This is a genomic window from Gelidibacter pelagius, assembly GCF_017581925.1.
Lineage (GTDB): Bacteria > Bacteroidota > Bacteroidia > Flavobacteriales > Flavobacteriaceae > Gelidibacter > Gelidibacter pelagius.
Genome location: NZ_JAGEVG010000015.1, coordinates 1 through 57,671, shown reverse-complemented (window position 1 = coordinate 57,671; position 57,671 = coordinate 1). Strand labels below are relative to the sequence as shown.

45 protein-coding genes (1 of these 45 running past the window's edge) are annotated in these 57,671 nt (G+C 37.1%); 30 read left to right on the top strand and 15 right to left on the bottom strand.

Annotated elements, in window-relative coordinates:
* The 7 genes from serS to J4051_RS13190 form a co-directional block, all read left to right on the top strand.
* A protein-coding gene (gene serS / locus J4051_RS13220; protein WP_208234351.1) for a serine--tRNA ligase crosses the window boundary here: on the top strand, positions 1 to 1,181 show its 3' portion. 88 nt of this gene lie to the left of the window's left edge; 1,181 of the gene's 1,269 nt are visible here — the last part of the coding sequence; the start codon falls outside the window, past its left edge; the stop codon is at positions 1,179 to 1,181.
* A gap of 389 nt (positions 1,182 to 1,570) precedes the next feature.
* On the top strand, positions 1,571 to 3,355 hold the full coding sequence (locus J4051_RS13215; protein ID WP_208234350.1) for a tetratricopeptide repeat protein: 1,785 nt from the start codon (positions 1,571 to 1,573) through the stop codon (positions 3,353 to 3,355).
* Positions 3,356 to 3,566: 211 nt separating this feature from the next.
* Positions 3,567 to 3,890: a DUF4286 family protein gene (locus J4051_RS13210; RefSeq protein ID WP_208234349.1), complete on the top strand. Its 324-nt coding sequence runs from the start codon at positions 3,567 to 3,569 to the stop codon at positions 3,888 to 3,890.
* A 217-nt stretch (positions 3,891 to 4,107) separates the two neighbouring features.
* On the top strand, positions 4,108 to 4,893 hold the full coding sequence (rsmA, locus tag J4051_RS13205) for a 16S rRNA (adenine(1518)-N(6)/adenine(1519)-N(6))-dimethyltransferase RsmA (RefSeq protein WP_208234348.1): 786 nt from the start codon (positions 4,108 to 4,110) through the stop codon (positions 4,891 to 4,893).
* An 18-nt stretch (positions 4,894 to 4,911) separates the two neighbouring features.
* Positions 4,912 to 6,285, top strand: coding sequence for a magnesium transporter (gene mgtE / locus J4051_RS13200; RefSeq protein WP_208234347.1), 1,374 nt, complete (start codon positions 4,912 to 4,914; stop codon positions 6,283 to 6,285).
* Between the two features lie 233 nt (positions 6,286 to 6,518).
* Positions 6,519 to 7,466 (top strand): 2-hydroxyacid dehydrogenase, encoded by a 948-nt coding sequence (locus tag J4051_RS13195; RefSeq protein WP_208234346.1) that lies wholly within the window; start codon positions 6,519 to 6,521, stop codon positions 7,464 to 7,466.
* A gap of 157 nt (positions 7,467 to 7,623) precedes the next feature.
* The gene (locus J4051_RS13190; RefSeq protein WP_236027434.1) at positions 7,624 to 8,079 is read left to right on the top strand and encodes a DUF4870 domain-containing protein; all 456 of its coding nucleotides are present in this window, start codon (positions 7,624 to 7,626) and stop codon (positions 8,077 to 8,079) included.
* A 143-nt stretch (positions 8,080 to 8,222) separates the two neighbouring features.
* Here the strand turns inward: J4051_RS13190 and J4051_RS13185 are convergent, their stop codons facing one another.
* The 5 genes from J4051_RS13185 to J4051_RS13165 all read right to left on the bottom strand — a co-directional run bounded on the left by J4051_RS13185 (position 8,223) and on the right by J4051_RS13165 (position 15,677).
* Positions 8,223 to 10,895 carry a carboxypeptidase-like regulatory domain-containing protein gene (locus tag J4051_RS13185; protein ID WP_208234345.1) on the bottom strand — a complete coding sequence of 891 codons (2,673 nt, stop codon included), beginning with the start codon at positions 10,893 to 10,895 and terminating at the stop codon, positions 8,223 to 8,225.
* The gene (locus tag J4051_RS13180; RefSeq protein WP_208234344.1) at positions 10,895 to 11,698 is read right to left on the bottom strand and encodes a GLPGLI family protein; all 804 of its coding nucleotides are present in this window, start codon (positions 11,696 to 11,698) and stop codon (positions 10,895 to 10,897) included. The genes J4051_RS13185 and J4051_RS13180 overlap by 1 nt, the downstream gene beginning before the upstream one ends.
* A gap of 312 nt (positions 11,699 to 12,010) precedes the next feature.
* Positions 12,011 to 13,849: a GNAT family N-acyltransferase gene (locus tag J4051_RS13175; RefSeq protein ID WP_208234417.1), complete on the bottom strand. Its 1,839-nt coding sequence runs from the start codon at positions 13,847 to 13,849 to the stop codon at positions 12,011 to 12,013.
* Positions 13,850 to 13,936: 87 nt separating this feature from the next.
* On the bottom strand, positions 13,937 to 15,196 hold the full coding sequence (locus tag J4051_RS13170) for an aspartate kinase (RefSeq protein WP_208234343.1): 1,260 nt from the start codon (positions 15,194 to 15,196) through the stop codon (positions 13,937 to 13,939).
* Positions 15,183 to 15,677, bottom strand: coding sequence for a GNAT family N-acetyltransferase (locus J4051_RS13165; RefSeq protein WP_208234342.1), 495 nt, complete (start codon positions 15,675 to 15,677; stop codon positions 15,183 to 15,185). Before J4051_RS13165 ends, J4051_RS13170 begins: the two co-directional genes overlap by 14 nt.
* Before the next feature lie 122 nt (positions 15,678 to 15,799).
* On the opposite strand from J4051_RS13165, the gene fbp reads away from it, so the two are divergent.
* Positions 15,800 to 16,807: a class 1 fructose-bisphosphatase gene (gene fbp, locus J4051_RS13160; protein ID WP_208234341.1), complete on the top strand. Its 1,008-nt coding sequence runs from the start codon at positions 15,800 to 15,802 to the stop codon at positions 16,805 to 16,807.
* A gap of 390 nt (positions 16,808 to 17,197) precedes the next feature.
* On the opposite strand, the gene J4051_RS13155 is transcribed toward fbp, so the two are convergent.
* Complete coding sequence (locus J4051_RS13155; protein WP_208234340.1) at positions 17,198 to 18,331, bottom strand: ATP-binding protein; 1,134 nt, start codon at positions 18,329 to 18,331, stop codon at positions 17,198 to 17,200.
* Positions 18,332 to 18,407: 76 nt separating this feature from the next.
* On the bottom strand, positions 18,408 to 19,160 hold the full coding sequence (locus tag J4051_RS13150) for an SDR family NAD(P)-dependent oxidoreductase (protein ID WP_208234339.1): 753 nt from the start codon (positions 19,158 to 19,160) through the stop codon (positions 18,408 to 18,410).
* Between the two features lie 787 nt (positions 19,161 to 19,947).
* Here J4051_RS13150 and J4051_RS13145 point away from each other — a divergent pair.
* From J4051_RS13145 to J4051_RS13105, 9 genes are all read left to right on the top strand, one after another.
* Complete coding sequence (locus J4051_RS13145; RefSeq protein WP_394368923.1) at positions 19,948 to 20,946, top strand: AAA family ATPase; 999 nt, start codon at positions 19,948 to 19,950, stop codon at positions 20,944 to 20,946.
* A gap of 103 nt (positions 20,947 to 21,049) precedes the next feature.
* Entirely contained in the window at positions 21,050 to 21,916 is an 867-nt protein-coding gene (locus J4051_RS13140) for a DUF58 domain-containing protein (protein ID WP_208234338.1), read from the top strand.
* 6 nt (positions 21,917 to 21,922) lie between these two features.
* Positions 21,923 to 23,578, top strand: coding sequence for a BatD family protein (locus J4051_RS13135; RefSeq protein ID WP_236027433.1), 1,656 nt, complete (start codon positions 21,923 to 21,925; stop codon positions 23,576 to 23,578).
* Complete coding sequence (locus J4051_RS13130; RefSeq protein WP_208234414.1) at positions 23,578 to 24,582, top strand: vWA domain-containing protein; 1,005 nt, start codon at positions 23,578 to 23,580, stop codon at positions 24,580 to 24,582. Before J4051_RS13135 ends, J4051_RS13130 begins: the two co-directional genes overlap by 1 nt.
* 141 nt (positions 24,583 to 24,723) lie before the next feature.
* Complete coding sequence (locus J4051_RS13125) at positions 24,724 to 25,761, top strand: vWA domain-containing protein (protein ID WP_208234337.1); 1,038 nt, start codon at positions 24,724 to 24,726, stop codon at positions 25,759 to 25,761.
* 153 nt (positions 25,762 to 25,914) lie between these two features.
* A complete protein-coding gene (locus tag J4051_RS13120) occupies positions 25,915 to 26,739 on the top strand; it encodes a tetratricopeptide repeat protein (protein ID WP_208234336.1) in 825 nt (274 codons plus the stop codon).
* 57 nt (positions 26,740 to 26,796) lie between these two features.
* Positions 26,797 to 28,572: a BatD family protein gene (locus J4051_RS13115; protein ID WP_208234335.1), complete on the top strand. Its 1,776-nt coding sequence runs from the start codon at positions 26,797 to 26,799 to the stop codon at positions 28,570 to 28,572.
* A gap of 1 nt (position 28,573) precedes the next feature.
* The gene (locus tag J4051_RS13110) at positions 28,574 to 29,323 is read left to right on the top strand and encodes a tetratricopeptide repeat protein (RefSeq protein WP_208234334.1); all 750 of its coding nucleotides are present in this window, start codon (positions 28,574 to 28,576) and stop codon (positions 29,321 to 29,323) included.
* Between the two features lie 408 nt (positions 29,324 to 29,731).
* The gene (locus J4051_RS13105) at positions 29,732 to 30,358 is read left to right on the top strand and encodes a carbonic anhydrase (protein ID WP_208234333.1); all 627 of its coding nucleotides are present in this window, start codon (positions 29,732 to 29,734) and stop codon (positions 30,356 to 30,358) included.
* Positions 30,359 to 30,456: 98 nt separating this feature from the next.
* Here the strand turns inward: J4051_RS13105 and J4051_RS13100 are convergent, their stop codons facing one another.
* Complete coding sequence (locus J4051_RS13100) at positions 30,457 to 30,999, bottom strand: CvpA family protein (protein WP_208234332.1); 543 nt, start codon at positions 30,997 to 30,999, stop codon at positions 30,457 to 30,459.
* A 345-nt stretch (positions 31,000 to 31,344) separates the two neighbouring features.
* Here J4051_RS13100 and J4051_RS13095 point away from each other — a divergent pair, with 345 nt between their 5' ends.
* The 9 genes from J4051_RS13095 to J4051_RS13055 all read left to right on the top strand — a co-directional run bounded on the left by J4051_RS13095 (position 31,345) and on the right by J4051_RS13055 (position 44,082).
* Positions 31,345 to 31,701, top strand: coding sequence for a hypothetical protein (locus tag J4051_RS13095; protein ID WP_208234331.1), 357 nt, complete (start codon positions 31,345 to 31,347; stop codon positions 31,699 to 31,701).
* Between the two features lie 112 nt (positions 31,702 to 31,813).
* Entirely contained in the window at positions 31,814 to 32,833 is a 1,020-nt protein-coding gene (pheS, locus tag J4051_RS13090) for a phenylalanine--tRNA ligase subunit alpha (RefSeq protein WP_208234330.1), read from the top strand.
* Between the two features lie 122 nt (positions 32,834 to 32,955).
* Entirely contained in the window at positions 32,956 to 33,462 is a 507-nt protein-coding gene (locus tag J4051_RS13085; RefSeq protein ID WP_208234329.1) for a GbsR/MarR family transcriptional regulator, read from the top strand.
* Positions 33,459 to 34,583 carry an efflux RND transporter periplasmic adaptor subunit gene (locus J4051_RS13080; RefSeq protein WP_208234328.1) on the top strand — a complete coding sequence of 375 codons (1,125 nt, stop codon included), beginning with the start codon at positions 33,459 to 33,461 and terminating at the stop codon, positions 34,581 to 34,583. The genes J4051_RS13085 and J4051_RS13080 overlap by 4 nt, the downstream gene beginning before the upstream one ends.
* A gap of 19 nt (positions 34,584 to 34,602) precedes the next feature.
* Complete coding sequence (locus J4051_RS13075) at positions 34,603 to 37,800, top strand: efflux RND transporter permease subunit (protein ID WP_208234327.1); 3,198 nt, start codon at positions 34,603 to 34,605, stop codon at positions 37,798 to 37,800.
* Complete coding sequence (locus tag J4051_RS13070; protein ID WP_208234326.1) at positions 37,784 to 39,208, top strand: efflux transporter outer membrane subunit; 1,425 nt, start codon at positions 37,784 to 37,786, stop codon at positions 39,206 to 39,208. The genes J4051_RS13075 and J4051_RS13070 overlap by 17 nt, the downstream gene beginning before the upstream one ends.
* 337 nt (positions 39,209 to 39,545) lie before the next feature.
* The gene (locus J4051_RS13065; protein ID WP_208234325.1) at positions 39,546 to 42,185 is read left to right on the top strand and encodes a TonB-dependent receptor; all 2,640 of its coding nucleotides are present in this window, start codon (positions 39,546 to 39,548) and stop codon (positions 42,183 to 42,185) included.
* Between the two features lie 23 nt (positions 42,186 to 42,208).
* Positions 42,209 to 43,102, top strand: a complete 894-nt coding sequence (locus J4051_RS13060; protein WP_208234324.1) for a GLPGLI family protein — start codon at positions 42,209 to 42,211, stop codon at positions 43,100 to 43,102.
* Positions 43,103 to 43,236: 134 nt separating this feature from the next.
* The gene (locus J4051_RS13055) at positions 43,237 to 44,082 is read left to right on the top strand and encodes a GLPGLI family protein (protein WP_208234323.1); all 846 of its coding nucleotides are present in this window, start codon (positions 43,237 to 43,239) and stop codon (positions 44,080 to 44,082) included.
* 241 nt (positions 44,083 to 44,323) lie between these two features.
* Here J4051_RS13055 and J4051_RS13050 read toward each other — a convergent pair whose 3' ends face one another.
* Both J4051_RS13050 and J4051_RS13045 read right to left on the bottom strand, forming a co-directional pair.
* Complete coding sequence (locus J4051_RS13050) at positions 44,324 to 44,626, bottom strand: HigA family addiction module antitoxin (protein ID WP_208234322.1); 303 nt, start codon at positions 44,624 to 44,626, stop codon at positions 44,324 to 44,326.
* An 11-nt stretch (positions 44,627 to 44,637) separates the two neighbouring features.
* Positions 44,638 to 44,919: a type II toxin-antitoxin system RelE/ParE family toxin gene (locus J4051_RS13045; RefSeq protein ID WP_208234321.1), complete on the bottom strand. Its 282-nt coding sequence runs from the start codon at positions 44,917 to 44,919 to the stop codon at positions 44,638 to 44,640.
* Between the two features lie 161 nt (positions 44,920 to 45,080).
* Between J4051_RS13045 and J4051_RS13040 the strand changes: the two genes are divergently transcribed.
* Complete coding sequence (locus J4051_RS13040) at positions 45,081 to 45,476, top strand: hypothetical protein (protein WP_208234320.1); 396 nt, start codon at positions 45,081 to 45,083, stop codon at positions 45,474 to 45,476.
* A gap of 492 nt (positions 45,477 to 45,968) precedes the next feature.
* On the opposite strand, the gene J4051_RS13035 is transcribed toward J4051_RS13040, so the two are convergent.
* Positions 45,969 to 46,970 carry an NAD(P)H-dependent glycerol-3-phosphate dehydrogenase gene (locus tag J4051_RS13035; RefSeq protein ID WP_208234319.1) on the bottom strand — a complete coding sequence of 334 codons (1,002 nt, stop codon included), beginning with the start codon at positions 46,968 to 46,970 and terminating at the stop codon, positions 45,969 to 45,971.
* Positions 46,971 to 47,195: 225 nt separating this feature from the next.
* Here J4051_RS13035 and J4051_RS13030 point away from each other — a divergent pair, with 225 nt between their 5' ends.
* Positions 47,196 to 48,149 (top strand): nicotinic acid mononucleotide adenyltransferase, encoded by a 954-nt coding sequence (locus J4051_RS13030; protein ID WP_208234318.1) that lies wholly within the window; start codon positions 47,196 to 47,198, stop codon positions 48,147 to 48,149.
* A gap of 161 nt (positions 48,150 to 48,310) precedes the next feature.
* Positions 48,311 to 48,820 (top strand): peptidoglycan-binding protein LysM, encoded by a 510-nt coding sequence (gene lysM / locus J4051_RS13025; protein ID WP_208234317.1) that lies wholly within the window; start codon positions 48,311 to 48,313, stop codon positions 48,818 to 48,820.
* A 41-nt stretch (positions 48,821 to 48,861) separates the two neighbouring features.
* Here the strand turns inward: lysM and J4051_RS13020 are convergent, their stop codons facing one another.
* On the bottom strand, positions 48,862 to 50,184 hold the full coding sequence (locus J4051_RS13020; protein WP_208234316.1) for a TlpA family protein disulfide reductase: 1,323 nt from the start codon (positions 50,182 to 50,184) through the stop codon (positions 48,862 to 48,864).
* A gap of 75 nt (positions 50,185 to 50,259) precedes the next feature.
* Complete coding sequence (gene mfd, locus J4051_RS13015) at positions 50,260 to 53,619, bottom strand: transcription-repair coupling factor (RefSeq protein ID WP_208234315.1); 3,360 nt, start codon at positions 53,617 to 53,619, stop codon at positions 50,260 to 50,262.
* Between the two features lie 216 nt (positions 53,620 to 53,835).
* Here mfd and J4051_RS13010 point away from each other — a divergent pair, with 216 nt between their 5' ends.
* Positions 53,836 to 54,267 carry a tellurite resistance TerB family protein gene (locus J4051_RS13010; protein ID WP_208234314.1) on the top strand — a complete coding sequence of 144 codons (432 nt, stop codon included), beginning with the start codon at positions 53,836 to 53,838 and terminating at the stop codon, positions 54,265 to 54,267.
* Positions 54,268 to 54,491: 224 nt separating this feature from the next.
* On the opposite strand, the gene J4051_RS13005 is transcribed toward J4051_RS13010, so the two are convergent.
* Together J4051_RS13005 and pbpC are read right to left on the bottom strand one after the other, a co-directional pair.
* Positions 54,492 to 54,923: a hypothetical protein gene (locus J4051_RS13005; RefSeq protein WP_208234313.1), complete on the bottom strand. Its 432-nt coding sequence runs from the start codon at positions 54,921 to 54,923 to the stop codon at positions 54,492 to 54,494.
* A 60-nt stretch (positions 54,924 to 54,983) separates the two neighbouring features.
* Positions 54,984 to 57,335 (bottom strand): penicillin-binding protein 1C, encoded by a 2,352-nt coding sequence (gene pbpC / locus J4051_RS13000; protein WP_208234312.1) that lies wholly within the window; start codon positions 57,333 to 57,335, stop codon positions 54,984 to 54,986.
* Positions 57,336 to 57,671: the final 336 nt, after the last annotated feature.

Sequence of the window (57,671 nt, the reverse complement as noted above, 5' to 3'; positions counted from 1 at the left end):
ATGAAGTCATTGCCCTTGATGAAACCCGACGTCGCCTACAGACGGAATTGGATAACACGCTTGCAGAGTCCAACAGCTTATCTAAAGAAATCGGGAACTTGTACAAATCCGGACAAGCCGATAAAGCCAATGCCTTAAAAGAAAAAACCGGAGAACTTAAAGAAACTTCAAAAATACTTGGGGAGGACCTTAATACTACCGTTGAAGCATTGAATCAATTGCTCTATAAACTTCCAAACGTTCCTCATAAAAGTGTTCCAGCGGGGAGTACAGAAGATGATAATGAAGAGGTGTTTAGAAAAGGAGACATTCCAACCTTACACGACAACGCTTTACCGCATTGGGAATTGGCAAAAAAATATGATATCATTAATTTTGAACTGGGGAACAAAATTACCGGTGCAGGATTTCCCGTTTATAAAGGTAAAGGTGCCAAATTACAACGGGCATTGATCTCCTATTTTTTAGATAAAAATACTGCTGCAGGCTATACTGAATACCAATTGCCACTTCTGGTCAATGAAGCGTCAGGCTTTGGTACTGGGCAATTACCAGATAAAGAAGGTCAGATGTATCATGTTACGGAAGACAACCTTTATTTGATTCCTACTTCTGAAGTTCCTGGGACCAATATCTTTAGGGACGAGCTACTCAATGAATCCGACCTTCCTATTGGGATCACAGGATATACGCCGTGTTTTAGGCGTGAAGCCGGAAGTTACGGCGCTCATGTAAGAGGTTTAAACCGACTGCATCAATTTGATAAAGTAGAAATCTTACGTGTGGAACATCCGGACAACTCCTACAAGGCCTTAGATGGCATGGTTGAACATGTAAAGGAAATCTTAGATGAACTCAAGTTACCATACCGCATTTTACGCTTGTGTGGTGGCGATCTCGGATTTACTTCAGCGTTGACCTACGATTTTGAAGTATTTTCTACAGCACAGGACCGATGGCTGGAAATCTCGTCGGTTTCAAATTTTGAAACCTTTCAGGCCAACCGCTTGAAATTACGATTTAGAAATTCAGAAGGAAAAAATGAACTGGCACATACACTTAATGGAAGCTCTTTGGCATTACCTAGAGTTCTGGCTGGAATTTTGGAGAACTACCAAACTGAAGACGGGATCAATATCCCCGATATTTTGATACCATATACAGGATTCGATAAAATCTAATTTGAGAGAATAGTAGTACAAAATCCGATGAAATGCTAAATATTCACGTTGTTCAACGAATATTTGGCATTTTTTTTTGTTATTGTCTAAAAAATATTCAAGTTAGTAGTCCCAAATTGAAATTGACATAGTGATGAAAAATTTTGTACGCATTTTAATAATAATATCCTTAGTGGTATTGTTGATAAAAGTTTTGTTTTAAAAGACCGCGAATCGCTCAAAAATACTTTACAATACCAAAACAGGATATTTGAATCATTTTATAAGTAATGGTTAATAGCACATTTATTTTGATGGTAATGCCTAAACTCACGTTTAGGCATTTTTTTTTATAAAAACATTCACACTACCTGCACTCATAAGTGGTTATATTTACATAAATTAGTTTTATGAAACAGCTCATTTGTTTACTTTTTCTTCTTTTTGGTTTTTTTTCTTTTTCGCAAAGCGATGAAGAAAAATTGGCCGCTGATTATTATAAACGGGGCGAATTTGAGAAAGCACTCATTTCATATCAAAAATTATATGAGGAGCAACCCAATAATTACAACTACATTTTCCATTTGATCAAAACCTATCAAGAACTGGAACAATTTGATGCTTCAGAATCGCTCATCAAATCAAAAATGGCCCTTTACCAAAACCCGGCATTAACGATAGAATTAGGATACAACTATCAGTTACAGGGCGCCATGGACAAGGCCAACGACTATTACGAGGAAGCCATCTCAAAGCTTGAAGAACGCGCTGATTATGCTCCGCTTATTGGAAGACAATTTGAACAGCATTCCTTACTGGATTATGCCATTAAAACTTATGAAAAAGGGATGGCCCTTGATCCTAAGTTGAACTATAACCGGGAATTGGCAAACGTGTACGGCGAACAAGGCAATATTGAAATGCTCTTCACCAACTATTTAGCTTATGTAGAAGTTAGACCTGAGTTTCTAAACAGTGCCAAAAGAGAGTTTAGCGACTTTATTTCAGAAAACAAAGACAATGAGAATAATATACTTTTAAGAAGGCTACTCCTCAAAAAAATCCAAATCCAACCAGATACCTATTGGTACGAAATGCTTAGCTGGTTGTTTATTCAGGAGAAAGCCTACGACAAAGCCTTTACTCAAGAAAGAGCCTTGTTTATGCGTCAGCGCGAAAGTTTAAACCGCATTATTGAATTGGCCTTAACTGCACTCAGTGAAAAAGAAAGTGATGTAGCTACTGAGATATTTAATTACGTGTTGGAGAACACACAAAATATCTCCACAATTCTGACGGCCAACCAATACCTTTTAGATATTGAAACAACTAATGCCACTGCAAAAGATTTACCCAAAATTGAAGAAAAATACAAACAACTTTTCTCAACTTATGGCATTTCCGAACAAACCTTGGGTCTTCAAATAGGTTATGGCAATTTTCTCGCATTTCATTTAAACAGGTCAGGAGAAGCTAGTGATTTTTTAAAGGAAAGTTTAAAACTGAACATTTCAGCCTTTCAACAAGCGACGGTCAAAATGAAGTTGGCTGACATCTTAGTGTTTCAAGAAAAATTTAACGAAGGCTTAATTTATTATACACAAATCCAATCCAATGTGAAAAACAGCGTTCTCGCGCAGGAGGCCCGATTTAAAGTAGCGAAAACAAGTTATTACAAAGGCGATTTTGAATGGGCAGAGTCCCAATTGAAAATACTAAAAGCCTCCACCTCACAACTGATCGCCAACGATGCTTTAGATTTAAAACTGCTCATTTCTGATAATAAATACGAAGACTCACTTCATGTGGCATTAAAACTATACGCCAAAGCCGATTTGATGGCTTTTCAAAACAAAACAGATGAAGCCATATCACTTTTAAACAAAGTTTTGACCGAGCACAAGGGAGAAAGTATTGAAGACCAAGCACTATTTAAACAAGCAGAACTCTTTGTACAAAAAAAGCAATATGAAAAAGCCGTCTCTAATTATGAGTCCATTATAGCTCATTACAGTGATGGTATTTTAGCGGATGATGCCTATTATCATTTGGCAGAATTGTACAACAACATACTTTCCGAACCAGAAAAAGCAAAAGCTTTATATGAAAAAATTCTTTTTAACCATCAAGACAGTATTTATTTTGTGGAAGCACGGAAGAAGTTCAGGATGTTGCGCGGCGATGCGATAAATTAATTTTCAACTAAAAAAATCGGCAATTCTACTCATTCAGTACTAAAACGAAAGATTTAGAAATAAAAAATCAGTAAACTCTTCGTTCAAAATAATAGAAGTTCCTTTATTTGTAAAACCTTATTGCATAGAGAAATAAATTCCCTATCCCAGTGATGAAAATTTGTCTTCATGTCAGCAAACAAGGTCATATAAATTTGAAAAAATTGATACCATGATCATATACAATGTCACCTCAAATATAGATGCCAGCATCCACGATCAGTGGCTTGCCTGGATCAAAGAACACATTCCCCACGTTTTGGCAACCGGCCATTTTACGGAAGCAAAATTGACTAAAGTTTTGGTCGAAGATCAGACGGGAAGTGTTACTTACTCGGTTCAGTACAGAGCAAAATCTCGTGAAGCACTGGTAAGTTACTATAATAACAATGCCGCTAAACTTCGACAAGAAGCGTTTAAAATGTTTGGTGATAAAGTTTTGGCATTCCGCACAGAATTGGAAGTGATTGATGAGTACAGCGCGAAATTTAACTGATTTAACGAGAAAGGACTAAAAGCACCTTGTTCAGCTATAGTTCTGAGTAGATACATTCAGAGTAGATAGCTCAGCGCCCACGTCAGCTCACAGACAGGTCCTCGAGAGATAAGAAAAATAAATCGAACTCTGCATCTCCAAAAATAATTCTCACTAACTTCGCGCTTCAAGTGTAGCGCCTCAAACCTTTTCAAATTTTCAAAATCACCATAAATCTGTGTCAAAAGATCATCAAGTCAGAGCAAAAAAACATCTTGGTCAGCATTTTCTAACCGATGAAAGTATTGCTGAAAAGATTGCAAATTCCCTTTCCTATAAAGGGTATGACCATGTATTGGAAATTGGTCCAGGAATGGGTGTTCTGACCAAATATTTGTTAAAAAAAGATATCACCACGCATGTTATCGAAATTGATACCGAATCTGTAGAATATCTTAAAAGCAACTACTTAAATCTTGCCGATCGGATTATTGAAAAAGATTTTTTAAAGTATAACCTAAAAGAAGTTTTTGAAGATCAACCTTTCGCCATCATCGGAAATTTCCCTTATAATATTTCATCCCAAATCCTTTTCAAAACTTTGGAAATGCGTGATCAAATACCAGAGTTTTCTGGGATGTTCCAAAAGGAAGTAGCGCTTCGGATCTGTTCTAAAGAGGGCAGCAAGGTCTATGGTATTCTTTCAGTTTTAACACAAGCTTTTTACGACGCCGAATATCTTTTTACCGTACCTCCTTCAGTATTCAATCCGCCACCAAAAGTAGATTCGGGCGTCTTACTATTGAAACGAAAGGAAAATCATAAACTTCCATGTGATGAAAAGCTTTTTTTTAGAGTGGTAAAGACAGGCTTTCAACAACGACGTAAAACACTGCGGAACAGCCTAAAATCATTCGATTTATCTGATAATTTAAAATCAAATCTTATCTTTGACCAACGCCCTGAACAATTAAGTGTGCAGCAGTTTATAGCACTGACCCAACTGATAGAAAACGATCGCTAATTCATAAAATCAAGCCATTTGCAAGACAAAAGAGAGAACATACAATTTGAGCTTACTGACGAACTTATTGAACAAGTCCAGCAACTTATCAGCACCAAAAATGATAAGGAGCTCAACCGACTTCTAAATGAATTCCATTACGCCGATATTGCCGAAATTCTTGATGAAGTCAATCTGGAAGAGGCCATGTATGTGATCAAACTTTTGGATTCTGAGACCACATCAGAGGTGTTGATGGAGTTGGATGAAGACAATCGACAAAAAGTCTTACGAAACCTTTCGTCCAAAGAAATTGCAGAAGAAGTTGAAGAATTGGATACCGATGATGCGGCCGATATTATTGCAGAACTTTCTGCAGAACGCCAGCGCGAGGTCATCCATCATATTGAGGACAAAGACCATCAAGCTGAAATCACCGAACTATTAGCTTATGATGAGGATACGGCTGGGGGCCTCATGGCCAAAGAATTGGTCAAGGTGTATGAAACCTGGACCGTGGCAGGATGTTTGCGCCGGATTAGAGGACAAGCCAAAGATGTGACCAGAGTCCACTCCATTTATGTGGTGAACAAGCAAAATAAGCTCATTGGTCGTCTATCTTTAAAAGATTTGATTGTTGCTAAAAGTGATGAAAAAATTGCGGACATCTACATCAAGAATGTTGATTATGTAAAAGTGGACGAAGATCCTGAAGAAGTGGCCAAAATCATGGCAAAATATGACTTGGAGGCGATTCCGGTAGTTGATGATGATATGGTCTTATTAGGCCGTATTACTATTGACGATATTATAGATGTTTTAATTGAGGAAGCGGACAAAGATTACCAATTGGCCGCTGGTATCACCACAGACGTAGAAGCCGATGACAGCATCTGGCACCTCACCAGGGCACGTTTGCCATGGCTCCTTATTGGTATGTTTGGCGGGATTGGAGCGGCAAGTATAATTAATGGCTTCAGCGATGCCATGTTACAGTTTCCAGCGTTGTTACTGTTCATTCCACTGGTTCAGGCAACCGCAGGAAATGTTGGGGTACAATCTTCGGCCATTGTGGTAAAAGGTTTAGCAAATAACACCATTGACGGCAATATTGTAGGAAGACTTTTTAAAGAAATGCTCTTAGGTTTGGTAAACGGACTTGCTATTGCGTTTGTAGTATTAATTATCAGTCATTTCGGCTTTCATACTACCTATTTAGAATCGTTGACAATTTGTGTGGCTTTAGTGACCGTTATTATTATGGCCGCATTAATTGGAACCTTTATTCCAATCTTCTTGGACAGACGCGGCATTGATGCAGCAGTAGCTACAGGACCATTTATAACCACAAGCAATGATATTTTTGGAATTTTAACTTACTTTTTAGTGGCCAAATTTATTTTAGGGTTTTAAACTGTTTTTTGTATAATTTACCAGAGATATACTAAAAGAATTCCTTCCCTTTTTTCAAGGGAAGAGCTTGTCCCGATTTTTTTCGGGATGGATTTAAACTCAGAAAAGGGTTTAAAGTCGGAAGGATTTTAAATTAGAAATGCTTCTTTCTATCTATATATTTAACTCAATTTTCTTAATTTTGATACTATGAACTATTAAAATTGAGATTCCTGCTTTCGCAGGAAATAAACATGAAAATACTTCACCTCGATACCAATCACCCACTACTCATCAATCAACTCAATGCCTTGGGCTTTGAGAACGATGAAGATTATACGTCTTCCAAAGAAGCTATAGAAGCCAAAATCCATAATTACGACGGCCTTATCATAAGAAGTCGTTTTAGCATTGACAAAGCCTTTTTGGATGCCGCCAACAAACTCAAATTTATAGGACGTGTAGGCGCCGGATTGGAAAATATTGATTGTGATTATGCACAGCAAAAAGGCGTCCATCTTATTGCAGCACCAGAAGGCAATAGGAATGCCGTAGGAGAGCACGCATTAGGCATGCTGCTATCTTTATTTAACAAACTGAACAAAGCCGATCAAGAAGTACGCTCCGGAAAATGGCTTCGTGAAGATAACAGAGGAATTGAACTGGATGGAAAAACCGTTGGTCTCATTGGTTATGGCAATATGGGGAAAGCATTTGCCAAAAAACTGCGCGGGTTTGAAGTGGAAGTCCTTTGCTATGACATCAAGCCCAACGTGGGAGATGACCATGCGCTACAAGTATCACTCACTGAATTTCAAGAGAAAGTAGATGTCGTAAGTCTGCACACGCCACAAACGTCACTGACCTTGGGTATGATCAATGCCGATTTTATTAACGCTTTCTCCAAACCATTTTGGTTGATCAATACGGCTCGCGGAAAAAGTGTTGTCACCAAAGATTTGGCAGCTGCTTTAAAATCAGGCAAAGTTTTTGGCGCTGGTCTAGATGTCTTAGAATATGAAAAATCTTCTTTTGAAGACCTATTTACCTCTGAAATTCCGGACGCCTTTCAATATCTCATCAATGCCGAAAACGTGCTCCTCACACCACATGTTGCAGGTTGGACGATTGAAAGTAAAGAAAAATTGGCACAAACCATTGTTGATAAAATAAAAGCATTCTCAAAATCAATGGCTAAATAACCACCAATACTTCAATAAGTTTTAAGTTAAAAGCTATTAGCGATTACGTGACAATCACGTAAGATTTTTACTTCACAACGATGAAGTTGTCTTTATTGTATAATCAAAGGTTTTTTTATTATCTTTAAACTTCTAACCTTAAAAACATTACAACAAAATGGCTGATAATAAAAATCTAGGCGACGATCTTAACGATATGATAGACGATACCCAAAAAAACACAACAGATTTTACTGACAGTACACAGCGAAAGGCCGATGCGTTTTCTGAAGATGCCAAACGAGCGGCCAACCGATTGGAAAACGATGTGAATGCCGTATCAAAAGATGGCAAGAATATTGCCCTCATTGCGCACCTTACCCTAATTGGTTGGGTCATTGCCCTTGTGATGAACAATAATACAAAGAGTGAATTTGGTTCATTTTATATCCGACAAGTATTGGGATTGGGACTCTGTATGTTAATTCTCAATTTTGTTCCCTTTCTTGGATGGATTTTAAGTTTGGGAGTAGTTGTACTTTGGATAATGAGCTTGATTGGTGCCACTAGCGGTGAGAAAAAATTAACTCCTGTCTTGGGAGAGTATTTCCAGGATTGGTTTAAATCCTTATAACATTCTAATATAGAATAATCTAAAAGAGTCAAATTCATCATAATTTGGCTCTTTTTTTTATGTTAACCATAGATTAACTTTCTTGATTATTCAGGCATTCATATACTCAGAAACAACATAATAAAAACAAGTTTAATCAATACCTAAAAACTAAAGTCAACTCCTAAAAGAAGGAATCTAGGCATCAATCTATAGGACGTACTAAACGTACCTATATCTGATATAAAACTTTCTCTGAATGTTTTAACATTTAATAAATTCTTTCCGGTCAAGGTAAAAGTTACATTATTTTTCTTCATTTTATATTTCGTCTCAAAGTCTAAGAAATAGAATGACTTGTGGGTATCAAAATTTCCAAAATAATACCTTTCTGATTGAATTTCCGCATTGAAGTTCTGATTGAAATTAAAGTTTAGATCAATAAAACTTGTATTGTTGGTATTAGAAAATCTGGAAGTTGTCTTAACCACACTGCTATTCCATTTGGCACCTAAATTATAATTAAATAGTCCATCAAAAGCTGAACGGAGTTCAAATCCATATTCATAACTTGTATTTTCCACCAACCTTAACTCTGAATCGTTCACACTGTTTTTAAAATCAGACTTGAAAAAACTAAAATTTAATTTCAGGTTGCTGGACATAAACTTTAAATATCTATCAATAGTTACATCCCCTAATAAAGTTTCAGAATCATTAATGCGAATGATATTTGTCAAAGAATAATCGGGATCAATAATCGTATTGGTTGAAAAAAAGTCATGACTTTTAAGATAGGAAATTCTGGCCCTTGCAAAAAAGCTTTTAGTCCATCTTCCCAAGCTGTAGCCTAAAGTCAATCCACTGGAATTAACTTGACTCGACCCTGCACCTCCTCTTAAAAAATCCTTATTATTAGTAAGCACATAATTATCAAACACCTGAAGAAGTGAAGCATTTGTAAAATTGTTATTATAACTCAAACTCAAATTATTGTTCTCATTAAACTCATAACTCATGGAAAGAGATGGACTCGCAAAAAATGGCGATTGTGATTCTTCGTTTCCATAACTTTCAAATTTATTGAACAATTGATTAAAATCTAATTTGGTATTTAGAGCATAGTTCCCAAATTTAATCTTGTATTTAGCATTCGCGTATAATTTGCCAACTGTATATTTTAAATCATTTTTGAATTCTGAAATGGACTCATCTCCATTGGAACCAATCACATCTAAATTAGATGTCAAAAAATCGATTCTATTTGTAAAACCAATTTTTAATTCCAACAAATCATCTTTTTTCTTTCGATCCAATAAATGCGCTTCAAACCCTGTAAAGTTCATTTGGTTATTGCTAAACTGTCTTGCTGAAGTTGCATCGACATCTGGAAATAAATCATCAAAAACAACTGTATCTAATGTATAGTTTTGAGGTTTTTTGTCATAAATATAAACTCCAGATAGTGCCAAAACTTTTTTGGTAGCCAACTTATTGGTGTAAATTGTTTTATACATAAGACGCTCGTTGTGGTCAGACAGAAACTGGTGTATTGGAACACTATTAAACTCGAGTCGACTTTTTGAATCTTCATTTCCACGCTTGTAGGTAGCATCTATTTCTAACAATTCATTTTGTGATATATCATAATCAAAATCAATCGCGCCAGAGCCTGAAAACAAGTTTTTATTTATCAGGTTTGACTCCCTATTTGTAAAACTTATAGATGAGGTTGTATAATTTTGAATACTTTGCTGTTCAAAAGTCTTCTCGTCCCAACTAAATAGACCATTGGTTTTAATTTTCATCTTTTCATTGATTTTAAAGATGGAATTAAGAGACAGCAGCTCTTGATTATTCAGATTGAAACGACTCTTCTTTAAAGACAACTCATAAGCATCCAAACTAATAAGATTACGCGCGACTTCCATATTACCAATGGCACCAACTTCATTGAGATCTGATGCAGATACGTAAATGGAAGACTCTCCTCCCGAGAACGCGCCAACATTGTTTAAATTGGTTAGGAAGTAGTGTTTCCCTACCTCTCCAAAGCGCATAGCATTCGCTCTTACTTGGTATTTGTTTGTCGTTGTAAGCCCGTAAGCAAGACTTGCATTGCCAAACCAATCAATCTTTCTATCTTTTTTAAGCTTCAAGTTTACAGCAACTTTATGACTATTTTCAATATCCTTCAAAAGTCTATTATTGGAATACTTTTGATAGATTTCAACTTTTTCAACCACATCTGCATTTAAGTTTTTGGTTAATAGCTGATATCCTTTTTTTAAAAAATCATCGCCATCAACCATAACTTTTTCAATTTCCTGATTGCCAATCTTTACAGTTCCATCGGCCTCAACATGAAAGCCAGGGAGATTCTTAAGCAAATCTTCAACAGTGGTTTCGTTTCCTTTAAGAAATGCACCAACAGTTAAAATAATAGTGTCCTTTTTGACGACTATCGCCTTTTCGGTCTGAATTACAACTTCATTGAGCTCAGTAGCTTGCTCTTGTAGCTTGACATTCCTTGTAAAGTCATGTTTTTCTAATATGATTTTTTCAGACTTCGGTTGATAAGATAATGCATTAAAGCTTATGACATATTTCCCTACTTTTTCAATGGTAATCTCATATTTCCCCTGTTCATCGGTAGTCGTGTAGGTAATGATTTGTTTGTTCAATGAATCCCTGAGAATGACATTGACATAGGCAATTGGGTTTTCCAATGTATCGGTGACTCGACCTTTTATAGTTTGGCCACACATAAAATTGCCTAATAGCAAGAGAACTATTAGGCAATAGAATTTTTGTGATTTTAACAAGAATATCTTCATTAATTTTTCTTACTCTCGTCGAGTTCCCATTCATAAACCAATTCAATACCTTTATTTTCGGTTTTGCTCTCAACTATGCGAGTTCCTTTTGACAACTTAGAGAGTCTCATCTTTTCATCTTCAGTTCTTTTCTCAGATTGTGCTTTTAGATAATCTCTTAAAGACATTACTTTGAAATTAGCGCCTGAATGTACTGCATCTAAGGTTTTGACCAATTGAACAGGATATTGAATTTTTGTTGCATTCCATTCAAATAAATTATCCACATCATGCACTTGCAAAATTAATCCTGGTAAGCCGTGAAATTTCCATGGTCCGAATGAAACAGGAATGTCCGTGGTAAACCAAGCAATATACTGCCTACCTCGAAAGTCCACAGTGGCTTTTGTGCATTCGAAATTTTGAATGGTTTTGGTTTCAACGGAAAGTTTCCAATCAAATTTAACACCATTATCTTGGATGATGATAGGTTTACCATTGTCCAACAAATTTAGAGAAATACCATTGTCAACCTTATTATAAATAAGCGTACTCGAATCCCCAACATCTAGAGACGTAAACACATGAAATGATGAATCATCATTTTCATCTTTTATAACATTAGAAATATTCTTGAACTTATCATTGTTGAAAAAAACGGTGTAATGAGATAAATTGTCTTCAGCAACCAAAATGGCGTTCATTTTAAAAGAACCCGTTTCCTTGACTACATTAACTGTATGCTCATATTCAACATATAAATATTGACCGTAAATTGGAGCCATTAAAAAAACAAAGAAGATGAATAGAAGTTTGTTCTTCATAGTTTAATAATATTTTAAAAAGAATATATAGTCGGAATTGACACAAACAAATGCGGTGACACCATTAAAAATATCAGAACACACACAGTATCAAGACCCAGCTAAACTTTATAAATTTACAATAAAGAAAAACAGATATCTAAACTTTTGGATGAAAAAGAGCGAAATTCCCCGCCTAAACCAATGAACCCGAAGGCCATGCCCTACTTGAATAGTACGGTAAACCCGTAACTAAACTAAGCTTCACAAGAAAGTTTTAATTTTTTATTACCAATTAAAAAACTGATTAGGAGTACTAAGTCAGAATGATTTTTAATCCTCAGGAGCATCCCCATTCTCCGCAAATTTCCGCTCCATCTCCGCTTGAAATTCTTCCATCACGGGTTTGACTGTACTCTCAGGTAAGTCAGCTATTCTGATATACATCAAGCCATCCACAGCGTTATTAAACAACGGATCGACATTAAAGGCAACGACCTTCGCATTTTGTTTGATGTATTTTTTAATAAGTATGGGAAGACGTAACGTACCTGGTTCCAATTCATCAATGATACGATCAAATTTCACCAAATCGGCTTCTGTTTCGTCAAAAACAAAATCCTTATCTGCGTCTTTTAACTTCACCTTAAATTCTTTTTTAGGATGCACGTATTGCGCAATATAAGGATCGTAATAGTTGGATTTCATAAATTCTATCATCAGCGATTTTGAAAAATTGGTGAACTTATCGCTAATAGTCACCCCTCCAATTAAATACTTGTGTTCTGGATAGCGCAAGGTGGTGTGTACAATACCTTTCCATAAAAGAAACAAAGGCATCGGTTTGAGTTGGTATTCCTTGATGATAAAAGCGCGGCCCATTTCAATGGATTCGCTCATCATTTTGTAAAGCTCGGGTTCAAATCGGAACAGATCCTGGAGATAGAACCCATCAATCCCATAGGCGGCAAATATTTTGGAACCCAAGCCCATCCGGTAAGCACCTGCTACCATATTGGTGCTATTGTCCCACAAAAACATGTGGTGATAATAATTGTCAAACCGATCTAAATCAATGGCTTCATTAGTGCCCTCGCCCACTTCTCTAAAGGTGATTTCACGAAGTCGACCAATTTCACGTAGGATATTGGGAATGCTCGGGGAATCTGAAAAAAACACTTCGTAATTTTTGCTTTCCAAAAGTCGGCCGTCATTTTCGCGCAGATATGCAACCTCCTTCTGCATACTTTCCAAGCTTACTGGAGTTACAATATTCTTGATCGATTTTCGGACTTTTAAGGTCGAGGAAATATTGCTGAGGATGTTTCCTTTCTGATCAAACGAATTGGCTAGCATATAGGTTTTCTTTCTCAAAAACTCAGAAAACCCTTGAAGCGTCGTATGTTCTTTTTGGTCAGCTACAGAAATTGGTCGACCAATCCGTACCTTTATGACGCGCCGCTTTTGGGTCAACAATTCTGAAGGCAATTTGGCGGTCCTGAACGTATCACTGATTTTGGAAAGTTTATAAAAAAGCTTGCTGTTCTTGGCATGAAAATAAATCGGAACTACAGGAACTTCAGCTTTCTGTACAAGTTTCATGGCTGCCTCTTCCCAAGGACGATCAATCACCAATTTACCGTCTTTATAGGTCGATACTTCACCTGCTGGAAAAATGCCCAACGGATGACCATCACGCAAATGCGAAATAGCGCTTTTGAACCCGGCAATACTGGATTTGACATCCTTTCGATCCTCAAACGGATTGACGGGCATGATGAAAGGTTTCATCGGTTCGATCCTGTGCAAAAGGAAATTGGCAATAATCTTAAAATCTTCACGCTGCTCCAACATCAATTTGAGCAATAAAATGCCATCAATTCCTCCCAACGGATGGTTGGACAGGGTAATATAGGCGCCATCTTTTGGCAAACGTTTCAGATCGTCTTCTGGAATTTCGAATCGGATTTGAAAATCTTCCAAAATAGCATCCAAAAACTCAACATTTTCTAGATGTTTATTGCGATTGTAAATTTTGTTAAGCGTAGATATTTTAAGCAACTTCATTAGCAACCAGCCACTAAATGTACCGAAGGCGCCATACCTGTCCAAATGTATGGCCTTGGCGACTTCTTTTGCATTTACTAATCCTGATTCCTGATGTTTGGTCATGGTTACAAACCTAATCATTTTTTTTAATAAATCCCTTTTGTGGCGCTTCTCAAAGCTACAATTTAACGAACAATTATGCTCGTAAAACTAATGGGCAACCAATTGAACCGTTTCCTGGGTTAACTGCTTCAAAAGTATAGTTTTATCCAGCTCTAACTGTTCAATTGCATCAGAATTATAATGCCTTATTGTATATAAGGACACGTTTTCATGACAAGTGATCTTAAATTTCGCCTTTAAATGAAGTAATAAATTGGGCAGATTGTTATACACATTATCGACACATACAGAAAAACTAATGGCTGAATTTTGAATCACATCCACCTTCATCTTATATAAATGCAAGAGTTTGAAAATCTCACTGATGTTTTCTTCTACAATGTATGAAAAATCCAAGGACGACAACGAGATTAACACCTGATTTTTCTTAACGATAAAACATGGGACCATCGGGTCAATCCCAGGGTCCTTTCCAACCATCGTCCCCGCTCGTTCAGGATGCATGAAAGATTTAACAAAAAGTGGAATTTCTTTTTGCTGTAGGGGCTGCAAGGTTTTAGGATGAATTACGGAAGCGCCATAAAACGCCAACTCTATGGCTTCACGATAAGAAATTTTGTTGAGCAATTGTGAGTTATCAAAATAACGCGGATCAGCATTTAAGACGCCTGGAACATCTTTCCATATCGTCACATTCTCAGCATTTAGGCAATAGGCAAAAATGGCCGCAGTGTAGTCACTGCCTTCGCGACCCAAAGTAGTCGTAAAATTATTGTCATCACTGCCCAAAAACCCTTGGGTAATATTTAAAACAGCTCTGTTCAATTTGTTGGTGATGGCCATTTGTGTGGCTTCCCAATTGACGTTGGCACGTCGGTAGTAATTATCGGTTTTGATATACTCTCTAACGTCCAACCATTTATTTGTGATACCGACCTGATTGAGATATTCACTGATGATCATGGTAGACACCAACTCACCATAGCCAATCACTTGATCGTAAACAAAGTTATAATCAGGCGATTTATTGCGATCAAAAAAGGTTCGCAACTCATCAAATAAAGCGGCCACTTTTTTAAAAATAGGATGTGTTTCCTCACTATTGGTATCAAAAAGATCCATTAAAATAGTATTATGGAATTTTTTGACCTCTTGGAGCGAACTCTGTAATTCGCTTTTATTATGAAAGTAATTATCAAGAACCGTTTCTAATGCATTGGTCGTTTTTCCCATAGCAGAAACCACGATTAGCGTATTCTCAAAACCGACTTTTCGGAGTACAGCTTCCAAGTTTTTAACACCCCGTGCATCTTTGACTGAGGCTCCTCCAAATTTAAATACGTGCATCCTCCAATTTTGATATATAATTTCTAATCCCGATTTCATTCAAATGCACTACATCCCAATCGCGTTTGACATCAGCACCTTTTTTTTCATAAAATTTAATCGCAGGTTCATTCCAGTCGATGACTTCCCAGCAAATTCGTTTTACTCCCAATTGATTGCCATAAAGTACAACTTCATCCAGCAATGCTGTTCCCAATCCACTGCCACGCATTTTCTGGCTCACAATCAAATCCTCCAAATGTAAAACTTTGCCTTTCCATGTGGAATATCGGCCATAAAACAAGGCAATGCCTTCTACTTGACCATCAACATCAGCGACAAAACAATTAAAAGCAGGATGTTTTCCAAATCCATCGGTTTGCAAATCTGAAACTGTGATTTCAACAGCATCCGGTTCTTCTTCGAAAACTGCTAATTCTGTAATTAATTCGAGTACTCGAGGCATGTCTTGTGGGACTGCCTTTCTTATTTTGAAATCCATTATTAAGAAATTGGATTCAAATATAACCTAAACCATGAAAATTAAAATCATTAAGTCTTAACGAAAACGTTGTAGTTTGCCAAAATATGCGATATTTGCAGAAACAAATCCAAAAATATTCCATGTACCGTAAACATCAAACCTTAGGTGAATTTATTATTGAAAACCAAGCATCTTTTAAATACTCATCAGGTGAGCTATCAAGCCTTATCAACTCCATCAGACTCGCTGCAAAAGTAGTGAACTATGAAGTCAACAAAGCAGGATTGGTCGATATTCTTGGTGCAGCTGGGGATACAAATATTCAAGGAGAAGATCAGCAAAAACTGGATGTTTATGCCAATGAAAAGTTTATCCAGACCATGACCAACAGAAATATTGTTTGTGGGATTGCCAGTGAAGAGGAGGATGATTTTATTGCCATCAACAGTCAGGATGAGAATAATCAAAATAAATACGTCGTTCTGATTGATCCATTGGATGGGTCGTCAAACATTGATGTCAACGTCTCCGTCGGAACAATTTTCTCAATCTACAGACGTGTCACTCCAATTGGAACGCCTGTAACACTTCAAGATTTTTTGCAACCGGGCCACCAACAAGTTGCGGCTGGATATGTGGTTTATGGCACCTCAACCATGTTGGTTTATACTACTGGGGATGGCGTCAACGGATTTACACTCAATCCTGCCATTGGCACGTTTTATTTATCACACCCCAATATGCAGTTTCCTGAAGACGGTCGTATTTATTCTGTTAACGAAGGAAATTACATCCATTTTCCACAGGGCGTAAAAAATTATATTAAGTATTGCCAAATGGAGGAAGGGGACCGTCCTTATACGTCCCGTTATATTGGCTCGTTAGTATCTGATTTTCATCGAAACATGATCAAGGGCGGCATTTATATCTATCCGAAGAGCTCTTTAAACTCCAATGGAAAACTACGATTACTTTATGAATGTAATCCTATGGCATTTTTAGCAGAACAAGCTAATGGGAAAGCAAGTAATGGCTTCCAGCGTATTTTGGACATCCATCCTACCGAACTTCATGAACGGGTCCCTTTTGTTTGTGGCAGTAAAAACATGGTGGAAAAATGTGAGGAATTTATTCAAAATGCTCAATAGAAAAACTCTTAATAAGAATGTATCAAATTCCAATGGGCGTGGCAAACAATATTGTATGAGTATTTGTAGAGTTTAGGCCGCATCAGGAAATCTCAAAACCACAGCACCAAGTCCCAATGAGACAATTGTATGTAATCTGTGAGAATTCGTGAAATTTGTGCCTGTTTTAAAAAACATCGATAAACTGCATCATAAAAAAAAACCTGCCTCAGTGCCGAACTATTATCGGGAGAGGCAGGATTGTATGTTAATGATTAATAGCACTGTAAAGATGCCAATCTTTTTTAAAACCACGATAAAAAAACTATAATTGGTCAATAAATCTATATGAATGGTAGTTGCATTCAAAAATAGTCGACGAACTGCACGGTTATAATAAATTCTTTACTCTTAATTATATTTCACTTTTCTTAAAATACGCAAAGTTTCCTTATAACTTCTATACACGCTTGCGCTATGCTCTTTTAAATAGGGCTTGGCCTCAGTAAGTTTATCTACAGCATCATGAAATAAGTTGAAATAGCAGATGAGGTAAGTAGCTGGGAGATTTTTTAGATCTTTTTCTTCATTGGCACTTAAACTCAACCCTTTTTTTAGTTTTTCTAAAATAGCATTATTGGCATTATAAATATGATGCAATACTTTCTTATCGTACTGTGGCGCCTCAAAAAGTAATTTGGTTTCGATATGATAATTGGCATTATTCCCAAAATTGATCATTGTTTCCTCCAACGGATAATATTGATAGGCGTTTTGTAATCCCAAGCTCACATATTCTATAATCTTAAACGAGTCTTCGTCATAGGTAATAGTCACGTCATCCAAGGTCGAAAAAAACAGTCTTACCTGTTCATTGATAAGCTCGATATCTACCCTACTATAAAAGGTTTCTTCTTTAATTACTTTCCTTTGACCCGCCCAACAGAGCACAAAATATTCTTTAAAAACTATGTATTGGGGATGAAAATCTTTTCGCTTATTTAAAAAATCAAAAACACCATCAAGAATATGTTGGATATTATTTTGAGAGTGATTTTCAATGGCTTCTACAATTTTGGAGTTGACATCTTTAATTTCGATATCAAAAACCTTGGGCATGCTCATGCTTCCATCCCTAAAAAACACCGACCCTCCATAATATTTCCAGATATTTTTCCTCAACGACGTCAAACCATCAATGGGCCTAATGGTTACCAAACCCACTACTTTGTCATCAGGTAAATGCGGAAACGGAATATTCTCGTATTGAACAATCGGAGGATTCGTCAGATAGGCATTAATGAGATTTTGAATTTTACTGTCATCAAAAAAATCTACTCCAGTGATGCTATTGTCTTCATCTTCCACACCAATCACGATATAGGAATTGTTCTTTGGATTGCTATTGGACAAGGCACAAATATGCTTTAAAAACTTTGCCTTCCCTTCTTTTTCGCCAATATCCACCTGACGCTTTTTGTCATAAAAGCTGTTCTCATCGTTATGAGCTAATAGATTTTTTATGAGGAGACGTTTGTTGATCATGGCCCTATTCCTGCGAAGGCAGGAATCTTTTAATTAAATAGAAAATATAGGTAATCGATAGAACATTAAATAGTTCTTATATACTTTTTTTAACAATCGTAGACGACGCCTGAGCCGTCGGAAACACCAACAAATCTGCAATGTTAACGTGCGCAGGTCTGGAAACGGCAAAATAGATAATCTCGGCAACGTCTTCCGGCTGTAATGCTTTATAACCTTTATACACACTATCCGCAACAGCATCACCTTTAAATCGCACTTTGGAAAATTCAGTTTCTACCAATCCTGGATTTATGGCACTCACTTTTATGCCAAAGGAATTCAAGTCAATACGCATCCCTTCTGTAATGGCCAAAACGGCATGTTTACTGGCACAATATACATTCCCTTTAGGATAGACCTCCTTTCCTGCGGAAGATCCGATGTTGATGATATGTCCAGATTGCCGTTCGGTCATCTGTGGAATAATTGCTTTACTAACGTACAACAAACCCTTTACGTTGATATCCATCATGGCATCCCAATCGTCAGTATCTCCATTTTGAATGGGATCCAGACCGTGTGCATTTCCGGCATTATTGATTAAAATATCGATTTTTTTGAAATCTTCTGGTAGTCTTGCAATGGCTTCAAAAGTAGCAGCCTTATCGCGGACATCAAAATTCAAGGTGTGAACATCTGTCGTCCTTTCCAATGCTTTTTTGATGGTGTCCAAACGTTCTTGACGTCTGCCGCATAAAATTAAATTAATGTCGTGTTTTGCAAATTCATGTGCTGTGGCGCGTCCAATACCGCTTGTCGCCCCAGTGATTAATGCTGTTTTTCTCATGTCCAATATTCCCCTGAAAACGGGAGTCTCCTTTTTAGTTAATATTATAAATTTTAGCTTTTAAAATAGCTTTATTATCTGATTTTCTAATTATACCGTCAATAACTTAGAAATCCATCATGGAGATAAACTACGTCGAACCAAAAGATTCCTGCCGACGCAGGAATTTAATATTCCCGTGAAAACTGGAATCTCCTTTTTTGTTAATAGTATAAATTTAGTTTTTTAAAATAGCTTTCTTATCTGATCTTCTAATTATACCATCAATAACTTAGAAATCCATCATGGAGATAAGCTAGTCGAACCAAAAGATTCCTGCCTACGCAGGAATTTAATATTCCCGTGAAAACGGGAATCTCCTTTTTTGTTAATAGTATAAATTTAGTTTTTAAAAATAGCTTTATTATCTGATCTTCTAATTATACCATCTATAACTTAGAAATCCATCATGGAGATAAACTACGTCGAACCAAAAGATCCCTGCCTGCGCAGGAATGTTGCCATAAAAATACTTAAAACAGGCAATATCCAGTTGAATTCTTCTTTAATGATAAAAATTTCTTTCATTTAAAAACACGACGACGATTATAGATTTAAAAAATTGTCACTTATAATTAAAGATTGAGCAAATGTCTTTCCCATATCTTAAATTAATATTAAAACTGTAACAGTATGCCGATACACCTCATTTTTTAACCAATCCTTAACAGCAATCCAATAAAAATTTTAACAATTTGCACTACTCAAAAATTCAGACCCTATTTTGAGACTAAAATAAATTCTAAATATGATGGAAGATACTGTTGATATCAAAAGCATTAACGAGAAAATTGAAAGAGAAAGTGCCTTTGTTGACTTGCTTACTTTTGAAATGAACAAGGTCATTGTTGGCCAAAAATATATGGTAGAACGCTTGCTGATTGGATTGCTGGGACAAGGCCATATTTTATTGGAAGGTGTTCCTGGTTTAGCAAAAACATTGGCCATTAATACCTTATCCCAAGCTATTGAATCGAGTTTTAGCAGAATCCAATTTACACCAGATCTATTACCCGCTGATGTTGTTGGGACATTGATCTATAACATGAAGGTGAATGACTTCACCATTAAGAAAGGTCCAATCTTTGCAAATTTCGTCTTAGCAGATGAGATCAACAGAGCGCCTGCCAAAGTGCAATCGGCGTTATTGGAGGCGATGCAGGAAAAGCAAGTGACCATTGGTGATGAAACCTTTAAATTAGATAGACCATTTTTGGTAATGGCCACTCAAAACCCAATTGAACAAGAAGGAACCTACCCACTACCTGAAGCGCAAGTTGACCGTTTTATGTTAAAAACAGTTATCGATTATCCAAAAATTGATGAAGAACAACTTATCGTTCGTGCCAATCTTAAAGGAGCCTTTGACAAAGTAAATGCCGTTGTTTCTACAGAACAAATTTTAAGAGCACAAGAGGCCGTTCGTGAGGTCTATATGGATGAGAAGATCGAAAAATACATACTCGACATTATCTTCGCCACACGTTATCCTGAAAAATATAAACTTGCCGATCTAAAACCATTGATTTCATTTGGTGCATCGCCACGTGGAAGTATCAATTTAGCTATTGCTGCTAAATGTTATGCCTTTATCAAACGTCGTGGCTATGTTATTCCTGAAGATGTTCGTGCTGTTGTCCATGATGTCCTTAGACATAGAATAGGTATTACTTACGAAGCCGAGGCAGAAAATGTCACTTCTGTTGACATTATCAACAAAATCGTTAATCAAATTGAAGTACCATAAACAAGTCCGCAGTATTCAGTATGCAGTCGGCAGCAATCTGGCAACTCATTTCTGAATTATAGCGACTGAAAACTGAAGACTGCCAACAGCAGCCTCAAAAAAAATGGATACAAAAGAGCTTTTAAAAAAAGTACGCAAAATTGAGATTAAGACACGACGCTTGTCTAATCACATCTTTGGAGGAGAGTATCATTCGGCCTTCAAGGGACGCGGTATGACTTTTAGTGAAGTGCGCCAATATCAGTATGGTGATGATGTCCGTAATATCGATTGGAATGTTACCGCGCGCTACAACGAGCCTCATATCAAAATATTTGAGGAAGAGCGCGAACTGACCATGATGCTAATGGTTGATATTTCAGGTTCGGAATGGTTTGGAACTGAATCGCAATTTAAAAATGAAGTGATTACTGAGATCGCCGCAACCTTGTCGTTTTCAGCTACTCAAAATAATGATAAAATAGGATTGATCCTTTTTACGGATGCCATCGAATTATATATTCCACCAAAAAAAGGAAGATTCCACGTGTTGCGCATCATCCGCGAACTGATAGAATTTAAGCCGAAAAGTAGAAAAACAGATATCACGCAAGCCATCAAATTTTTATCCAGCGTGATGAAAAAGAAAGTAATTGTTTTTATTCTTTCTGATTTTATGGCCGATGGTTATAAACAAACACTTAAAATTGCGGCCAACAAACATGACGTAACTGGAATAAGAGTCTACGATAAACGTGAAGAAAATATTCCAAATTTAGGAATGGTCCAAATGATGGATGCAGAAAGTGGCGAATATATGTTGGTCAATACAGGCTCCAAAAAGATGCGGACAGATTATGGAAAATACTATAACGATCGCGTCAACTATTTTAAGGAAACCTTTACAAAATCAGGTGCTGGGGCAATTGACTGTCGCGTTGATGAGAGCTATGTCACAAAATTATTGGGCTATTTTAAACGCAGAGGGTAACGATTTATGAAGTACGAATTTCGACATATAACTATTAAAGCTTCACGCTTCAAGCTCCATGCTTCAAGCGTTCTGTCTATTTTCTTTTTTCTATCGTCTCTTTTCTCTTTTGCACAGGTCAAATCGTCCATCGATTCAACAAAAATCAAGATTGGTGAGCAGATTACCTATAAGATTGAAGTTGAAGCTGACACTACTGATTTAGTCGTATTTCCTGAAGGACAAACTTTTACGCCGTTGGAAATGATCGAGTCCTATAAAGCGGACACAACAAAAAACAAGGCCAAATACAACCTCATCAAAAAATATGGTCTCACCCAATTTGATTCTGGAAGTTATACCATCCCGAGACAAAAGATCATCATTGGCAGCAAAGAATACTTCACCGACTCATTAAGAGTAGAAGTGAACAACATTCTCGTAGACTCAACAAAACAAGGGCTTTATGACATCAAGCCTTTTATAAAAGTCGAGAAAAGCAGCAGTAATTGGTGGAAGACAGCACTCATCATCATCGCCATTCTCGCCTTGGTAGCATTCTTAATGTATTGGTTCATTTGGCGTAAAAAACCATTGACCGAAGCTGAGGAAATTGCATTGCTCCCACCTTATGAGCGGGCAAAAATGGCGTTACAAAAGTTAGATGAATCTGATTATTTACAGCAATCTGAACTTAAGGGTTATTATTCGGAATTGACATTTATCATCCGTCGTTATTTGGATGAACAAGTCTATGATCGTGCATTGGAAAGCACCACTGACGAATTGGTCAATCGCTTAAACCTACTTAAAGATGGCAATCAGATTGAGCTGAGCAAAAACGATATCAGAAATATTGAAACAATATTAAAACGTGCCGATTTGGTGAAATTCGCCAAGGTGACCCCAGATATTGAATTGGCCAAGATTGACAGAAATACTATTGACCTGGAAATTGACAATGTCAAACAGGCTCTACCTGAGCCCACAGAAGAAGAAAAACTACTCGATCAGCAGTATAAAGAAAAACAAGAACGCAAAAAGAAACGTCGTAAAGTCATTATTACTGTCGCCGCTTCACTGTTTTTAATTTTAGCAACTTTTGTTGGCTTCTCTGTAAAATACGGATTTGACTATGTCAAAGACACCATAATCGGTCATGAGAGCAAAGCATTGCTCGAAGGCGTTTGGGTGACGAGCGATTACGGCGTTCCTCCAATTTACATCTCTACACCAGCCGTTTTAGAACGTGTGGAATCGAAAGCGATTGATACCATTTCAAATGCCAAAACAACAATGTTCAGTTATGGAACCTTATTGAGCTCATTGAATATTGCGGTCAGCACTTCAAGGTTGAACATTCCCGATTCAATAAAAGTTGATTTGAATCTAGCCATTGAAGGAAGTCTACAGATGTTGGAGAAGAACAATGTCAAGGACATCATTACTAAGCGAGAAAAATTCGTTACCCCTAATGCTGCCGAAGGTCTGAAAGTTTTTGGTACAGCGTCGTTTCCGGGCCTCCTACCAGACCAATACCGTAAAGGCAAATACGTTTTTCTGGCATTCACTGCCCAGAATATATTACAACAGATCATTTTGGTTTGGGATGCAGAAGACCGATACGCTGAAGAAATTATGGAGCGTGTCTTGAACTCCGTTGAACTTAAAAAGGTAGAATGATGCTGGGAGGAATTGAATTTGTAAACAAAGAGTTTTTTTGGTTGTTTTTACTTCTGCCACTGCTCATTTTATGGTATGTATTAACACATAAAAAGCAAACGGCAGAACTTAAAATATCAACAATAAAAGGGTTTAAGTTGACCAACTCTTGGTTACCAAAAACCAAACATGCCTTATTTGTAATGAGACTGTTGGCATTATCTTTAGTGATTACCGCTTTGGCACGACCAAGGACCGTCGATGTTTCCACAAGGACGAAAACCACAAGAGGAATTGATATTGTCATCGCTATTGATGTTTCTGCAAGTATGCTGGCCAGGGATTTATTGCCCAACCGATTGGAAGCGCTAAAAGTGGTCGCTTCTGAATTTATAAAAAGCCGACCGAATGACCGGATTGGGATTGTGGAATATGCTGGAGAAGCCTATACTAAAACACCTATTACCAGTGACAAGGCTATTGTATTGCGAGCGCTCAACGATATCAAGTATAACACCATTATTGAAGGCGGAACTGCCATTGGTTCTGGTTTAGCAACCGCGGTTAACAGAATCAAAGACAGCAAGGCAAAAAGCAAAGTCATTATTTTATTGACAGATGGCGTCAACAACTCTGGTTTTATCGACCCGAAAACGGCAAGTGAATTAGCCGTAGCTTATGATATAAAAGTGTATACTATTGGGATTGGAACCAACGGAATGGCTTTATCACCAGTTGGAATTTTACCTAATGGAAATTTTAGATATGAACGCCAATTGGTAGAAATTGATGAGGAGTTAATGAAGGACATTGCCAAAGCTACCGGAGGAAAATATTTTAGAGCGGATAACAATAAAAAACTGGAAGCCATCTATGACGAAATTAATCAGCTAGAAAAAACTGACGTCGAAGAGTTTAAATACTCCAAATACGAAGAAAAGTACCGTCCGTTGATATTATTAGCTTTTGGACTCTTGTTGTTTGAATTTTTATTGCGGTCAACCTTGTTTAGAAGCTTTAATTAATGAAAGATAATAGAAACACATTTGTGTATTCATGGCAAATTAACGCCAACTGAATACTACCTGGACGTCCGCTTGCCCGAAACTTTTGTAAAGGTGGGTAGCATTTACGGAGACGGGAACATTGAATATTGAATACTGAACATGCAATTAGAAGAAAAAATATGGTTTTGGGGATTAATGGTCATTCCATTGATCGTTCTTGTATTTTTGTTACTGCAATGGTGGAAACACCGTACGCAGCGCAAATTTGCGAGAAAACCATTATTAAAGAGATTAAGCCCAAATTCGTCCATCTTCAAATCCATTTTGAAAGTTGTGGTGCTTTCTCTTGCTTTTGCGTGCTTAGTCTTGGCCTTGGTCAATCCAAAAGTTGGCACAAAGCTTGAAACAGTCAAACGTGAGGGCGTCGATATTGTTTTTGCTGTTGATGTTTCTAAAAGTATGCTGGCTGAGGACATTGCACCAAATCGTTTGGAAAAATCAAAGCAATTGGTCACCCAAATCATTAATAACTTGGCGAGTGATCGTGTAGGCATTATCGCTTATGCTGGAAAAGCATTCCCACAATTGCCGATCACAACAGACTATGGTTCTGCAAAAATGTTCCTTCAAAGCATGAATACAGACATGCTTTCATCACAAGGTACCGCTATCCATGAAGCTATTGAGCTTGCAAAAGATTATTATGATGATGACCAAGACACTAATCGCGTTCTTATTATCATTTCTGATGGCGAAGACCATGGCGAATTAGCTACACAAGTAGCAAGGGAAGCCTATGAAGAAGGTATCAGGATTTTCACTATAGGTGTTGGGGATGTAAAAGGTGGACGCATTCCAGAAAAACGGAATGGTGTTATTGTCAACTATAAAAAAGATAGGCAAGGAGAAACTGTCATTACCCGTTTAGATGAAAACACATTAAAAAATATTGCCCAAGAAGCTCATGGCTCTTATATTAATGGCAGAAACACAACGGAAGTGGTAGAACACATTCGGGATATTTTGAACAAAATGGACAAAACTGAATTTGAAGCCAAGCAATTTGCCGATTTTGAATCGCAATTCCAATGGTTTTTGGGTGCGGCCATTTTCTTTCTGATGATTGATGTCTTACTACTTGAAAGACGTACATCATGGTTAAAACGTTTGAATTTATTTAACGAAAACGCTACATAACTTTAAGAAAACATTATAATATTGATACCAATAGTTTTTTTAGATTTATGAACTGTTTAAAAATGAGGAAGATAAATTGTGATTTTGATTGAATTGGACTTCTGCAGCACGCAAGCATCAGCTTTTGAAAAGAGTTCATAATGACATAGAAAAATGAAAAACCTTACACTTCTAATAATATTTTTTACATGTTTCGCCTTCTCTCAAGACAAGGATAACGAAAGGGAGCAATTACAGGCAGTAAAGAAATCGAATGATTATATCTATCAAGCCAATGAGCTTATGGATGATGACAATTTCATTTCTGCAGAGAAAGAATATCGAAAAGCCATTTCCAAACAACCATCTTCAGTAGCAGGTACCTATAATTTAGGCAATTCTTATTTCAAGCAAGGAAACTACGAAGAGGCACTTTATAGACAGCAGCAAGCTGCGAAGAATGCCACTGAGAAATCGCAAAAGCATAAGGCATTCCATAACATTGGAAATATCTTGATGAAGAATAAGCAGTGTAAAGAAGCTGTTGAAGCGTATAAAAATGCCTTAAGAAATGATCCAACGGACGATGAAACCCGTTACAATCTTGGTTTGGCAAAAGAATGTGCTGAGCAACAAAAAGACGACCAGCCAGACGAAAATCAAGATAAAGACAAGGACAAACAGGACGAAAATAAAGATCAAGACGATCAGGATAAAGACAATCAAGATCAGGATAATCAAGATCAGGATAATAAAGAAAATAAAGATGATCCAGGTGATCAGGATAAGAAAGAAGACGACGATAAAAAAGATGAGGATAAGCCAAAAGACGAAAAGGAAGATAAAAATCAAGAAGAGAAACCTCAACCGGGCAAATTATCTCCTCAACAAATAAAGAATCTATTGGAAGCCATGAACAACCAGGAACAGAAAGTTCAGGAAAAAATGAATGCCGATAAACAAAAAGGCGTTAAAGTTAAAACGGATAAAGATTGGTAGAGAACAAGTTGGCAGTCAGCAGTTGACAGTTGGCAGTCAGTAGTAGTTGGGAATTAAATGAAATTAAAAACATACATATCATTATTTTTAATTGTAGCAAGTACAAGTTTTGTTGCGGCCCAAGTTAAGTTTGAGGCTAAAGTAAGCAAGACCAAACTTGGCATCAATGAGCGTTTACGTGTAGATTTTGAAATGAATACAGATGGCGATAATTTCAGTCCGCCGTCGTTTAGTGATTTTACGGTTGTGGGTGGTCCAAATCAATCGGTGAGTCATTCTTGGATCAATGGGGTCCGCTCGTTCACAAAAACCTACAGTTATTTTTTAGCGCCTAAGAAAACTGGATCGATCACCATCAATCAAGCAACCATCGAAATTGAAGGTGAAACTTATAAAACATCGCCAGTAACTGTTCAGATTACCTCAGCTGTCAATAGGCCTAATGATCCTGACAATGCTGAAAATGTTGCAGACGATAACCTTCATCTCATTGCAGAAATCTCAAAAGGCAACCCATATCTCAACGAAGCCGTTACTGTAGTTTATAAACTATATGTTTCTGAAGATATTGGTGTGAGTACCTTTAGGGAGATTGACAGTCCCAAATACAATGATTTCTGGAGTCAGAATATCGATCTCAAAGGAAACAAAATTCAAAATGTTGAATTTAGAGGTCGCCCTTACCGCTATTTGGTCATCAAGCAAGTGGTTTTATACCCCCAAAAAACAGGAAAATTGGAAATTGAACCATTAAGCTTGGATATTACCGTTGAAGTGCCGTCCAATAGACGTGACTTTTTTGGTGGACGGATGATGTCTCAAGTGCATAAAACGGTATCCGCCGGAAGCAAATCACTTCAAGTAAAGCCTCTGCCTGAAAACGGAAAACCAGAAAACTTTACTGGAGCTGTAGGTAATTTTGATTTTAAGGTGACCACCTCCAAAACTGAATTGAATGCCACCGAATCTTTGCAGGCACGATTGGAAGTTAAAGGGACAGGAAACCTCAAGCTGTTCCAATTGCCTAAACTAACCTTGCCAAGTTCTTTAGAAGTCTATGAACCGGAACATACCCAAAATATTAGAACCACAATAGATGGTATGCAAGGTGGTATTGCAGACAGTTATACTATTGTCCCACAATTTAAAGGGAAATACCCCATTCCAAATGTTGAGTTTTCCTATTTCGATTTAAAAACAGAGTCGTATAAAACTGTTTCTTCAGGAGAAATGATGATCAGCGTACTTGAAGGTCCAACCAACAGCACCCACACCGATAGTAATATTGCCACTGTTGGAGATGGCAAGCAGCGGGTGATCATGAACAATGAGCAATTTGCATTTGTTAAAAGTGAAGCCAATCTTAAACCGATTACCTCTGAACCATTCTTTAACTCTTCGTGGTTCTGGAGTTCATTTTTATTGCCGCTTATGGCCATTCCATTAGCGATGGTTTTCCGTAAGAAAAAGGCAGAGCGTCGTGCTGATGTCCAAGGAAATAAAATACGCAAGGCAGATAGGCTTGCAAAAAAATATTTGGGAGAAGCCAGAAAATCATTGGGTCAAAAAGAAGCCTTTTATATCGCGCTTGAAAGAGCCCTTCACAATTATTTAAAAGCAAAATTACGTATTGAAACCAGCGATTTCAGTAAGGATCGGATTAAAGAACTACTCTTAAAACGACAAGTGGAGGAATCAGTAATAGATAAGTTTGTAACCATTTTAGACAGTTGTGAATTGGCGAGATATACACCCTTTTCTGAAGTGACCATGCAACATGATTATGATAAGGCCGCCCAAACTATTTCAGTAATTGATAAACAGATTCGATAAGATGAAGCATTTTATTTACATACTGGCAATTTTAATTGGAAGCTTAGGGTTTGGACAAAATGAACAACTTTTTGAGCAAGCAAATGACTTGTACAACGAAGGCGATTTTGAAGAGGCCATTTCAAAATATGAAAGCATTATTGAGTCCGGAGAACACTCTGCGTCCTTGTACTTTAATTTGGCCAATGCGCATTACAAACTCAATCATATTGCCCCAAGTATTTATTATTATGAGAAAGCTTTAATACTCTCTCCCAATGATAAAGAAATCCGAAACAATATTGCATTTGCCCGTAATATGACCATTGATGCCATTGACCAAACACCTGAGTTTGGGTTTGCTAAATTCTCAAAGCGTGTCACCAATTGGCTCACCTTTGATAATTGGGCTAAATTATCAGTGTTGTTAATGGTGCTTTTTGTGGTGTTCTATCTCATTTATTATTTTAATTACGGTGCTACAAAAAAACGATTGGCATTCATTGCCGCTATGACTTTTTTAATTCTTGCATGCAGCTCGGTAGCATTGGCTTTTAATAATTACCATCTTGTAGAAAAAGATCGACCTGCCATTGTTTTTGCTAAAGAAAGTCAAGTGAAAAGCGAGCCAAATCTCAGAAGTTCTGAATCCTTTAAACTTCATGAAGGGACCAAAGTCCAAATTTTGGATACGGTCAATAACTGGAAGAAAATCAAACTTGCCGACGGCAAAACTGGCTGGATTCCTACTGACGCCATCAGGGCACTTTAGATTTTTGTTAATTATTTACTGATGTAAGATGCTCAGTTATTCCGTTTGGGCGTTCTCTATACTTCCTCTAAATTTAATTTAGATTGATTTCCGCATTTACAATGACAATCAAATTAAACGAATTACAGTCCTATCCTATTGTTTTGTAGCCAGTTTATAATGCTAATGACTGTGATTTTTGTTCTTAATATCTAACTGACTCCTTTTAATTATTCCATATTTCATATAAAAAAAGCCATTTTATCACTACTTTTAAGCCATCAATTTCCTATATAAACTGGAAGATTAAAGTAAGGCTCAAATAATACCGATTATGATTTTAAATGTCGCTTAAATGCTCCTTAAAATCTGTATCGACATTATACCTTTTGGAAATAAACACGACATTAAAAATTAAATTGTCATAAGATGGATTTAAATAAAGTATTTGCAAACAATAAAAATTGGATCAAAGAAAGATTGTCTGCTGACCCGAATTTCTTTGAGACTTTAAGTAAAGGACAAAACCCAGAATTACTGTTTATTGGATGTTCGGACAGTCGTGTTGCAGCAGAAGAACTAATGGGTCTAGGTCCCGGTGAGGTCTTTGTACATCGCAACATTGCTAATATGGTCATTAGTATTGACCTCAACGTCATGTCTGTGGTCAATTATGCGGTCAATCAATTGCAAGTTAAAGACGTGATCGTATGCGGCCATTATGCTTGTGGTGGCGTTAAAGCGGCCATGCAATCTGCTGACTTGGGAATATTAAATCCATGGCTCCGTAATATACGGGATGTCTATCGTATCCATCGCAATAAACTTAATGCCATTACAGATGAAGAAAAAAGATATGACCGATTGGTAGAGCTCAACGTTCAGGAACAATGTGTCAACCTGATAAAAACGGCTGCGGTTCAAAAAGCAAATAGAGATAGAGGCCTAAAGGTACACGGTTGGGTATTTGATGTTAAAACGGGTAAGCTGATCGATTTGAAAATTGATTTTGATAAGTACCTCAGTAAAATCATGGAGATTTATCATTTGGAATAATAATCAACAACCTTGGGTATCAAACCCTACTGGCGGGAATAAAAGCTACTCTTTAGCGATTCACCTATCGATAGACAAAGTACTATTAAATGAGAATATTATTGAACGGTTTGATCGGTTTCAGCAGATTCATCTTCTAAATTACCTTCCAATTCCTTTTTCTTTTCTAAAATCAATGGAAAAATCATCGGCACCAAGGATTTTACAGGACTATAAAGTGCTGAGTCTTCAATGCTTTTTTCGTCCGTCATTGGAATGGCGCGATTCATACTCTCAAAGATATTAAGTACCACGCTCAAGATCAAGGCTATTTTTAAAGCACCAAAAAGCCCACCAAGGAGTTTATTGACAATACCCAAAGCGGCAAAGTCCGCAAGCTTTGTCAAAGCTTTGCCAGCCAATGCTATCGCCAAAACAATAATAAGAAAGGTCACGGCAAAAGCAACGATATTGACCGTTTTTTCATCCCATTGCGAATTTTCATCAATAAACGATTCCGCAAAATTACTGAAATGGATGGCACCATATACTCCAGCAATCAAGGCTATAACAGAAGCAATTTCAACAAAAAAACCTTTCATAAGACCTCGCACGAGACCAAGACCAATAAAAGCAATTAAAACAATATCCAAAACACTCATAAGCCGTTATATTTTAGCAAACGTACATAAATTTCAGATTTTTAGACTTATAAACTTTAAACAGAATGCATTGTTCCTTAACTTTGCCTATGAGTTCTATTTGAAAGATTAACAACAACAAAAAACGGTTACTACTATTTAGTTACCGACAAAATTGAACTTGAAGCTGATTTGAACTTCAAGTTTCGTTTTAATTTGAAATTGAATTTCAATACTAACTGAAAAGATTACTGCCTTACTTCGACAAACTGAGTAACACGCAGGAAATTAAAATTGTCACTGCTATTATGGTAATGACAAGGAATTATTAACTAAAAAAGATTCCTGCCTTCGCAGGAAGTGATCATGTCAAGAGACAAACAATTAAAAGAGCGTTGGGAGCTAGTAGTCAATAAGCTTTCTACCCAATTCGCGGAAGGAGATATATTAGATTTGGATGCCATCATCTATTTGATTGGTGTGCAGGAATTAGGACAACTCCATCGAAAGTTCAAGAAAGACCATAAACTAGATTTGATGCACATTGCCATCTGTCGACTATTAGAACCTTATGGCTATTACGAATTTGATTATTTTGATGAGGATAAATGGCCGCATTATATCGTAAAAGAACAGCTACCACCTTTAAAAGCTGGAGAGCAGAGTGTTTTAATGAAGGAAGCCATTGTCAATTATTTTGTTGAAACTGAATATATAAAGTAATTCTATTTTCAGACCTGTCAGATTTTAAAAACCTGACAGGTCTTTAAGGTTTACAAAATCTTATAGGTTTTCATCCGAAAAACCTTAAATTTGCCATTCATTTTTTTGATTTATGATAGACAAGATTAAAGAACTTATCGCTGAAGTCGAAACGTTTAAAGCTCAATCCAAGGAAGAGATCGAAGCATTCCGCATCAAATACTTAGGAAAAAAAGGAGTATTGAATGAGTATTTCGCAGAATTCAAAAATGTTGCCAATGATCAAAAGAAAGAATTTGGGCAGGTCATTAACCAATTGAAAACAACCGCAGAAGAAAAAGTCAATGCGCTAAAGGAGGAACTGGAAAGCAAAGAAGAGGTCAAAGGCGTTTACGGCGATTTATCACGTCCTGGCGAACCTATTGCCATTGGTGCTCGTCATCCTATTTCTATCGTGAAAAACCAAATTATTGAAATCTTTTCACGCGTTGGGTTTAACGTTAGCGAAGGTCCGGAAATTGAAGACGATTGGCATAATTTTACAGCATTAAACTTGCCAGAATACCACCCAGCAAGAGATATGCAGGACACGTTTTTTATTCAAACCAATCCTGATATTTTGTTGCGTACACACACAAGTTCTGTGCAAGTGCGCTATATGGAGACCAACAAACCACCAATCCGTACCATTTCTCCAGGTCGTGTGTTTAGAAACGAAGCCATTTCATCACGCTCGCATTGTTTCTTCCATCAAGTGGAAGGTTTATACATTGATAAAGACGTGAGTTTTGCCGATTTAAAACAAACCCTTCAATATTTCACAACTGAAATGTTTGGGAAAAGTAAAATCCGTTTGCGTCCCTCCTATTTCCCGTTTACGGAACCAAGTGCAGAAGTAGATGTGTATTGGGGACTGGAAACTGAAATCGACCATCGCATCACCAAAGGCACTGGATGGCTGGAAATAATGGGTTGTGGAATGGTAGATCCTAATGTTCTCGAAAATTGTGGTATCGACTCAAAAATCTATTCAGGATTCGCTTTTGGGATGGGTATCGATCGGATTACAATGCTTTTGCACCAAATTGGTGACATCCGTTTATTGAGCGAAAATGATGTTAGATTTTTAGAACAATTTAAATCGTCTTTATAAATCCTTAAGATTCATAACTATAACCGCCGAGATTTCGTCGGTTTTTTTATTTAACATTTTTTTAACTTCGATTGGTTCGGATTGTTCCGAACCCGACTTATCTTTGCATAAAATTTGTAAACATGATAAGCAAAATTCGTACAGAAAAAGAAGACTTAGTCGAAAGATTGGGTGTCTTTATGGAGCAAAAAGAACAACTCGCTCCAGTGGCTGCCCGTATTCTATCATATATAATTTTGACAGGTAAGACAGGAACCACTTTTGAAGATTTAGTGAGGGATTTATGTGCCAGTAAAAGTACTATTTCTACACATTTAAATCATTTAGCCAATCTAAAGAGAATCCTTTACTTCACTAAAACTGGTGATCGAAAAAAATATTATACCATCAATGAAGATAGTATCATACAAAGTATTGATGCCATGACAGAATCATGGATTTTCCAAAAAGAACTGCATTTAGAAATTAGAGAATATAAAGAAAAGACCAACCAGATGAACAGCGATTATGACTCAAAATTCAATCTGGACTTTCATGATAATTACATCAAATTTTTAGATGAAGTCACCAAATCAGTATCCACATTAAAATCAAAAATTCTAGAAAAAACACTAAACTGTAATCAATGAAAACAATCAAACTTCCATTAGTCATCTCTCTTAGTATTATCACTCTTTTCATGAGTTGCGGAGATAAAGAACAAGCACCTCAAGGTCCCCAAGGACCGATGCCGTTTCAAGTGACTACAATTCCTCAAAGAACTGTAACAGGATTTACTACGTATCCAACGAGCATTGAAGGCGTTAATAACAGTGAAGTGCGTCCAAAAATATCAGGTTATATTACAGATGTTTTAGTAGACGAAGGTCAAAGAGTTAGAAAGGGGCAAACCCTTTTCAAATTGGAGACGCAGGCACTCAGCCAGGATGCTGCCGGAGCAAAAGCCAATGTTAATGCGGCTCAAGTTGAAGTCGATAAACTAAAACCTTTGGTTGATAAGAACATTATCAGTAGCGTTCAGTTAGAAACTGCAAAAGCCAAATTACTGCAAGCGCAAAGTGCTTATAACAGTATTGGTGCAAACATTGACTATGCAAACATAAAAAGTCCTGTAGACGGCTATGTTGGCTCCATCAGACTTCGTAAAGGATCTTTAGTTAGTCCTACAGGTCAAGAGCCTTTGACCACGGTTTCTGATATTAGTGAAGTTTATGCATATTTCTCGATGAACGAAAGAGAGTATCTTGATTTTATTCAAAATGCTGAAGGAGAAAATATTAAGGAAAAAATCAAGAACTTCCCAAAAGTGACCTTGATTTTGGCCAACGGAAGCATTTACGACAAAGAAGGCACCATTGAAACCATTAACTCTCAAGTGAATGCCAATACAGGTTCTATCTCGTTTCGCGCTGTCTTTAATAATGATTCAAGATTGTTGACCAACGGAAACAGTGGGAAAATCAGAGTTCCAAAAACATATTCAAATGTGGTGGTGGTCCCTAAGGAATCCACTTATGAGCAGCAAGGCAGTTATTATGTCTATAAATTAGCTGAAGATAATATGGCTGTTTCTACACGTATCGCCGTAATAGCCGATGTCAACAACGTCTACGTAGTATCTGAAGGTCTTCAGGAAGGTGATAAAATTGTTGCAAAAGGCGTAGCAAAGCTAAGAGGTGATTCACAGATAAAGCCTATGGAAGTACCCTTTGATACTATTGCGAAACCAATTGAGAAAGTATTCAGATAAAAAAGTAAGATAAGAAGTTATGATAAAATTATTTATAGAAAGACCAGTACTTTCAACGGTCGTCTCCATCATCATCGTGATTTTGGGTATTCTTGGTCTTACCACATTGCCTATTACGCAATATCCTGATATTGCGCCTCCAACTATTTCAGTAAACGCCAATTATCCTGGTGCCAACGCTGAAACCATCTTGGAAAGTGTGATCATTCCCATAGAAGAGCAGATTAATGGTGTGGAAGGAATGACTTACATTACGTCTAGTGCTTCCAATACCGGAAGCGCAACAATTACTGTGTTTTTTGATCAGGATGTCGATCCTGATATTGCAGCAGTAAACGTTCAAAACCGTGTAGCTCGTGCTAATTCACAACTCCCACAAGCAGTATTGCAAACCGGTGTGACCACCTCAAAGCAACAAACCAGTGCCTTGATGTTTACATCCTTCTACAGTACCAATCCTGATTATGATGCAACATTTTTACAGAATTACCTAAAAATTAACGTGATTCCGGAATTACAAAGGGTTGATGGTGTTGGTGATGTCAATGTGTTTGGAGCTAAAGATTATGCCATGCGTATTTGGTTACGTCCCGAAAAAATGGCAGCCTATGGCGTGATTCCTACGGATGTTACCGCAGCTTTACGAGAACAAAGTTTAGAAGCGGCAGCAGGATCTTTGGGTGAAAATGATGGAGAGGCATTTAGTTATGTCATCAAATATGGCGGACGTTTTAAAACAGAAGCCCAGTATAGTGACATTATCATTAAAGCCTTGGGCAACGGACAATTTCTGAAGCTCTCCGATGTCGCCGATATTGAATTGGGTGCACAATCGTATGCCGGAGGGTCTATTACAAATGGATTACCCGCAGTAAATATGGGTATATTTCAAACCAAAGGCTCGAATGCTCGTGACATTATTATTGAAATCGAGCAAAAACTGGAAGAGATCAAAGCCGATTTACCTAAAGGTGTCGAAATTTTCATTCCTTATAATACCAATACGTTCTTAAACGCCTCCATTGAAAAAGTGGTCACCACTTTAGCTGAAGCGTTTCTACTGGTGTTCTTGGTAGTATTTATTTTCTTGCAGGATTTCAGATCTACTTTAATTCCTGCCATTGCCGTACCGGTGTCTATTATTGGTACTTTCTTCTTTTTGAATCTTTTTGGATATTCCATCAACCTATTAACACTTTTCGCCTTAGTATTGGCCATTGGTATTGTGGTAGATGATGCCATTGTTGTGGTTGAAGCCGTCCATGCCAAGATTGACGAAGGCGAACCCGATCCTAAAAAGGCAACACATGAAGCCATGCAGGAAATTACTGGTGCCATTGTTTCTATTACCTTGGTCATGGCGGCGGTGTTTGTTCCAGTGACATTTATACAAGGCCCCACAGGAGTTTTCTATGAACAGTTTGGTGTAACGCTTATTGTGGCGATTATTATTTCGGCAGTTAATGCTTTAACCTTGAGTCCGGCGTTATGTGCTTTGTTCTTAAAAGGTCATGACGACAAACAAAATAAAAAGAAGAAAGGCTTTCTTGGACGTTTCTTTGACGGTTTCAACAGAGGTTTCAATGCCACCGTTACCAAATACGGAAAGTCAGTTCATTTTCTATACAGACACAAATGGATTACCGTAGTTGCCCTGCTTATATCGGTAGGTGCTATCTGGTGGTCATCTTCTGTATTGCCAACTGGATTTGTTCCTGATGAAGATAGAGGGATCGTATTCGTGAACATTGAACTTCCTCCAGGATCTTCAATAGACAGAACCCATCAGGTGAATGCCGATTTATATAAAAAACTAATCGAAATTCCTGGAGTCAAAGGGGGATCAATCATCGAGGGAAGTAGCTTTTTGGGAGGTGCAGGTAGCAACTTCGGATTGGGCTTTATCCGTTTGGATGATATGGAAGACCGTCAAGACGAGTCGCTTTCTTCGCAGAGTATTACTGGACAAATGTTTGGTGTAGCTGCACAGATTCCTGAAGCCAACATCATTTTCTTCTCACCACCAAGTATTCCAGGATTCGGAAACTCAGCGGGAATTGAAGTCAACTTATTGGACCGTTCTGGCGGAAGTTTTACAGATTTAGATCAAGTCACTCAGGATTTTGCAGGTAAACTTTCACAACGTCCAGAAATCCAATATGCACAGTCATCATTCAACACCAAATATCCGCAGTATGAGATCGAACTCAATGCAGAGTTGGCTAAAGAATTAGGTGTTCCTATTAGTGATATCTTTTCAACACTTCAAGGATATATTGGAAGTATCTTTGCTGCCGACTTCTCCAGATTTGGTAAACAATATCGTGTTTATGTTCAATCCTTACCTCAAGATCGTGCTCAAGAAAGTGATTTGGGCAAACTTTATGTTCGCACAGGCACAGGAGAAATGACCCCGATTACAACTTTTGTGAACCTTGAAAGAGTGTACGGACCGCAATCGGTAACACGTTTCAACTTATTTAATTCTGTAACTTTAAATGCCGCGATAGCCCCTGGGTATAGTTCAGGTGATGCTATTAAAGCGGTAGACGAGGTGTCTCAAAGTTTACCGGCCAATTATACCACAGCGTATTCTGGACTAACACGTGAGGAAGTCAACGCAGGTAACCAAACGACGACCATTTTTATATTATCGTTAGTGTTTGTTTATTTCTTGTTGGCAGCACAGTATGAAAGTTACTTAATTCCTTTCTCTGTACTGCTATCCTTACCATTGGGTGTTTTTGGAGCGTATTTCACAACGCAGCTTACAGGGTTGCAAAATAATATCTATTTCCAAATTGCATTGATTATGTTACTCGGACTATTGGCGAAGAATGCCATCTTGATCGTGGAGTTTGCACTGCAAAGACGACGTAGAGGAGAATCCATTCTGGCTGCGGCCGTTCATGGAGCTGAAGCCCGTTTACGACCTATTTTGATGACCTCCTTTGCTTTTATTTTCGGACTATCGCCATTGGTATTTGCAAGTGGTGTAGGTGCCGCTGGAAACCGTTCTATCGGTACTGGTGCTGTTGGAGGTGTGTTGATTGGAACTGTCCTTGGTGTCTTTGTCATTCCAATTCTGTTCATGTTTTTCCAATGGTTACAGGAAAAGATTTCAGGAGCACCACAACGTGTTTTAGAACTTGAAGCGGAAAACAATCAACAAACATTAGAACTTAACGACGATCAAAATCATGATAACAATGCTTAAAACTCGCACATTAAAATATATGGTCATGCTGACCGTTTCAGCATTCACCCTTCAAAGTTGTTTTGTAGCAAAAGACTATGACCGACCACAGATTGAAGAGACACAGAATTTGTACCGTACGGATGCTTTACCAACAGACAGTCTTTCCATGGCTGATCTGTCTTGGAAAGAATTGTTCACCGACCCTTATTTGGTTCAATATATTGAGCTAGGCCTTCAAAACAACATCGACATCCGCGTTGCCATTCAACAAGTGTTGGCTGCAGAAGCCTATGTAAAACAAGGAAAAGCAGGTTATTTGCCAACCATTAGTGCTGGCGCCAACGCCACGAGATCTTACATTTCTAAAAATGGCCAACAAGGTGCTTTGTTAAATGGCGGTAAAGACCATATGGATCAATTCCAGTTATCTGGAAACCTTTCCTGGGAAGCTGACATTTGGGGCAAGATAAGAAGTAACCATCGCGCGACTGAAGCTGATTATTTAAGAACCGTGGCAGCACACCAAGCAGTAAAATCACGTTTGGTAGCTGACATTGCAGCGACATATTACCAATTGATGGCTTTGGATTCACAATTGGAGATCACCAAAAGAAGCGTTATGGTCAGAGATAGTAGTGTGAGCACTATTCAAGCTTTAAAAGATGCAGGGAATGTCAATCAGGTAGCGGTAGATCAAAATATTGCACAGTACAATAATGCCAGAGCATTGCAAGTGGATTTGGAGACGGCTATTTTTCAGACAGAAAACGTTTTGAGCATATTATTGGGACAACAACCTCAACAGTATGCGCGTAATGTTCTGGACGAACAAAAGTTACAAACGGACTTAAAATTGGGTGTTCCAACAACTTTGTTGAGCAACAGACCTGATGTTATAGCCGCAGAATACAACTTGGTTAGGGCTTTTGAATTGACCAATGTAGCACGAAGCAATTTTTATCCATCGCTAACAATTTCAGCGACTGGAGGTTTTCAAAGTTTAGAATTGGATCAAATATTGAATACCAATTCATTGTTTGCCAACCTTGTTGGTGGATTGGCACAGCCTATCTTCAACCAGCGTAAAATCAGAACCCAAAAAGAAGTTTCTGAAGCACAGCAAGAACAAGCCTTATTAGAATTCAAACGTTCTTTATTGATTGCTGGAAATGAAGTATCCAATGCTTTATATGCCTATAACGCCGAGACAGAGAAGTTTGAATATCGAACCTTAGAAGTGGAAGCCTTGAGAAACGCCGAGCGAAATTCTGATGAATTATTGAAAAACGGTTTTGCCAATTACTTGGACCTATTGACCGCAAGACAAAGCGCCTTAAGCGCTGAATTGAGTGTTATTGACAGTAAGTTGCAACAGTTATTGTCTATCGTTGATTTATACGAAGCGCTTGGTGGTGGTTGGAAATAATATGAAATAGACATATTCCCAAACCATAGTTTTTTTAAAAAAGAAGGCTTTTAATACCTAAGGTATTTTAAGCCTTCTTTCTTTTCATATAAAAAAATATTATCCAAAACAGATTATATAGTTACGCGAGTTTAAGGCTACATTTACAGTAGTTTTATAGTCTTAAGAGACTTGAATAGAAATTTGTAGTTATTTCAACCTCGCTTCTACTATTCACAGATCAATTTTCAGTGATGAACTATTTTTATAGTTGTATTACTATAAAAATAGTTGTAGGTTTGCTTTTCTATGATTCTATTAACTAACTTATGAAAAAATAAACCCCCAACTTTTCTAAATGAAAACCAACTTTTTATTTGTTCTTCTTTCTTTTTACTATTTAAGCAGTTTTGCCCAAATAGAAATTACCGGAAAAATCATAGATTCCGAAACAGAAAAAACCTTGGGAAGCACTTCTATAGTGGTTTCTCCAAAAGGAAAATCCAATATTCTTGGGTATGCAATTTCTGATAGTGAAGGAAAATTCAAAATTAAAATAACACCTACTGTCGATAGTCTGAGCATTAAAGTTTCCTCTCTTGCCTATACTACTTTTAAGAAAGAAATTCTCGCAAGAAATCAGGATTTAACGATTTCATTAGAGCCTGCTGTAGAAACTCTTGATGAAATCTTTCTAAGAAAGCCGCCAATCCGACAGCGTGGCGACACTTTAGTTTTTGATCCCGCAGCTTTTAAAAGCAATAAGGACAGAAGTATTCAAGATGTTTTATCAAAAATGCCGGGAATTGACATTGATCCCAGTGGCGCAATTAAATATCAAGGAAAACCGATTAACAAATTTTATGTCGAAGGTTTAGATTTAATGGGCGGTCAATACGGAATGGTCAGCAATAATTTAAATGCAGATAAAGTGAGTGCCGTTGAAATATTAGAAAATCATCAACCTTTAAAAGTTTTGGACAGCTTAATACCTTCGGAACAAGCGGCTATCAATATAAAATTAAAAAACAAAGTTACAGTTTCGGGAAACATCGAAATGGGTTTGGGTGCTGCTCCTACTTTGTATTTTGGAAAGCTCAGCCCAATGCTTTTTACGAAGAATTTTCAAACCTTGGTCACCTATCAAGCCAATAATAATGGCACGGATATCACACAGGATTTTTCAAGCTTTTCCTATTCCGCCTTTAGGTTTGGAAGAAATGCTGAAGCCAAAAAAGATTGGTTTTCATTAGCTTCCGTAAATCCTCCTCCATTTTCACAGAAACGCTGGTTGAACAATCAGGCGCAAGCGATTTCGGCCAATGCGCTATTTAAAAATGAAAAGGAAGTTGAGTTTAAAGTCAATGCTTCCTATATCAACAACTTGATAAAAAAAGAAGGTGGCAATCTCACAACATACTTTTTACCAGAAGGAAATACGACTATTGAAAATGTGACACAAAACAATTTCCGAGATGAATCATTGGATGTTTCCTTAAGTATTGAACGCAATAAGGACAAGAATTTCTTTAAGGAAAGTTTGAGTTTTAAGAAAGAATGGGATCGTGGTTCGGCTTTTCTAACCGAAAATCAAGATCCTCAGTATCAAAGTTTAAGTACGCCTTTTACGGATTTAAAAAACAATTTTGAAATCATATTTCCTTTCAGAAAACAATTGATCACTTTTAATTCCAATATCCAATACAATGAAACCCCTCAAGACTTGAGGATCAGTCCAGGTGTTTTTACAGAAATCCTTTCTCCCAATGAACCAATAGATCAAGTAGATCAGCAACTGTTCTATAAAAATTTTGTTGCAAATCATTCTTTGGATTTTACGAAAAGGTTTGGGAGCTTCAGTTTGAGTTTACAACCGGGCCTAGATTTTAAACTTCAAAATATGCACTCTCAAATTCTATTGGATGGCATTCTGCATTCGGATATAGATTTTAAAAACGATATGAAATGGCGAGAAGTTTCAACTTATGCGCGCACAGGATTAAATTATCGAACAGATAAGTTAACAGTTTCCTTAAGATTGCCTTTTGAGATCACCCATTACGACATTGACGATCAAATTTCAAATGAAAATCAAACCGAAAATGCATTTACTTTAAATCCATCATTATGGAGCGAATATAAGTTCTGGAACTATTGGAAAACTAATGCAAGTGCACGATACAGTAAAAATTACGGACCCTTAATCGAAATGTATTCGGGATATTTACTATCACATTATCGCAATTTGGCCAGACATAATGTGCCGTTAATGGAGACATCTTCACAATCCTTTTCTTTCGGGTTGGAATATAGAAATCCTATCAATACGTGGTTTGGCCGAATTAACTATTCATATTCCGATGGCAAAAACGATCAAATTTTCAATATGATTACCCAGCCAAATGGTTCAACCGTATTGGAAGCTTTGGACTTGGTCAATAGAAATAATCGGAAGTCAATTGGCGCTTCCGCCAGTAAATTGATTTTACCAATCAAAACCACGTTTAAATTAAGCTCAGATTATACCCACAGCAACCGTGATATACTTTTGAACAGTGAACTGATGAAAAACACTACGGAAACTTGGCAAAACAGCATTAATCTTAACGGCGATTTTGTAAATTGGATGACCGTAGAGTATGATGGAAGTGTCCGATTAAGCCAAACAGAAAACAAAATACAAGACCTACGCAAAGTCTGGACCCAAAATCATAAACTCGGACTGTATTTCTACTTCTTAAAAAATCATACCCTGAGTTTTTCAGGAGAATGGGTACAGTCAAAATTAGAAAACGATTCTTGGGATGATTTCTTTGGTGATATTTTATACCGATTTACACTTTCGGAAAAACGAAAAATTGATTTTGAATTGTCCTTGATCAATGTGTTTAACAAAAAAATCTATCAAAATATTTCTGTCGGAAACTATACGATTTCCGAATCCAATTATATGTTGCGCCCACGACAGATAATGGCGAAAGTCCGAATTCCTTTGTAAAATATATTTAATTCCAAATAACTATGAAACCATTTATTTTAAGTTTAGTGCTTCTATTTTTAGTAAAAACAAGTGTTTTTGCCCAAGAAGAATATGCTACAGATTACAAGGTACATTATGAATTGGTCTTTCATATTGATTCGTTGAATTTGGATCAAAAGGATACTTCCAACCTATATTTATTTACCAACCCTGAATTTGGCGTATTTGTAAATCAAAGCCGCGTGGAAGCCGATGAGCGGTTGGAAAAAATAAGACAAAGACTTGGTGCAAACGTTCAAGTTAAAATCAGTACCAACTCCAACAAGAGTCAAGATTTAAACAAAGTAGTTTTTACGAATCACCAAAGTGGAGAGGTCAAAGTGCTTCAGAATCTTGGTGATAAAGATTATGTTTATATTGAACCTGCAAAAATGGATACTTGGGAAATCAATGAAGACACCAAGGAATTTATGGGTTATACAGTACAAAAAGCAACCATAGATTTTGCCGGAAGATCTTATGAAGCGTGGTTTACCATGGAAATCCCTATTCCAAATGGCCCTTATGTTTTTCATGGACTTCCAGGATTAATTGTTGAACTTCATGACACCCATAATCATTATCATTTTACAATGTTAGGACTTGAAAAATTAGAAACACCAAAAATTTGGACATTGCCAAAAGCCGAAGAATCTTCCAAAGAAAAAATCAATCAGATACAAAAAAGACTTAATGATAATGCTTTAAGCGGATCTGATTATCAATATATGATGGGAAAAACCCCTGGAGTTAGCGGTAGCATCACAGTAGCAGATGGGCAAGCAGCAACAATGAATCTTAAAAATAGATCAGGACAGGACATTTCAAAAGAGGATTTGAAAAGAATGTTCAAGTCCAACCTTGACAACAAGAATAACCCAATTGAGTTGGAGTAATACTCTACTTACTTTTTATTGAAAACAAAAACCTCGATGAAAGCCCAGAAGATATGAGCAAGAAATTGTCTTATCGTTCGAGGCCAACCTCGGAGTATTAAACCCCACTGGTGGAAACAAAAAACTGAAATACTATGAAACTATCTGATTTGATTGCCCTTTTTTTATGTATCACAACTAACAACGTTTTTGCCCAAAATGAATATCCTACTGAATATGAAGTTCAGTATGAAGTTGCCTTTAGTCTTGATTCCACCAATTTGGAAAACAGAGCTATAGAAACACTTTATTTATTTACTGGTCCAAAATATGGTGTTTTTATGAGTTATAAAGAAGCCTTTAAGGAGGAGATTAGGGCCAATTTAGAACATCAACTTAAAACCACGGGAGAGCTTAAAATTTCCAAAGAAATGACTTCCAGTTTTCCAAAACTATTTTATAAAGATCATCAAAACTCCCAAGTATGGACCCATGAAAAAATTGACCGAAAACTCTATAGTTATCAAGAACCCAACATTCCTTTAGAGTGGAAAATAGAAGAAGATTCTAAAGAAATCATGGGGTACGCCGCTCAAAAAGCCACCACACATTTTGCTGGAAGAGATTATATAGCTTGGTTTACTTTAGAAGTTCCAATTCCTGATGGCCCCTATCTCTTCTCTGGTTTACCTGGGCTAATCATTGAACTTTATGATACTGAAGATCATTATCATTTCACTTTGAAATCAATGAGCAAGATGGAAGAGGTCAGAGTTTTTGAATTTGCAAATTCTGAAGATATTGCAAAAACCGATTTCTTGGAACTAAAAGAAAAAGCACTTAAAAATAGAGATCACACTATTTTTAATCAAGGAAATATTCAGATAAGCCTAAGTACAAGTCCACAAATGAGTCAAGAGAGCAAAATGAAAAATCAAGGATTGAAAAGAAAAATTAAAGAAAACCAGGCACGAAAAAATAATTTAATCGAGAGATTTTAGTATTGGTTTTATAGATTTTTCATCAGTCTTGTCTAAACTATTTTCAAATATGGCATTTCTCATCTAGCCTATACATTATTGAATCTTGAAAATCAATACAGCACTGACCTATTTTTGATTTTTGTCATGAACTCAGAGATAGTTATAAAAAAAAGGAAGACTTAGGTAACTGGGGCTTCCTTTTTTAGTCGAATTGAAGTTTTCAAGAATAAACAACCCGACCACTAAGATGTTCTATAGTTTAAGCAAGGTCTTTTTCAGAATACTTATTAATCGTTTTCAATTCCTCCTTTTTGTTTTTCCTTTCCTGTTCGATATCATAATCGTTTTGGATACCGAGCCAGAACTTCGCAGAATTTCCAAAATACTTACTTAATCTTAAGGCTGTATCCGCGGTAATTCTTCTATTACCTTTTATGATTTCAGAAATTCGAGTCTGTGGAACTTTTAGATCCTTCGAAAGTCGATATACCGTAATTTCAAGAGGTTCAAGAAATTCAAAATGCAAAATTTCTCCCGGATGCACATTATCTAATTTTTCCATTTTCTATTTTTCTATTGATAATCAATGATTTCAACCTGACTTGCATTTCCTTGGTTCCAAATAAAAATAATTCTCCATTGTTTGTTAATCCTAATACTATAAAATTCGCTCAATTTCCCACTAAACTTTTCCATTCTGTTTGACGGCGGAATTCTTAAGTCGTTCAGATCCTGTGAATTATTGAGCATTCTTAATTTTCGACGTCCAATGTTCTGAATATCAATGGGCATTTTTTTAACACGAATACCTTTCCAAATTTGGTCGGTTTCTTTAGAACCAAATGATACAATCATACTTTATGCGTTACTAACGTTAAAGGTAGCAAATAAACTTGATATTTAATGAAAATCCTTTTCTATAGGATGACATCACGTTCGTCAAAAACTCTTATTCGTAATAAAATAGTAACTTTGCCGTTCAATTAAAAAGATCCCTGCCTTCGCAGGGAGTAGGCATGAAAAAAGATATCCAAATCCCGAAAGTTGAAGGCGTATATTTAGCCATTGTCAATGAGTATAATGACATTTACAAAACCCACGATTGGAACGCCTATATCATTAATGACAAGGACGTCGATTTAGATATTGTTTTGATTGTTACCAGTGGTTATTCTGAAAATAAAATGACATCTATCTTTCGGAAAAAACTGGATGTTCTTCCTAAGAGAAGTTATGCAAAAATTGAGTTGATTCAAGAAGAACTATTCGCCTTAAACAACGAATTTAAAGTGACTTTTTTTCAGGGGAATACCATGTTTGAAAAAAACTTTCTCTTCAGAAAGAATAGCATTAACGAAAAAGCCTTTCAGAAAATCCCCTTGATGGAGACAAAAGGGGTTTTGGTTAAATAGAACGTGGAGGACGCTAATTATAGCAGATGTTCACAGATTATATCCATTGTCTAAGTTATTCTCGATAGACTTATCTGGAATTTGGAGTTTTTTATTTGAAGGTTTCATCAATTCTCTGTACACGATTTGTCTTGCTTGAAACAATTACATTGTTACCCAGAGATTAATAGAGCTTCACCGAGAGTAATGGGTGAAAAGTTTGTTTTGAACAACTTTCTGAACCTTTGTGTAATAGCTTTTTATAAATACTCAAAAAACGTTCCTTTAAGCGAATAAATTTGGTTGTATTGGACACAAATTATACTAATACCGCAAAACTTAAAGTTGTCTTTAATTTATAAAACAGATAGTCGAGATTTAAATGAATTTCACGAATTGTAGCACACGAATTTACCCATCATTTTATAAATACTCTGCGCCTCCTGCGCCTTTGCGAGAAAATCTTACAGCCTCCAGCTTCGCGCTTCCAACCTCGTGCTTCCAGCGCCACTTCTAATCCAACTTCTCTGTCAATTTCTGAAATATCCTTTTTGGATCCTTACCTTCATATAAAATCGCATAAACTGCAGTAATGATAGGTAGCTTATCTTTTCTTTCATTTTTTTCAATAAGATCGTAAGCACTTTTTGTGGCATAGTAACCCTCAGCCACCATGTTCATTTCCATTTGTGCGGATTTAACGGTGTAACCCTTACCAATCATATTTCCGAACATTCTATTTCGGGAAAATAGCGAATACCCAGTGACCAACAAGTCGCCTAAGTAAGCCGAATCATTGATGTTGCGTTTCATCTTATGTCGTTTTTTAATAAAACGTTTCATTTCGCGTATGGCATTACTCATCAATACACTTTGAAAATTATCACCATAACCCAATCCGTGTGCAATACCTGCGGCTATGGCATAAATATTTTTGAGCATAACGGCGTACTCTATGCCTATCACATCATCACTCGTAGAGGTTTTAATATAATTACTTGATAAAGCGTTGGCAATTTGCTTGGCCTTTTCTTCATCAGCACAAGCAATCGTTAGATAAGATAAACGTTCCAATGCCACTTCTTCCGCATGGCAAGGGCCTGAAATGACCGCTATATTCTCATAAGAAACACTATAGACATCATGAAAATGTTCGCCCACCAATTTTCCCGTTTCAGGCATGATGCCCTTGACGGCAGACACGATGGTTTTATCTTTTAAATCAACCTTAAGTTTTAGCAATTCGTCGTAAATAAAGGCCGATGGAATTACAAAAATCAACACATCAGCATAGTCTGCCATCTCATTGATGTCATTACTAATCTTCAATTGTGAGGTCTTAAACTCAACCGAGCTCAAATAACTTGGATTGTGCTGTTCCTTCAGCAAGTGTTCCTTAATGTAAACACTTCGCATATACCAACCTACTTCATCAAGATTTTCGCAAAGCATTTTAACAATCGCTGTGGCCCAGCTTCCTGATCCAAAAACGGCATATTTTATTGGTGTACTCATAAATATATTAAAGTTGATGCAGTTCAAAAATACATAAAATATAGCGGTTATTACATTTCAAAATCAACCGAAAATAAATTTTTGGCACGTGTTTTGAATTCTACCCATTATAATCTTTAAAATGTTGGATTGTTAAAAATGTAAAGTGTTTACAATTTGTTTTGCTAATTTCAACGAACTGTCGACAAACAGATCAAACCAATATTTTAAAATAAACCTGAACGGATGAAAACTCTAAAATTACTTTTCGGATTTGCCTTAGCTGCAACCATATTGACGTCTTGCAGTACAAATACTGTTCATGAAGAGCCGGCCATTTCATTGAATCAATTATTAGGTTCTTATGATCTGTGGTATGTTGATATCAATCAAACAGCAGGTTATGGAGAAACACCTTTTCTACAAATTGCATTTACACTCTCTTTTAAAAATGGTGTATTGTTCGCCAATAATAATTTAGTTGGTTTTGGACCTAATGGCCAAGGCAACGGTTACGGAATAGACGTTGGAGAGTATGATGCCTACGAAATGACTTTAGATGTGTACCATGATCTTGATGGCTATCAAACATTTGATGTTTATCAAGTAGATTTTGACACCATAGAGTTGTACAATCCTTTTAATGATACCTCGTATTTTTTACATGGGTATCAAAAATCAGCCTTTGATTACGACTTCGTGTTTTATGATAATATCCACTTTTTCTTGCAAGAATATAACGCTTGGGAAAAAACCTATACCAGTCAAATGGGTGCCTTAAATGAATTTGACAGCGAAAATTACTTACAGTTTTTAGCCGGTGGAAATGATTCTGAATTTAGAAGTTCGCAAGACTACAACATCTCTAATCCCAACGACATTTATTGGGATTATACTGGGGTTTATGGCGTGGGTAATATAACCGGAAATACGCACCTCAAAACATTAACATTAGATTATGATTATTTTGATAATGAATTCTTCGAATTGAGCGTTCTTAATGATCAAGTGATAAAGCTTTACCATGCGAATTCCGGTACAACCTATGAATTTACAGGACGTGGCTACATCCAATATATGAGGAATGCCGAAGCTAAAGGTGTTGAAAACGATGGCAAGACAAAATCATCTGAGATACTAAAAAAACGTAAGCAGAAAACTGCGAAAAAAGATAACCCTCGGGTAAATAAAAGAAACTAAATTTTGGTTGGTTATTTAGTTTCTGGAAACGCTCATCTGATTCATTTCAGATGAGCGTTCTCTTTTTATTTAATAATATATTGATAAGACACACCATAAGGTTTCAATTAGTTGTTGTAAATTACCTATCAAATCATTAACTCTTAAAAACTTAAAATTATATGGGACTATTTTCATTTATTAAAAATGCCGGAGCCAAGGTCTTTGGTGTCGGGAAAACTGATACGGAAGAAAAAGCACAAGCACAAGTTGCTGCAAATAAAAAAGCAGCTGCAGACGAACTTAAAGCAAAAGAAGCAGGAGCCAGAAAACTCGAAGAAACAATAAAGGACTTAAAACTTGAGGTTGAGGATCTAAAAATCAAAATTGATGATGACATGGCTATTGTAACAGGTCAGGCTCATGACCAATCTACCAAAGAAAAAGTAGTTTTGGTGATTGGCAACACCAACGGAATTGCATCAGTAGACGACCAGATGAGTGTTGAGCACGCCGAACCTGAAGCGCAGTTCCATACGGTCATTAAAGGTGATACCTTAGGAAAAATAGCCAAAAAATATTATGGAAACGCTATGAAGTATCCACTAATATTTGATGCCAATAAACCTATGTTGACTGATCCTGATAAAATATACCCGGGACAAGTTTTGAGAATTCCCAGTTTGGCATAAGACAAAAAAATAGGCTGTTTTTTTCAAAACAGCCTATTTTTTTACAAGTCATTTAAAAGGGCTTGTAACTCTTCTAAACTATCCGGTTTTGCAATAATTTTTTTGTTCTTATCCAAAATAAAGTAGGTAGGTGTACTTTCTACACCATATTCACCGCTCACAAATCGTCTTGGCCATGCTCTATCAATAACATGAATAAAGTTAGGGTACTTAAGGATTTCTCTATCCCAGGCAACATCTTCCCCTTGTGTACCATAAGCAATCACTTTTAATGTTTTGGCATCTAGTTGATCAACCGTTTTTCTGACTTCAGGTAATTGCTCCAAACAATGTGAACAGCCACTATTCCAAAAAATAAGCAGATAATTATCGGCCATGTTTAGGCCATGTAATGTTGTTGCAATGTTTTTGCCATCAACTTCTGAATGAATAGGGAAATCTATTGCTGTCGCCCCCACCGAATTATTTTTAAAAATGGTCAATACTTTAACCAACATCGTATTGTCGGCTTCCTTTGCGAGCGCTAATAAATAGGTATCGGAAATATAATTAGCGACGCTATCTACTTCTATTTGCACCATATTAGACCATATTGCTTGCAACAATGCCATCTTTATTTCTGAATTGTCCTCTCCAATATAATTGACCAGATTATCAATTTGGCGCTTATAGAAATCTTCGGTGGCATCTGCCGACATTCCAAAAATATATGCCCTCACCCGATCGGTTAAAAACTCCGAACTCTGCAACAACGGATTGCCAAAATCAACATTGGCGAGATACGTCTCCTTCAGGTTTTTGGAATAGGTGGAAATATCTTCATAAGTTTCAGGAATATAAGGCTTATTCGCTTTGATAAATACCGAAGCCATGGTACCTTTTGAAGCCAGTTCAAAAGCATCCTGAGTTTCTTTCAGGGTTTTAAAGATGTCCTTAAAAGCCGCTTCATCGCCACTTTTATGTGTATAAAAATTGCTGATGGCTCTGTTGATCATTTCAATGCTATTGGTATAGGATGCCCATAATTTATTTTCATTGGACTCCTTAAACTCTAAACCTTCAGTCAAACTAAAATGCAACACGACATCTTCCTTTCCATTATAGATCAAGTCAAAATTGTTAGTTTCTTGTGGCACGCCATAGACTATTTTATAAATTCCTGCAGTCTCTGCCGTATCCAATTCAATTTTGAATTGGCCTTTTTCGCCTACTTTAGCTCTATCAACATATTCTGCACCTGTCGGACTTGATTTATATAGAAAAGCGTAGGTAAAATCTTCCACTGGCGAAAAGGTGCCTTCAATTGAATGCTGTGCCATCAAAAAGGATGGCAAAAATGTTAAAAGTATAATCAGTTTTCTCATGCGATAGCTATTTTTATTTTTTATAAATCTACTAATCCCGAAGCTTCTGGATTTAAAATTTTAGTGCTTCAATAATCAAGCCGCTATAGGCTTCAGTGCTGTTAAGGCTTGGTTAACCGTTTTAATATGTTCAAAGGTAAGCAATAAACGCAGTCCTGTCCGGGTTTGCTTTTCTTTCATTCTTCCCCCACCTGGTTGGGTTTGGACGTACTCAATCACTTTATTAAATTTAGCACTTTGATAAAACGCGCTTTGTTGATCGCTAATAAAATAGCCTATCAACCTCCCCTGTTTCATCACTACTTTTTCCAAGCCAATTTTTGTAGCAACCCATTTGATACGGACGCTGTTTAATAAATCAACAACTTGTTTTGGCATTTCACCAAAGCGATCGATGATATCGGTTTCAAACTTTCGAAGTTCCTCTTCCGTTTTGATCTCATTCAGTTTGGTATATAGATTCAAACGCTCCGCAATATTATTCACATAATCATCAGGAAATAACAATTCAAAATCCGTATCGATGGTGATGTCCTTGACATAATCTCTTTCTATATGGTCATCTTGATACAAATCCTTGAATTCATTTTCCTTTAATTCCTCTATGGCTTCATTTAATATTTTTTGATAGGTGTCAAAGCCTATATCATTGATAAATCCACTTTGTTCACCACCGAGCAAATCGCCTGCACCTCTAATTTCCAAATCTTTCATGGCAATATTGAAACCACTTCCCAGTTCCGTGAATTGTTCCAGAGCGGTGATTCGCTTTCGTGCATCATCGGTCATGGCCGAATATTCTGGGGTGATAAAATAACAAAAGGCCTTTTTATTGCTTCGACCCACTCGACCGCGCATTTGGTGCAAATCACTCAAGCCAAAATTGTTCGCATTATTGATGAAAATGGTATTGGCATTGGCAACGTCCAAACCACTTTCTACAATAGTGGTACTGACTAAAACATCAAATTCACCATTCATAAAGCCTAACATTAATTGCTCTAATTTTTTACCTTCCAATTGCCCATGTCCAATGCCAATTTTAGCATCGGGTACCAAACGCTGGATCATGCCGGCAACTTCCTTAATGTTTTCTATCCGATTATGGATAAAGAACACTTGTCCTCCACGTTGGATCTCATATATCACCGCATCGCGGATGGTTTCCTCACTAAATCGGATGACATGACTTTCTATCGGGTACCGATTGGGAGGTGGCGTTGTAATGACAGATAAATCACGCGCCGCCATCAAACTAAACTGTAGAGTTCTTGGGATGGGCGTCGCAGTTAAAGTCAATACGTCCACATTATCTTTGAGAGTTTTTAATTTCTCTTTGACGGCCACCCCAAATTTCTGCTCCTCATCAACTATTAAAAGTCCTAAATCCTTAAATTTTACATTTTTGTTGACCAATTGATGGGTTCCGATGATGATATCCAAATTGCCGCTTTCAAGGCGCTCCAGCGTGTCCCGTTTTTCCTTTGCGGTTCTAAATCGGTTGAGATAATCCACGGTTACCGGAAAATCTTTTAATCGTTCTGTAAAGGTTCTGGAATGTTGATAGGCTAAAACGGTGGTTGGCACTAAAATAGCCACTTGTTTGCCATTATCCACAGCTTTAAAGGCTGCTCTCACAGCGACTTCCGTTTTACCAAAGCCCACATCACCGCAGATCAATCGATCCATGGGACGTTCGCTTTCCATATCCGATTTTATATCGGCGGTAGCTGTACTTTGATCTGGTGTGTCTTCATAAATGAAAGAAGCTTCCAACTCCATCTGCATGCCGCTATCGACATTATATTGATAACCTTTTTCCAATTTGCGTTTGGCGTACAGCTGAATCAAATTAAAGGCTATTTCCTTAACTCTTGTTTTGGTCTTCTGTTTTAATTTTTTCCAAGCATTACTACCCAGTTTGTATATTTTTGGTGGCTTGCCATCCTTACCATTAAATTTGGATATTTTATGTAAAGAATGGATGCTCAAATAAAGAACATCACGTTCGCCATAAATCAATTTGATGGCTTCTTGCATCTTACCTTCAACATCAATCTTCTGCAAGCCTCCAAACCGTCCAATCCCATGGTCAATATGAGTGACATAATCGCCGATATCAAGGTTGGTCAATTCTTTTAATGTAATGGCCTGCTTTTTTGCGTAGCCATTTTTAAGATGGAATTTATGGTAGCGTTCAAAGATTTGGTGATCAGTATAACACGTTATCTTGTTCTCGTGATCAATAAATCCTTGATACAAAGACAAGACAATAGTTTTGTAATGCACGCCAAGTTCCAATGCTCTATGGCGCTCCGTACTGACATCTTCAAAAATATCATGAAAACGCTTGGCCTGTTGCTCGCTTGCACATGCAATAAAATTGGTATAGCCTTTATCGTGATAAGTGTTTAAATTTTCAATCAGTAGATCAAATTGCTTATTGAACGACGGTTGCGGCGTAGTATGAAACTCGACCAATTCCTTGCTCAACACCGACGAAGAACCAAATTCGACCAAAGTAAATTCAAGTAGTTGTCTTTTTAAAAATTCTGAACTGCAGAACAATTCTTCCGGAGAAGCTCGTCTAATTTCTTGGGAAAGGGATTTAAAAGCCTCTTCAGCCTTTCCATAAAAATCATCAATTCTCGAAAATAGCAAATCTAAGCTTTTAGTAAAAACGATCGTCTTTGAAGCAATATATTTCAAGAAGCTTTCACGAGTCTCATCCGAAAATTTGTTTTCAACATTGGGAATGACGTTGATCTTTTTAATTTTTTCGGTGGATAATTGTGTTTCGACATCAAAGGTTCTGATGCTATCCACTTCATCACCAAAAAACTCAATCCGGTAGGGTTCGTCGTTGGAGAATGAAAATACGTCTACAATTCCGCCACGGACCGAAAACTCGCCTGGTTCCGTTACAAAATCCACCCGCTTGAATTGATATTCAAAAAGCACCTCGTTTACAAAATCAATAGAGAGATTATCATTTACAGAGATTTTTAAGGTATTGCGCTCCAACTCCTTTCGGGTCACAACTTTCTCAAAGAGTGCATCAGGATAGGTGACAATTATCGCCGGTTTTTTACGACTATTGATTCGGTTTAAAACCTCTGCACGCAAAAGTACGTTGGCATTATCTGTTTCTTCAATTTGATAGGGTCTTCTGTAGCTCCCTGGATAAAAAAGTACATCCTTATCGTTGATCAACAACTCTAAATCATTAAGATAAAAAGCAGCTTCTTCTTTATCATTAAAAACCAGTAAAAAGGGGGATTCGGAGGTCTTGAAAGTTTCAGATATTACGAAACTTAAGGAAGACCCAATCAGTCCTTTCAAATGCGTTTTACTTTGATTTATGGCAATAGCAGCTTGCAGATTCTGCGTTTGCAAAGTCTGTGCATAAGCTTGCGAGAGATGTGATTTACTCAAGGCAATTTATTTTAAGCAAATATAAAGGTTAGAAGTTATATGTGCCATATTACCACTGTGAATTTAATCTTAAAATAAATCGATAAACCATCTCCTGATCTTCTTCGAGAAAGAAGAGAATAGGTCACTATTTTTCATTATATTTTTTTAGGTCATTAATAAAAAAAATATGTAGTTTTGAAGGTCACAAAACGTGGCGATTAAAACAAAACAAGTATGTCAATTTCAGATTTATTCGATAGCGGATTTAAAAAGCGTAATGAAGACCATTTTGCTTCAATTGTTAGACTAGCCATGGATGATGGTGTTATAACCGACGATGAGAAAGCGTTTTTAGATCGCTTGGCTCACAGTTTGGATATTAGCGAAGGAGAATATAAAAACATCCTTAAGAATTACCAGTCACATCCCATAAATCCTCCAACATCTTATGACCGACGTTTAGAGCGTTTATTTGATTTGGCGCGCATGGTGCACGTAGACCACATCCAAGGGGATGGGGAAGAGGTGTTGTTGAAGAAAATTGCTATTGGATTAGGTTTTAGAACGCATAATGTAAAGTATATTGTGGACAAAGCTTTAACCTTGGTTGCCAATGGTGTTGATATCGATACTTTTATTGATGAAATGAAAAACATGAATAGATAAATCAGAGCAAAGACCGCTTCACTTTTAGTCCCGAAAGCTATCGGGAAAAGAATCAAGACTTGATTTCTGATCCATAAAAATCAGCTTTCATTGTTTATAACGTCTATAGTCGATTAAAGTTCTAATAATTACAACTACATCCCATTGAAATAAGTCCTTACAAAAAAATAAAACCAGAGTTTATAGCTCTGGTTTTTTTATGAATTGGAATTAATAATGATTTGTTAGAACCAAGTATTCCACGGAATTTTTGCCAAGACACAAATAAGAGCCAAGGTGTAAAAAATGGCCAACATTTTGAATTTTGGCACCGAAGTCAATTTCTTTTTGTGCTTTGAATAACCGATAGTAATTAAAACAACGGCTATGATCATCATTAGAGGATGTTCTACAACATTCGATCTCATGACACTATTGCCCATGATTTCCTTCATACCCGCCCCGGAAATCACGTTAAGATAAGCAAAGAGGAGAACGATACCTAAAAGCAGTTGAATATGTGACACAATAAGGGTAAACAAAGAAATTCTAAAATCCAAAGGATGGAACTCCTTCTTTCCAAAATATTTAAACAAAGCGTTTAAAGTAGCTATTACAATCAATAATAGGGTCAAATAGGCCCAATAGGAGTGCAACATTTTTACTGTTTCGTACATGGTTTTTTGTTTGAAAGGTTAAAAACAAAAATAGTCATTTTATATATTGATTTGGATGCATTATTCCGAAATTTCGATCCAACGCTTACTTTCATTGCCAAATGCATCTACTACCGTAATCACATGTTTCCCCTGTTTTGGCTGCATGGCGAATTCATGGATGTCTGTGGTGCTACCTAAATAACGTTCATCCAGATACCAAAATACTAAAGTTTCGGGTTTGGAATGCGCCACTTTCAATATCAAATCATTGGTTTGTCCGTCAAAATCCTTAGGTAAAAAAATGGTATTGTTTTCCTTCGGATATATGAATTCCATAACAACAGTGTTCTCCCCCAAACAATCCTCTCGAAATGGCGGCAGTGGTTTGTAGAACGGATTTTGGGCTTTGTAATAATATTCCATAAGTGGCGGCAATACAAACCACGATTTATGAACCATATTATTCAAGTCTTCACAAGAAGAATTGACTTGGTATTGCTCATTCTTGTCCAAGTGTACCAAGATGTGATAAGGACAGGGGGCCGTTTTTAATCCAGCCAATTGGATAAATTTTGGTTCTTTGTTTTCACAATTTGGAGAGGCTCGATGACCCGATTGTGAACAGATCTCAACCTCCTGCATTTCGTCGTAAGGCTTGGTGAACCAATCACTTTTGGGCAGGACATCAAACACATCAAACAAAATTGGTGCGGCGGTCTGTACCCCGACCAACCCTGGTCGGCCTTCGCCATCTGCATTTCCAATCCAAACCCCTACCACATAATCTTTTGTAGTACCGATGGCCCAAGCATCCCTGAAACCAAAACTCGTACCTGTTTTCCAGGCAATCTGTTTGGAACTGTCGTAAAATTCCCAGTTTTCATTGCCTTCAGGTCGGTTCACTTCTTTCAAACTTTCAAAGGTCAAATAAATGGAAGCCGCATCGAATAAGGTTTTATCAGAGGTTCTTTTGCCAAAGTCAATTGTTTGATCTGCTAAAAATGTAGGTTCACAGAATTCATTGCTGAAGTATTCGCTGGAGGTCTCGCTAAAATGATTTAGCGTTGATGATAAGGCTGCGTAGCTTTTGCATAAATCCCACAGATTACTTTCTGCCCCGCCAAGAATGAGCGATAACCCATAATGATTGGCATTGTATTGCAAGTCCTTTAACTGCAATGCTTTTAAATAATGATGAAACCGATCCAATCCAAATTCCTGCAACATCCTTACCGACGGCACATTCAATGAACGTGACAAGGCACGACTTGCAGGAACCGCCCCATCATATTGTTTGTCATAATTCTCAGGATTATAACTTCCGTATTGTGTGGGAACGTCAGCTAACAAAGTATTGGGCAATAGATCTCCGGCATCCAACATGGCGGCATACAAAAACGGTTTTAATATACTGCCAGTACTTCTTGGTTTGTCAATCACATCCACGTCTTTCTCGTGTTCCTTATCTGTTGGTGTATTGCCAACGTACGCTAAGACTTTACGGGTTTTGACATCCAACACCAAAACCGCTGCATTGTAAATTTCGTTCTGCTTTAAATTGTTATAGTGGTTATAAACAATTCTATTGACTTGCTCCTGAATCGGCTTTCTGACCGTGGTCTGAACATAGTTCCCAAAATGCGTTTGAGTCACTTTTTGAAGTAAGTGCGGTGCAATTTGTGGCAACGGATACGGTTTTTGAGGCAATCCTTCAGCTATTGACAATTGATAGGTGAGGGTATCGATAACGCCCTGTGACATCAATTTTTCCAATAACCGATTACGTTTCTTGAACAGCTGCTCTTGGTTTTTTCCGGGATAGATCAAACTTGGTGCATTTGGTAAAACGGCTAAAGTGGCGCTTTCTGCCCAAGATAATTGTGAGGCATCTCTATTAAAATATCGCCATGAGGCCGCATCCAATCCCACGACATTCCCTCCAAAAGGCGCATTGCTACTGTAATAGGAGAGAATTTTTTCTTTGGAAGCTCTAAATTCCAATCGGGTGGCGAAAATAATCTCTTTAATTTTTTCAAAATAGGTTCGAGACTGGCCTTTTCGGGAGAGACGGATAACTTGTTGTGTGATGGTACTGCCGCCTCTCTTAACGCCTCCAGAACTTAAGTTTTGCCTTAAAGCCTTAAAAATAGACACTGGATTGAATCCTGGATGCTGAAAAAAATAGGCATCTTCAAACTGAAGAATACAGATTTTGAATTTTTCTGGGACGGTATCGTTTTGAGGAAATCGCCATTGCCCATCTTCGGCAATCATGGCTCCTAAAAGTTCGTTGTTAGAGCTTGTAATGACCGTTGCCGTCGGCTCTTTAAACAATTGCCTTGGTAAACAAAAATAATACACCACCACTACTATAAAAATAATGGCAGACTTAAATTTGTGGCGTTTTATGTAGGTTAGTAGTTTGTTCATGGTTAAAGACCTCACAGGTTTTTGAAACCTGTGAGGTCTAAGTGTGATTTTTATTTTAATTTTTTGTTAGGATTTAACCCTTCCGACTTTAAGCTCTATTCTGAGCTTAAAGCCATCCCGAAAAAAATCGGGACAAGCTCTTCCCTTTAAAAGGGAAGGAAGTTTTTGATTCGGCATTATTTAAAAATATACGCCTCATTTCAAATCTAATCATAATCTAAACTTCTCCTCCTTTTTAAGAAGGAGTGGATTCATCACGAGAATCGGGATGAAGACGAGGTGGTTGTTCTCATGCAAAATTCCGTTTTATTTCATTTAGCAAGCTTTCCAAATTTT

What these genes read in the sequence shown, in the direction of transcription:
- J4051_RS13215 (WP_208234350.1), top strand. Translation starts at nt 1,571, where the DNA reads ATGAAACAGCTCATTTGTTTACTTTTTCTTCTTTTTGGTTTTTTTTCT.
- J4051_RS13210 (WP_208234349.1), top strand. Translation starts at nt 3,567, where the DNA reads ATGATCATATACAATGTCACCTCAAATATAGATGCCAGCATCCACGAT.
- J4051_RS13195 (WP_208234346.1), top strand. Translation starts at nt 6,519, where the DNA reads ATGAAAATACTTCACCTCGATACCAATCACCCACTACTCATCAATCAA.
- J4051_RS13190 (WP_236027434.1), top strand. Translation starts at nt 7,624, where the DNA reads ATGGCTGATAATAAAAATCTAGGCGACGATCTTAACGATATGATAGAC.
- J4051_RS13185 (WP_208234345.1), bottom strand. Translation starts at nt 10,895, where the DNA reads ATGAAGATATTCTTGTTAAAATCACAAAAATTCTATTGCCTAATAGTT.
- J4051_RS13180 (WP_208234344.1), bottom strand. Translation starts at nt 11,698, where the DNA reads ATGAAGAACAAACTTCTATTCATCTTCTTTGTTTTTTTAATGGCTCCA.
- J4051_RS13175 (WP_208234417.1), bottom strand. Translation starts at nt 13,849, where the DNA reads ATGACCAAACATCAGGAATCAGGATTAGTAAATGCAAAAGAAGTCGCC.
- J4051_RS13170 (WP_208234343.1), bottom strand. Translation starts at nt 15,196, where the DNA reads ATGCACGTATTTAAATTTGGAGGAGCCTCAGTCAAAGATGCACGGGGT.
- J4051_RS13165 (WP_208234342.1), bottom strand. Translation starts at nt 15,677, where the DNA reads ATGGATTTCAAAATAAGAAAGGCAGTCCCACAAGACATGCCTCGAGTA.
- fbp (WP_208234341.1), top strand. Translation starts at nt 15,800, where the DNA reads ATGTACCGTAAACATCAAACCTTAGGTGAATTTATTATTGAAAACCAA.
- J4051_RS13155 (WP_208234340.1), bottom strand. Translation starts at nt 18,331, where the DNA reads ATGATCAACAAACGTCTCCTCATAAAAAATCTATTAGCTCATAACGAT.
- J4051_RS13150 (WP_208234339.1), bottom strand. Translation starts at nt 19,160, where the DNA reads ATGAGAAAAACAGCATTAATCACTGGGGCGACAAGCGGTATTGGACGC.
- J4051_RS13145 (WP_394368923.1), top strand. Translation starts at nt 19,948, where the DNA reads ATGATGGAAGATACTGTTGATATCAAAAGCATTAACGAGAAAATTGAA.
- J4051_RS13140 (WP_208234338.1), top strand. Translation starts at nt 21,050, where the DNA reads ATGGATACAAAAGAGCTTTTAAAAAAAGTACGCAAAATTGAGATTAAG.
- J4051_RS13135 (WP_236027433.1), top strand. Translation starts at nt 21,923, where the DNA reads ATGAAGTACGAATTTCGACATATAACTATTAAAGCTTCACGCTTCAAG.
- J4051_RS13130 (WP_208234414.1), top strand. Translation starts at nt 23,578, where the DNA reads ATGCTGGGAGGAATTGAATTTGTAAACAAAGAGTTTTTTTGGTTGTTT.
- J4051_RS13125 (WP_208234337.1), top strand. Translation starts at nt 24,724, where the DNA reads ATGCAATTAGAAGAAAAAATATGGTTTTGGGGATTAATGGTCATTCCA.
- J4051_RS13120 (WP_208234336.1), top strand. Translation starts at nt 25,915, where the DNA reads ATGAAAAACCTTACACTTCTAATAATATTTTTTACATGTTTCGCCTTC.
- J4051_RS13115 (WP_208234335.1), top strand. Translation starts at nt 26,797, where the DNA reads ATGAAATTAAAAACATACATATCATTATTTTTAATTGTAGCAAGTACA.
- J4051_RS13110 (WP_208234334.1), top strand. Translation starts at nt 28,574, where the DNA reads ATGAAGCATTTTATTTACATACTGGCAATTTTAATTGGAAGCTTAGGG.
- J4051_RS13105 (WP_208234333.1), top strand. Translation starts at nt 29,732, where the DNA reads ATGGATTTAAATAAAGTATTTGCAAACAATAAAAATTGGATCAAAGAA.
- J4051_RS13100 (WP_208234332.1), bottom strand. Translation starts at nt 30,999, where the DNA reads ATGAGTGTTTTGGATATTGTTTTAATTGCTTTTATTGGTCTTGGTCTC.
- J4051_RS13095 (WP_208234331.1), top strand. Translation starts at nt 31,345, where the DNA reads ATGTCAAGAGACAAACAATTAAAAGAGCGTTGGGAGCTAGTAGTCAAT.
- pheS (WP_208234330.1), top strand. Translation starts at nt 31,814, where the DNA reads ATGATAGACAAGATTAAAGAACTTATCGCTGAAGTCGAAACGTTTAAA.
- J4051_RS13085 (WP_208234329.1), top strand. Translation starts at nt 32,956, where the DNA reads ATGATAAGCAAAATTCGTACAGAAAAAGAAGACTTAGTCGAAAGATTG.
- J4051_RS13080 (WP_208234328.1), top strand. Translation starts at nt 33,459, where the DNA reads ATGAAAACAATCAAACTTCCATTAGTCATCTCTCTTAGTATTATCACT.
- J4051_RS13075 (WP_208234327.1), top strand. Translation starts at nt 34,603, where the DNA reads ATGATAAAATTATTTATAGAAAGACCAGTACTTTCAACGGTCGTCTCC.
- J4051_RS13070 (WP_208234326.1), top strand. Translation starts at nt 37,784, where the DNA reads ATGATAACAATGCTTAAAACTCGCACATTAAAATATATGGTCATGCTG.
- J4051_RS13065 (WP_208234325.1), top strand. Translation starts at nt 39,546, where the DNA reads ATGAAAACCAACTTTTTATTTGTTCTTCTTTCTTTTTACTATTTAAGC.
- J4051_RS13060 (WP_208234324.1), top strand. Translation starts at nt 42,209, where the DNA reads ATGAAACCATTTATTTTAAGTTTAGTGCTTCTATTTTTAGTAAAAACA.
- J4051_RS13055 (WP_208234323.1), top strand. Translation starts at nt 43,237, where the DNA reads ATGAAACTATCTGATTTGATTGCCCTTTTTTTATGTATCACAACTAAC.
- J4051_RS13050 (WP_208234322.1), bottom strand. Translation starts at nt 44,626, where the DNA reads ATGGAAAAATTAGATAATGTGCATCCGGGAGAAATTTTGCATTTTGAA.
- J4051_RS13045 (WP_208234321.1), bottom strand. Translation starts at nt 44,919, where the DNA reads ATGATTGTATCATTTGGTTCTAAAGAAACCGACCAAATTTGGAAAGGT.
- J4051_RS13040 (WP_208234320.1), top strand. Translation starts at nt 45,081, where the DNA reads ATGAAAAAAGATATCCAAATCCCGAAAGTTGAAGGCGTATATTTAGCC.
- J4051_RS13035 (WP_208234319.1), bottom strand. Translation starts at nt 46,970, where the DNA reads ATGAGTACACCAATAAAATATGCCGTTTTTGGATCAGGAAGCTGGGCC.
- J4051_RS13030 (WP_208234318.1), top strand. Translation starts at nt 47,196, where the DNA reads ATGAAAACTCTAAAATTACTTTTCGGATTTGCCTTAGCTGCAACCATA.
- lysM (WP_208234317.1), top strand. Translation starts at nt 48,311, where the DNA reads ATGGGACTATTTTCATTTATTAAAAATGCCGGAGCCAAGGTCTTTGGT.
- J4051_RS13020 (WP_208234316.1), bottom strand. Translation starts at nt 50,184, where the DNA reads ATGAGAAAACTGATTATACTTTTAACATTTTTGCCATCCTTTTTGATG.
- J4051_RS13010 (WP_208234314.1), top strand. Translation starts at nt 53,836, where the DNA reads ATGTCAATTTCAGATTTATTCGATAGCGGATTTAAAAAGCGTAATGAA.
- J4051_RS13005 (WP_208234313.1), bottom strand. Translation starts at nt 54,923, where the DNA reads ATGTACGAAACAGTAAAAATGTTGCACTCCTATTGGGCCTATTTGACC.
- pbpC (WP_208234312.1), bottom strand. Translation starts at nt 57,335, where the DNA reads ATGAACAAACTACTAACCTACATAAAACGCCACAAATTTAAGTCTGCC.